49 protein-coding genes (1 of these 49 running past the window's edge) are annotated in these 57,671 nt (G+C 41.3%); 26 read left to right on the forward strand and 23 right to left on the reverse strand.

What is annotated here, in order from left to right:
- The first annotated feature begins 283 nt into the window (after positions 1-283).
- The 12 genes from LC608_RS22950 (at position 284) to LC608_RS23005 (ending at position 16,914) form a co-directional block, all read left to right on the forward strand.
- Positions 284-622, forward strand: coding sequence for a hypothetical protein (locus LC608_RS22950; protein ID WP_229555741.1), 339 nt, complete (start codon positions 284-286; stop codon positions 620-622).
- A 36-nt stretch (positions 623-658) separates the two neighbouring features.
- Complete coding sequence (locus LC608_RS22955) at positions 659-3,478, forward strand: hypothetical protein (protein ID WP_229555742.1); 2,820 nt, start codon at positions 659-661, stop codon at positions 3,476-3,478.
- Positions 3,479-4,189 (forward strand): hypothetical protein, encoded by a 711-nt coding sequence (locus LC608_RS22960; protein ID WP_229555744.1) that lies wholly within the window; start codon positions 3,479-3,481, stop codon positions 4,187-4,189. It begins immediately after the preceding gene.
- Between the two features lie 6 nt (positions 4,190-4,195).
- On the forward strand, positions 4,196-5,416 hold the full coding sequence (locus LC608_RS22965) for a hypothetical protein (RefSeq protein WP_229555745.1): 1,221 nt from the start codon (positions 4,196-4,198) through the stop codon (positions 5,414-5,416).
- A 5-nt stretch (positions 5,417-5,421) separates the two neighbouring features.
- Positions 5,422-6,216 (forward strand): hypothetical protein, encoded by a 795-nt coding sequence (locus LC608_RS22970; protein WP_229555746.1) that lies wholly within the window; start codon positions 5,422-5,424, stop codon positions 6,214-6,216.
- Positions 6,213-7,778, forward strand: a complete 1,566-nt coding sequence (locus tag LC608_RS22975) for a TrbI/VirB10 family protein (protein WP_229555748.1) — start codon at positions 6,213-6,215, stop codon at positions 7,776-7,778. Before LC608_RS22970 ends, LC608_RS22975 begins: the two co-directional genes overlap by 4 nt.
- Positions 7,775-8,530, forward strand: coding sequence for a hypothetical protein (locus tag LC608_RS22980; protein ID WP_229555750.1), 756 nt, complete (start codon positions 7,775-7,777; stop codon positions 8,528-8,530). Before LC608_RS22975 ends, LC608_RS22980 begins: the two co-directional genes overlap by 4 nt.
- Positions 8,527-9,732: a hypothetical protein gene (locus LC608_RS22985; protein WP_229555751.1), complete on the forward strand. Its 1,206-nt coding sequence runs from the start codon at positions 8,527-8,529 to the stop codon at positions 9,730-9,732. Before LC608_RS22980 ends, LC608_RS22985 begins: the two co-directional genes overlap by 4 nt.
- A 236-nt stretch (positions 9,733-9,968) precedes the next feature.
- Complete coding sequence (locus LC608_RS22990) at positions 9,969-11,741, forward strand: type IV secretory system conjugative DNA transfer family protein (RefSeq protein ID WP_229555752.1); 1,773 nt, start codon at positions 9,969-9,971, stop codon at positions 11,739-11,741.
- Between the two features lie 5 nt (positions 11,742-11,746).
- Entirely contained in the window at positions 11,747-12,235 is a 489-nt protein-coding gene (locus LC608_RS22995; protein ID WP_229555753.1) for a relaxase/mobilization nuclease domain-containing protein, read from the forward strand.
- Between the two features lie 184 nt (positions 12,236-12,419).
- Positions 12,420-16,103: a DUF3854 domain-containing protein gene (locus LC608_RS23000; RefSeq protein ID WP_229555754.1), complete on the forward strand. Its 3,684-nt coding sequence runs from the start codon at positions 12,420-12,422 to the stop codon at positions 16,101-16,103.
- 22 nt (positions 16,104-16,125) lie between these two features.
- Positions 16,126-16,914 carry a hypothetical protein gene (locus LC608_RS23005; RefSeq protein WP_229555756.1) on the forward strand — a complete coding sequence of 263 codons (789 nt, stop codon included), beginning with the start codon at positions 16,126-16,128 and terminating at the stop codon, positions 16,912-16,914.
- Here LC608_RS23005 and LC608_RS23010 read toward each other — a convergent pair.
- On the reverse strand, positions 16,911-17,153 hold the full coding sequence (locus tag LC608_RS23010; RefSeq protein ID WP_190965586.1) for a hypothetical protein: 243 nt from the start codon (positions 17,151-17,153) through the stop codon (positions 16,911-16,913). The genes LC608_RS23005 and LC608_RS23010 overlap by 4 nt on opposite strands.
- Positions 17,137-17,892 carry a cell wall metabolism sensor histidine kinase WalK gene (locus LC608_RS23015; protein WP_229555757.1) on the reverse strand — a complete coding sequence of 252 codons (756 nt, stop codon included), beginning with the start codon at positions 17,890-17,892 and terminating at the stop codon, positions 17,137-17,139. Before LC608_RS23015 ends, LC608_RS23010 begins: the two co-directional genes overlap by 17 nt.
- A gap of 255 nt (positions 17,893-18,147) precedes the next feature.
- Here LC608_RS23015 and LC608_RS23020 point away from each other — a divergent pair, with 255 nt between their 5' ends.
- Positions 18,148-18,801 carry a response regulator transcription factor gene (locus LC608_RS23020; protein WP_229555758.1) on the forward strand — a complete coding sequence of 218 codons (654 nt, stop codon included), beginning with the start codon at positions 18,148-18,150 and terminating at the stop codon, positions 18,799-18,801.
- Positions 18,802-18,805: 4 nt separating this feature from the next.
- On the opposite strand, the gene LC608_RS23025 is transcribed toward LC608_RS23020, so the two are convergent.
- From LC608_RS23025 to mobV, 7 genes are all read right to left on the reverse strand, one after another.
- Complete coding sequence (locus tag LC608_RS23025; RefSeq protein ID WP_100904153.1) at positions 18,806-19,399, reverse strand: DUF6753 family protein; 594 nt, start codon at positions 19,397-19,399, stop codon at positions 18,806-18,808.
- Positions 19,399-20,106 (reverse strand): ATP-binding protein, encoded by a 708-nt coding sequence (locus LC608_RS23030; protein ID WP_229555759.1) that lies wholly within the window; start codon positions 20,104-20,106, stop codon positions 19,399-19,401. Before LC608_RS23030 ends, LC608_RS23025 begins: the two co-directional genes overlap by 1 nt.
- Positions 20,090-21,076 (reverse strand): hypothetical protein, encoded by a 987-nt coding sequence (locus LC608_RS23035; protein ID WP_229555760.1) that lies wholly within the window; start codon positions 21,074-21,076, stop codon positions 20,090-20,092. Before LC608_RS23035 ends, LC608_RS23030 begins: the two co-directional genes overlap by 17 nt.
- 38 nt (positions 21,077-21,114) lie before the next feature.
- The gene (locus tag LC608_RS23040) at positions 21,115-21,441 is read right to left on the reverse strand and encodes a hypothetical protein (protein WP_229555761.1); all 327 of its coding nucleotides are present in this window, start codon (positions 21,439-21,441) and stop codon (positions 21,115-21,117) included.
- A 253-nt stretch (positions 21,442-21,694) separates the two neighbouring features.
- A complete protein-coding gene (locus LC608_RS23045) occupies positions 21,695-22,330 on the reverse strand; it encodes a DUF192 domain-containing protein (RefSeq protein ID WP_229555763.1) in 636 nt (211 codons plus the stop codon).
- The gene (locus tag LC608_RS23050; RefSeq protein ID WP_229555765.1) at positions 22,327-23,955 is read right to left on the reverse strand and encodes an ATP-binding protein; all 1,629 of its coding nucleotides are present in this window, start codon (positions 23,953-23,955) and stop codon (positions 22,327-22,329) included. Before LC608_RS23050 ends, LC608_RS23045 begins: the two co-directional genes overlap by 4 nt.
- Positions 23,956-24,062: 107 nt before the next feature.
- The gene (gene mobV / locus LC608_RS23055) at positions 24,063-25,811 is read right to left on the reverse strand and encodes a MobV family relaxase (RefSeq protein WP_229555766.1); all 1,749 of its coding nucleotides are present in this window, start codon (positions 25,809-25,811) and stop codon (positions 24,063-24,065) included.
- A gap of 402 nt (positions 25,812-26,213) precedes the next feature.
- Here mobV and LC608_RS23060 point away from each other — a divergent pair, with 402 nt between their 5' ends.
- From LC608_RS23060 to LC608_RS23075, 4 genes are all read left to right on the forward strand, one after another.
- On the forward strand, positions 26,214-26,756 hold the full coding sequence (locus LC608_RS23060) for a hypothetical protein (RefSeq protein ID WP_229555767.1): 543 nt from the start codon (positions 26,214-26,216) through the stop codon (positions 26,754-26,756).
- The gene (locus tag LC608_RS23065) at positions 26,753-27,949 is read left to right on the forward strand and encodes a ParM/StbA family protein (RefSeq protein ID WP_229555769.1); all 1,197 of its coding nucleotides are present in this window, start codon (positions 26,753-26,755) and stop codon (positions 27,947-27,949) included. Before LC608_RS23060 ends, LC608_RS23065 begins: the two co-directional genes overlap by 4 nt.
- Positions 27,950-28,104: 155 nt before the next feature.
- Positions 28,105-28,515 carry a hypothetical protein gene (locus tag LC608_RS23070; RefSeq protein ID WP_229555770.1) on the forward strand — a complete coding sequence of 137 codons (411 nt, stop codon included), beginning with the start codon at positions 28,105-28,107 and terminating at the stop codon, positions 28,513-28,515.
- A 196-nt stretch (positions 28,516-28,711) separates the two neighbouring features.
- Positions 28,712-29,086: a hypothetical protein gene (locus LC608_RS23075; protein WP_229555771.1), complete on the forward strand. Its 375-nt coding sequence runs from the start codon at positions 28,712-28,714 to the stop codon at positions 29,084-29,086.
- Positions 29,087-29,162: 76 nt separating this feature from the next.
- Here LC608_RS23075 and LC608_RS23080 read toward each other — a convergent pair whose 3' ends face one another.
- Positions 29,163-29,696: a hypothetical protein gene (locus tag LC608_RS23080; RefSeq protein WP_179069389.1), complete on the reverse strand. Its 534-nt coding sequence runs from the start codon at positions 29,694-29,696 to the stop codon at positions 29,163-29,165.
- 38 nt (positions 29,697-29,734) lie between these two features.
- On the opposite strand from LC608_RS23080, the gene LC608_RS23085 reads away from it, so the two are divergent.
- A complete protein-coding gene (locus LC608_RS23085; protein WP_229555773.1) occupies positions 29,735-34,540 on the forward strand; it encodes a hypothetical protein in 4,806 nt (1,601 codons plus the stop codon).
- A 319-nt stretch (positions 34,541-34,859) separates the two neighbouring features.
- Here the strand turns inward: LC608_RS23085 and LC608_RS23090 are convergent, their stop codons facing one another.
- The 6 genes from LC608_RS23090 to LC608_RS23115 all read right to left on the reverse strand — a co-directional run bounded on the left by LC608_RS23090 (position 34,860) and on the right by LC608_RS23115 (position 38,678).
- Positions 34,860-35,201, reverse strand: a complete 342-nt coding sequence (locus tag LC608_RS23090) for a hypothetical protein (RefSeq protein WP_229555774.1) — start codon at positions 35,199-35,201, stop codon at positions 34,860-34,862.
- A gap of 198 nt (positions 35,202-35,399) precedes the next feature.
- Entirely contained in the window at positions 35,400-35,645 is a 246-nt protein-coding gene (locus LC608_RS23095; RefSeq protein ID WP_229555775.1) for a hypothetical protein, read from the reverse strand.
- A 198-nt stretch (positions 35,646-35,843) separates the two neighbouring features.
- Positions 35,844-36,134 (reverse strand): hypothetical protein, encoded by a 291-nt coding sequence (locus LC608_RS23100; RefSeq protein ID WP_229555777.1) that lies wholly within the window; start codon positions 36,132-36,134, stop codon positions 35,844-35,846.
- A 10-nt stretch (positions 36,135-36,144) separates the two neighbouring features.
- On the reverse strand, positions 36,145-37,104 hold the full coding sequence (locus tag LC608_RS23105; protein WP_229555779.1) for a ParM/StbA family protein: 960 nt from the start codon (positions 37,102-37,104) through the stop codon (positions 36,145-36,147).
- Positions 37,105-37,517: 413 nt separating this feature from the next.
- Positions 37,518-38,030, reverse strand: coding sequence for a hypothetical protein (locus tag LC608_RS23110; protein WP_374108433.1), 513 nt, complete (start codon positions 38,028-38,030; stop codon positions 37,518-37,520).
- Between the two features lie 51 nt (positions 38,031-38,081).
- On the reverse strand, positions 38,082-38,678 hold the full coding sequence (locus LC608_RS23115; protein ID WP_229555782.1) for a hypothetical protein: 597 nt from the start codon (positions 38,676-38,678) through the stop codon (positions 38,082-38,084).
- Positions 38,679-38,932: 254 nt separating this feature from the next.
- Here LC608_RS23115 and LC608_RS23120 point away from each other — a divergent pair, with 254 nt between their 5' ends.
- The 5 genes from LC608_RS23120 to ltrA all read left to right on the forward strand — a co-directional run bounded on the left by LC608_RS23120 (position 38,933) and on the right by ltrA (position 46,659).
- Positions 38,933-39,685 carry a ParA family protein gene (locus LC608_RS23120; RefSeq protein WP_229555783.1) on the forward strand — a complete coding sequence of 251 codons (753 nt, stop codon included), beginning with the start codon at positions 38,933-38,935 and terminating at the stop codon, positions 39,683-39,685.
- A 1-nt stretch (position 39,686) separates the two neighbouring features.
- A complete protein-coding gene (locus tag LC608_RS23125; RefSeq protein WP_229555784.1) occupies positions 39,687-40,640 on the forward strand; it encodes a ParB/RepB/Spo0J family partition protein in 954 nt (317 codons plus the stop codon).
- A gap of 217 nt (positions 40,641-40,857) precedes the next feature.
- Positions 40,858-43,104 (forward strand): ATP-dependent RecD-like DNA helicase, encoded by a 2,247-nt coding sequence (locus LC608_RS23130; protein ID WP_229555786.1) that lies wholly within the window; start codon positions 40,858-40,860, stop codon positions 43,102-43,104.
- Between the two features lie 73 nt (positions 43,105-43,177).
- Positions 43,178-44,128 carry an RNA polymerase sigma factor, RpoD/SigA family gene (locus LC608_RS23135; RefSeq protein ID WP_229555787.1) on the forward strand — a complete coding sequence of 317 codons (951 nt, stop codon included), beginning with the start codon at positions 43,178-43,180 and terminating at the stop codon, positions 44,126-44,128.
- Positions 44,129-44,859: 731 nt separating this feature from the next.
- Positions 44,860-46,659, forward strand: a complete 1,800-nt coding sequence (gene ltrA, locus LC608_RS23140) for a group II intron reverse transcriptase/maturase (RefSeq protein ID WP_229555789.1) — start codon at positions 44,860-44,862, stop codon at positions 46,657-46,659.
- 110 nt (positions 46,660-46,769) lie between these two features.
- Here ltrA and LC608_RS23145 read toward each other — a convergent pair whose 3' ends face one another.
- Together LC608_RS23145 and LC608_RS23150 are read right to left on the reverse strand one after the other, a co-directional pair.
- Positions 46,770-51,038 (reverse strand): strawberry notch family protein, encoded by a 4,269-nt coding sequence (locus LC608_RS23145; protein WP_229555791.1) that lies wholly within the window; start codon positions 51,036-51,038, stop codon positions 46,770-46,772.
- A gap of 145 nt (positions 51,039-51,183) precedes the next feature.
- Positions 51,184-51,630, reverse strand: coding sequence for a hypothetical protein (locus LC608_RS23150; RefSeq protein ID WP_229555793.1), 447 nt, complete (start codon positions 51,628-51,630; stop codon positions 51,184-51,186).
- A gap of 507 nt (positions 51,631-52,137) precedes the next feature.
- Between LC608_RS23150 and LC608_RS23155 the strand changes: the two genes are divergently transcribed.
- Entirely contained in the window at positions 52,138-53,088 is a 951-nt protein-coding gene (locus LC608_RS23155) for an RpoD/SigA family RNA polymerase sigma factor (RefSeq protein ID WP_229555795.1), read from the forward strand.
- A gap of 13 nt (positions 53,089-53,101) precedes the next feature.
- Here the strand turns inward: LC608_RS23155 and LC608_RS23160 are convergent, their stop codons facing one another.
- Positions 53,102-53,239: a hypothetical protein gene (locus LC608_RS23160; protein WP_229555797.1), complete on the reverse strand. Its 138-nt coding sequence runs from the start codon at positions 53,237-53,239 to the stop codon at positions 53,102-53,104.
- A 318-nt stretch (positions 53,240-53,557) separates the two neighbouring features.
- On the opposite strand from LC608_RS23160, the gene LC608_RS23165 reads away from it, so the two are divergent.
- Positions 53,558-53,809: a hypothetical protein gene (locus LC608_RS23165; protein WP_229555890.1), complete on the forward strand. Its 252-nt coding sequence runs from the start codon at positions 53,558-53,560 to the stop codon at positions 53,807-53,809.
- Positions 53,810-53,926: 117 nt separating this feature from the next.
- Here the strand turns inward: LC608_RS23165 and LC608_RS23170 are convergent, their stop codons facing one another.
- Positions 53,927-54,352 (reverse strand): GFA family protein, encoded by a 426-nt coding sequence (locus LC608_RS23170; RefSeq protein WP_229555799.1) that lies wholly within the window; start codon positions 54,350-54,352, stop codon positions 53,927-53,929.
- A 389-nt stretch (positions 54,353-54,741) separates the two neighbouring features.
- On the reverse strand, positions 54,742-55,650 hold the full coding sequence (locus tag LC608_RS23175; protein ID WP_229555801.1) for an SDR family oxidoreductase: 909 nt from the start codon (positions 55,648-55,650) through the stop codon (positions 54,742-54,744).
- A 147-nt stretch (positions 55,651-55,797) separates the two neighbouring features.
- On the opposite strand from LC608_RS23175, the gene LC608_RS23180 reads away from it, so the two are divergent.
- Positions 55,798-56,760, forward strand: coding sequence for a YafY family protein (locus tag LC608_RS23180; protein ID WP_229555803.1), 963 nt, complete (start codon positions 55,798-55,800; stop codon positions 56,758-56,760).
- A 29-nt stretch (positions 56,761-56,789) separates the two neighbouring features.
- On the opposite strand, the gene LC608_RS23185 is transcribed toward LC608_RS23180, so the two are convergent.
- Both LC608_RS23185 and LC608_RS23190 read right to left on the reverse strand, forming a co-directional pair.
- Entirely contained in the window at positions 56,790-57,338 is a 549-nt protein-coding gene (locus LC608_RS23185) for a cysteine hydrolase family protein (RefSeq protein WP_229555805.1), read from the reverse strand.
- A gap of 94 nt (positions 57,339-57,432) precedes the next feature.
- Positions 57,433-57,671, reverse strand: the end of a protein-coding gene (locus tag LC608_RS23190) for an S-adenosyl-l-methionine hydroxide adenosyltransferase family protein (protein WP_229555807.1). It continues 553 nt past the right edge of the window; the window shows 239 of its 792 coding nt (coding positions 554-792); the start codon falls outside the window, past its right edge; the stop codon is at positions 57,433-57,435.

A 57,671-nucleotide genomic window follows, 5' to 3' on the forward strand; every position in this document is an offset into this window, starting at 1 on the left:
GGAACGATGAAGATTGGCAGACACTAGCAAGAACTCCATTAATCATAGTTATGGCAGTTTTCGTTGGAGATTTAATTACTGGTTTGATTGTTCAGTAAAAAAGCTTTTTGGGTTATCAGTTATTGATGAAGAAGGCAGGAGGCAGTTCTTGCTGAGGGCAGGAGGTAAAGAAAAAAATAAGAACAAAAGGGAAAGAGAAAAGACTTATAGAATTTTCTTCCTCCAGCAAGAACTGCCCCCTAACTCCTGCCTTCATTGATAACTCTCTGTTAAATCAATAAATATGTCAAATAAACATGATTTTCGGACAGTAAATCGGATTTTAGGAGAAAGACCAAGACTAGGGCCATTCCCTGCCGATCAAATATTTGCCTGGACATTAATAGCAGTAGTCAATGTTTTTCTGTTCAATTATCTACTGAAAACAAGTTGGTTGGGTACAGGATTAAGTATTGCTTGGGGATGGGCAACATGGTGGACAATTTCTACAAATAAAGACTTTTTCGGTAAGTTCGTCAGCGTCCCTCGGATTAGTAGGGGATATATGAGATTTCAGTCAATACAACAGAAGTCGGAAGTCGGAAGTCCGGAAGTCGGAAGTCAGAAGAGAAATAAGTTCTAAGTTCTGAGTTTTAGTGAGATTTCAGTTATTAATATTATGCCAAAATCTTCTAATCAGGTTAAAGATAAATTAGGTAAAGTCGCATTAGAAAAGGAGCAGATTAGTGTTGTAAAAATGCTCACTCCCTTTGAAGATATTATCCATTTAGCGGGCATTTGTGACCTCAACTTAGGAGGTAGACAGGGCGTAGGCGCATTAATTCTCAAAAAAGGTGAAAATATTCAAATCAAATTCTGCTTTGATTGTTTAGGAATTCATCCGAATTTAGAATCATCGCAAATGCTGCCTATCTTTGAGGGCATAGAAGCGGGGTTAAAAGAAATTCCCGAAGGGGAAAACTTAACAATACATTTAGGTTCTTTTACGTCTGATTATCACCGACAAGAAGAACTGTCCAAGCTAGAGAGTAATTGTCAGATTGACCAATTAAAATTGTTAATACGTAGTGAAAGATTAAGGACTAAAAAACTAACCCAAAGTGGAGCGAGGAAGAATAAGTTTTTGAGACTCTGGTGTACTTACACTGTTATTGATGACGATGAACGGTCTAAGGATTTTATAGAATCTCTGATTAGAAAATTAGAAAAGGGCTGGTTTCGCTTTACAGGTGAAATTCACGCCCATAACAATACTAGAATTGAAAATATTCTGCAAAATTCATTTAACGATGGATTTTTACAGTGGTCAGCTATCCTGGACAACAAGATGAAGTTGGGGATTAGGGTTTTAAGTGCTGAAGAAATTTGGTCAACAATTTGGCAACAGCTTAATTGCTCTACTCCTCCGGCAATCCCTAATCCATTAAAAATTGACCCAATAGATGGAATAGTAGAAACTCAGACGAGCGATTTTCACATCCGCCACCAGATGTTAGAGAATGAGGAGTCTGTGCCATTCTTTGATAGAAAATGGGTAAAACTACAAAATAAATATATTGGGGCGCTCAACTTCAGCCAAAAGCCAGGGGGGTGGTATGACGAACAAGCCCAACTGCGATATCTATGGGAATTAATCTCTAGAGATAGTATTTATGATACAGAAATTATTTGTCAGGTAACAAAGGCAAATCAAACTATCTCTAAAACAAATCTTCAACGCATTACCAAGCAATCAATTACCAGCACTTCTTTATCTACAGAGAAAGGCAATATTGATGTCAAATCGGGGATGAATATTGAAGAAGCGGTAGAGGCGCAGAAGACAATATATAAAGGTAGTGTAGTAGTGCATACCGCAGTTGCTTTTCTCGTCCACCGCCCAACCCCACGGGAATTAGACGAAGCTTGCCGATATCTTGCCAGCTATTTCTTGCGTCCGGCGGTAGTTGACCGGGAGATTGAATACGCCTGGAAGACATGGTTGCAGTGTTGCCCATTTGTTTGGGAGCCGTTGTTAACCAAGCCTTTTAACCGCCGACTGCCATATTTTAGTTCGGAAGCACCAGGGCTGATGCCATTGATCAGGACTGCTACAGGCGATCGCAGTGGGTTTGAGTTAATTGCAGAAGAAGGCGGCACACCAGTACATTTAGACTTGTACCAAAACCACAAGAATTTGGCAGTCTTCGGCGCAACTCGTTCAGGTAAATCTGTGCTGGTGGCAGGTATTCTTACCCCGGCACTTGCACAAGATATTCCGGTAGTGGCACTAGACTATCCCAAGCCAGACGGGACATCCACTTTCACCGACTACACCAATCTGCTGGGTGAAGATGGGGCATACTTTGACATCTCCAAAGAATCAAACAATCTTTTTGAACTTCCTGATTTACGCTCTCTGGATGCAGAACTGAGAAATGAGCGATTGAACGATTTTAAGGAATTTCTCAAATCAGTGCTGATGACAATGGTGATGGGGACGAGCATGATTGGTGTCAGCCCAACGATTACCACCAATATTGAGTCAATCATTGCTTTAGCTTTAAAAACATTTTTTAATGATGATGAAATTAAATCACGCTACAAGTCAGCAATACATTTTGGATTTGGGACTCAATATTGGAACGAGACTCCGACACTCAAAGATTTTTATAATTTTTGTTCTCCAGCTTTCATACAATTAGATTCTATTGCTAGTAAGAGTCAAGAGATTTCCGAAGCCTTACAGCAAATCAGGCTGAGAATAAATTATTGGTTGAGTACCAGGGTAGGACAATCAATCTCACGCCCATCCAGTTTTAGAACTAATGCCAAATTGTTAGTATTCGCTTTACGTAATTTATCGAGTGAAGCTGATGCTGCCATACTCGCTCTTAGTGCCTATGCTGCGGCATTACGTCGTGCATTATCATCAAAAGCTTCGATCTTCTTCCTTGATGAAGCGCCAATCTTATTCCAATTTGATGCTATCGCCTCGTTAATTGGGCGATTGTGTGCCAATGGAGCTAAGTCTGGTATCCGCGTCATCATCTCTGCCCAAGAACCAGAGACTATATATCAGAGCGCATCTGCACAGAAGATATTTGCCAATATCACTACACGTTTAGTAGGCAGGATTCAATCATCAGCCGTTGACCCGTTTATTGTTCGCTTTAAATATCCTATTGAAATCATCAGGGTCAACAGTACAGAAGCTTTTTATCCCAAAAAGTCGGGGATTTACTCACAATGGTTGCTTGATGATAACGGCAAACTCACATTCTGTCGCTATTATCCTGCCTACTGTTTATTAGCCTCAGTTGCTAATAATCCAAACGAACAAGAATTACGCAGTTTGTTTCTCAAGCACTATCAAGATAATCCTCTACTTGGGTTAGTCAAATTTAGTGAGGATTATATCAGAATGATTCGGGGGGAAGAGTTATCAGAATTAGCGAAGAATTTACTTTCAAAATCACATACAAGACAGGTAGCTTAAATGAAAAAGCGGACAATTGGGGTAATACTTTCTGCTACAGTTGGCAGTTTCTTTATTGCTGCACCTAGCTATGGCATCAGCATCAAAGATTTTTTTAGTTCTATCGTATCGGATCTTCAAGGAGAAGTTTCGGAAATTCAAGCATGGGCTAAGGGTGAGATTAACAGTGCTTGGGGTGACATCAAAGAAAATGCTAATGCGGCAATTGATAGTTCTATTGGACAATTGGGTGCGCCTGACCCAATTGCTTCGGCTGAACAATTGAAAAATACGCTCAAGGATGATTATTCTTATCCTGTCGCCCAAGAAAAAGCACAGAAGCTAGAGCGTGAACTGACGCTTGGTTCGATTGCCAGCGTGATTGGAAAAAAAGGACAGCAGCAAACTCAAGAAAAAATTGATACTACTGCACAAATCGCTCAACTTGCAAAAGGTATTGCTGATGAGGCGCAGAATATGGACGCTTCTCAGAATGTTCTCAAAGCGATCGCGTCTCAGAACGGCTTAATTGTGTCAATGTTGGCACAGCAGCGTACTGATTCTTTATTAGCCCGACAGGACAATGCTTACTCTAACTTGATGCTAACGCAAGTAGCGGAGCATCTTGATTCCCAAAGGCAAAAGGAGAACTCCCAAGAAGATGGCAGATTGTCTCTAGTACATGAAGTCGTACTTAATGCACGGTTAAATGCGACATCTGCTGACGACTAAAGGTTTATGAAGAAGAATTCAGAACTCAGGAGCGGAGCAGGAGTTGCTCCGCCAAGGCGTCAGAATTCAGCATTAATTCTGTACGAGTGGTTGATAAATATTGGTCAAAAAAGGATATTAACTATGTACTATTTATTAGCCAAACTAGATGGTGGCGATTTAGCTGATTTAGCAAAAGAAAATTCAGCTTCAGTAGCGAAAGGATTTGACGAATTGTGGGTTAATACTCTTGATGGAGGCGTATACTGGGCAGTTTGTGACGTTGGTGCTTTATTCGCTATAGCAACACTAACTTTCTTTGTCGTTGAATGGACAAAAAAAATGATGGCGGGGGAAGAACAAAGAGCTTATACTGATTTTGTTTGGCCGTTAATAGTAATTGTTTTACTATCTAATAACGGAAAAGCTTTAGGTAATTCAACATTAGGAATTAGAAACTATATTAATAATGTAAACAATATAGTTATTAGTAAAGCGGCGGCAGGAACTGATCTTAAGAAAGCATACGAAAGTGCATTAGGCACTGAAGCTGCACGTAGCGCTATCGGACTAGCTGTTAGTAAGTGCAAAAATTCATCCTTAAGTCAACAAGAGCAGATTAACTGTTTAACAAAAGCGAAGGAAGATTTAACGAAGACATATCCCGATAAATTTAATAAAAATAATGGGGTATTTTCTTGGTTTATCGATGCGATTGATGGCGCTATCGATTCTTACAAGGACGTAGCTCAAGGAAAAGCTACAGTTACAGATGTAATTATGTCTCCCATTAATGCTTTTGTTGGGTCTGCTGTTACTGACATAGTTACGATAATTTTAGTCGGAATGAATGGGGCTTACCAATGGGGAATTGAACTGACTATGCTCGTAACAGCACTGCTGGGGCCTATAGCTGTTGGTGGTTCTCTACTACCTTACGGAGCTAAATCAATCTACAGTTGGTTAGTCGGATATTTCAGTATAGGTTTTGGCAAGCTTTGCTTCAATATCATTGTTGGTTTCGCCGGGCAATTAGTCGCTGATTCTAAATCTTATCAGCCAATGTTCTTTCTATTTACAATTGGTATAATTGCGCCATTCTTAGCTACAGGTTTAGCAGCTGGTGGTGGCATTTCTGTTTTACTTCAAATTAATAAAGCTGCTGAAACTTATAGTTCAATTGCCATTGAGGTTGCTAAAGGTGTTGCTACTAAAGGTGGTAGTTTAGTCGGAAAATTAGCTAAATAAAACCTATGCTGAATCATAAAAAAGCCTCTCCTGCTAAGAAAGAGCCATTACAATTACTCAGATACAACAAATATGTGACAACTAGAGTAGGAATAATCTCTTTAGTTGGGTTTTCAATGGCGGGATTTTCCCTCTTATTGCAATTCCTCAATTATGGGGCAATCAGCATCCTAAATCAAAAGCAATTAGCCCTGGTACAATTATCATCAGGTGAGACGATTTCCGCTAGAGCAGTAGACCCTCAAAAACGCTCTGATGAAGTAATTAGAAAGTTTATTTCTGATACCTTCATTAAGATGTTTAATTGGGATGGAATAGTACAAGCTTTCAATGATAAAGGTGAGCCGATAACTAAGCAAGATACTGGGGTAGAAGTAGGCAAGATTAATAATAAATCTAATAGCCGAGTCACAAGTAAAGCTTATGATGCTGCCTTTGCGTTGAGTGAAAATGGAGGATTTAGAGCCGCATTTCTGAAAAAATTAGCCTCAATTACTCCGACGAGCATATTTAATGGTGATACGCAAGTATCTTTAATCCCTAGATTTATTTCACAGCCACGGCAACTTAGAGATGGTCAATGGGAAATAGATTTTATTGGGACGCTGGTAACTTTTGAACGTAGTGATAATTCCGGCAAAGGAATTACTTTTAATAAAACCATTACACTTTCATCAATTTCTAATCCAGAGTATATCCCAGCTAATACTAGCGGATTAGCTAAAAAAATCTATGCCGCCCGGAGAGCCGGATTAGAAATTACGGAAATTGTCGATTTAGATTTGGGCAAAAGAAAATGAGTGAAGAGAATAATAAAAATGGGTCTGTATCGACTTTAGAGGATTTGCTTAAAATAGATGATGCTAATAAAACTAATGGTAATAAAACACCAGAACCGGAAAGTTTATTAGTACCGACTAAGCACACATTTGTCACTTCTCCTTGGTCAAGACTAGCAATAATTGCTATCCCTTTTGGAGTTGGATTTTTAGCGATATTTTTGATGCTCAATGGTGTTTTCAATCCCGCACCAGCACCAAAGATTACTCTGAAAACGCAGGAAATACCCACCACTGAACAAGCCCAAGAAAGCGATGAGGGAGACGGTGATGCGCGTGCAAAACTAGCTCTGTCGGATCAAGAAGATGAGTTAGGTCGCATTAACAAAAATAAATTTGACCAACCAGCGCCAGTACCAGTTTCAGTAGACCAAAAGGTTGTGCCGTCTAGCCCACCATCTCCACGACTTGCGCCACGTCTTGTTCAAAATACACAACCACATCGCGTAACTCAGACTGCACCACAACCGATTAGAACCTACACTCCGCCACCAACACGCACGAGTTTTTCTCCAAGACCATCTATAGCAGCACGGGCAGTAACGCCCCAAGATCCCCTTGAGCAATTGAACAAACTTCGTACCATCGGTTCTTATGGCAAAATCGCCTACACCGAAACTAGCACCAGTAAACAATCTTCATTAGATCCATATCTTGCTCAAGCTCAAGCTCAAGCAATTCAAAATCAACCGAATGAACAAACCGATACAAATAATTTTGACCAGACCACGCCGCAAAACTCAAGCGACTCGATTGAAAAGATCCGCCCCAGGTGGCAAGCAACTTCTAAAGTTAACAAGATTACTTTAGCTAACAATTATTTACCTCAAGAAAGCCAAATTCTCCAAGGGAAACAAACTCGTTATTTGACAGTTGGCTCATTTGCTAGTGGTGTGATTGTTACCCCATTAGTTCAAACCACAGTTAATAGTTCAGGACAAGGAAAGACACAAACACCAACCTCTAATAACACTAAGTCTATTGCTAGGCTGCAAGAGGATTTACGCGATAACTATGGTCAAGTGGCAATCCCTTCGGGTACTTTATTGACAGTCGAGTTAGCTTCGGTTGATGGCGGCAGTTACGCTGTCGCTTATGTCAGAGCGATCATCAAAGATAATACAGAATATCCGATTTCTGCGGGTGCGATTTCCGTGACAGGAGTTGGTGGTAAACCCCTAATAGCTCGGAGATTTCAAGACAGGGGTGGCGAGATTGCACGAAATGACTTGTTTGGCGGTGCTGTGTCTGCATTGGGGAAGGTTGGAGAGATTATGAACCAACCGGATAGTGAAGAAGAAATTCTAGATGAATCCACAGGCAGGATTCGCACACGTAGTAGTGGCAATCAGCGCAATCTTACTGGTGCGTTAATGTCAGGTTTTTTTGGTCAAGTTAGCCAAAATCTTAGTCAACGCAATCAACGTGCTACTAAAGAAATTACTTCTCGCCCTAATACTTGGTTTATTCCACAGGGAACCAAAGTTACCTTTAATGTAAATCGCTCTTTGGAGTTGCCATGAAAAGCGTAATTAATACAGTTACAAGCGGCACTCTAGCGTTGGCGATTGCGCTGACTCCAATATCCACAATTGCCGCCCCAGTTGTCCGTACCATCTTTCAATCAATGGCTAGTGGGACGCAGGCCAAACTACAAACTATCAACGTCTGGAATGGTCACGGTGTAGCAATTTCTTTCTATGAAATTGGCGAAACTATCAAAAAAGTCTGGTTAGATGATCCGTCGCAAATTCTGCTTGACACAGACGGTTGCTTAGAGGGACTGGATCAGAATTGCTCTAGCCCCGGTGCAGGGCTGATTCATCTGCGGCGGATCAAGAAAGTAAACATTCCCGGAATCCCGCAAACATCGGCAACTCTATTAACAGTAATTACGCAGTCATCCTCTGGTGAGCGTAAAGTTTACAGCTTTCGGTTAGCAACAAGTAATGGCACTCCTAAATATAGTCAAGTGGCGATCAAGGCTGATGTGGCACGAGAACAAACAGCGCCGAAACCTCAATTGCAATCATTAGTTAAAACACAGCAAACAATTAACCAAATTCGAGGCGGTATTGTTGTAGCTATTAAAAGTGGATGGATGAATCAGCAAGATGAACTACATCAACGATTGCAAAAGTTAACCAGTTTTTTACAAGCAGGTGATGACATTTCTACTGCTGCTAATAAGGCTTCTGTCTCTCAAGAGTTAGTTAATAAATTAATCGCTTTGAGTAATAGCTCTGATAATTTAACACAAGGTAATGGTTTATGAAATCATCTTTACGACCCAATGATAACGCCTTACGTTACTTCATTTTTTTGGGTTTAGTAGGTAGCTTATTGATTCATAGTTTTATAAAATATGGGCTATTGAACTCTTTTGTAGGCTTTTTGCTGCCCAAGGCTTCAGCACAAGTACCCGTTATCAATTCCCCTAATGGGTTTACTCCTGATTGGTCACGTTTGAAATTTAGCGACATGATTATTTCTCTTAGTGGCAGTGTTACCTATCCGGGTTCAAGAGGTGGTACAGAAACTAGAACCTGGACGGCAGGACAAAGCATTAGCAAGTTCATGGAACTAGGGGATTTTGAAACACCTCAATTAGCAATAGAAAATTTAAATCTCTCAACCATAGCTTCAGTACAAGGAATCAATTTAAGTGGGTTAACATTAGATGATTTTCAATTAATTCAATGGCAGACTTTACCATCTTTAACCGAAGCGATCCCTGGTTTAGGTAATAGAAATGTCAGAAGTGTTGAACCTGTCAGAGATTTCTTGAGAAGATTTGGAATTACTGGGGGCACAATAGGTAACGCCAGCCGAAATTCTCGTTTACGTGACGTTCCATTAGGAAGAGTAATAAATTTAAAAAATTACTCACTAACATCTATTTCCGACATTGAAAACACATCTATTAATAGATTTGAGAATTGGCAAGACTCCAAAATTAATGGAGTACCTGGATTGTCCACTCTCACCTGGGATAATTTGCCAGGGCTGGAAACACTCGACCTTTCATTCATGGGTAAAGTTGACATTGTACTACGAGACATAGAAGCGAACCGAACTCGCTCAATTTCCGGTAGTTATCAACAAGGGTTTAATGTCGCTTGCCTACAGAATAATTGCGCTCATGCAGAGGTGGCAGGTATCGGCAGGACTACAGGTACTCAATGGATTTCTGGCAAAGTACAGAAGGTAACAGGTGGGAATGGCATCTTGAAAGCACTTAACGATGGGCAAGAACCAACTGGTAGAAATCCTTTTGGTTCGGCATTTAAACAAGTGATTTGGGATATTGATGAAGCAAACGGTTCTATGGAAACTGTTATGTTCTTCCGTATTTGCAAAACTATTCCCTTTGTTGGTCGCACCTGTTCGCCATACTTTATCGGGCCTGTCCCGTTTATCGAATACAAAGAAAAAGACCCGATTATTTTCGGTCAACCCTCAACACTTCCAGATTAACCATCAAGTCGCAAGTGACAAGTCGCAAGTCGCAAGTGAAGAACTTTCATACGGTTCAGTTTAAGTCCCCGGCTTCTATCAAGCCGCAAGTTTTGTGGCTCTTTCTAAATCCCCGTTACAAAACTTACTTGCGACTTGCGACTTGCGACTTGCGACTTTGTTAATGCTTTAGTATTTTTACTTCAAGGGTTTTCGGCTAGAGCAAAACTTGTAGACCTTCGATTTTCAATACCTTTATGAGCAAGTTTTTAGCGACAACTAACACAACTACTAGTCAAAGATTTCGATTTGAGCAATTACAAAATCCTTCAGACGCAATTGGCAAGTACACTCACTCTCTTTTCACCCCCAATGGACTAACAGTTTTGTCCTTACTTGGTGCTTATATTTTGATGAGGGTATTTTTTGGCGATGGTAACAAGAAGAAAATTGCTACCTCTTATTGGGGTGGAGCTAAAGAAACTGCTACTGCTCAGAAAAAAGCCATCTTGCAAATCGTCAATCCCCAATGTGATAGTGCTGCACTTTACATTGGTAAGCATCAGGGAAAAGGTGCTAATACTACTTTTTATATTCCTGATGTGCAACGGGGTACGGCGGTAATCGGCGCTCCCGGTAGTGGTAAAACATTCAGTGCCATTAACCCGATGATTTACTCGGCAATTGATCAGGAATTTCCATGTATAGTTTATGACTTCAAATACCCATCTCAAGCGAAAGTTGCTGCCTACGCCAAATACAAGGGCTATGATGTTCACATCTTTGCACCGGGATTTCCTGAATCTGAAGTTTGCAATCCTTTAGATTTTCTCCGGGATAGTAGTGATGCCGAATCATCCCGACAAATTTCCACTGTTATCAATAAGAATTTTCGACTTTTGGGCAATTCAACTGAAGATGGGTTCTTTGGCCCTTCAGGGGATCAGCTGACTCAGGCAATTCTGATGTTAGCTAAAGAGTTCGGTCAATTCGCAGATGTTATGACTTGCGCCGCGATACTTTCTAGCGAACAAATGGTCAAACGCCTCATGGCTGCTTCTCTCAATCCTTGGGTAAAAATTGCTTTTGGGCAACTGTTCAGTTCTGCTGCATCTGAAAAAACTGTTGCAGGCATTGTTGCTACCGCCAGTATTATGTTTACTCGCTTTATGGCGAAAAACACCTTGGGCTGTTTCATCGGTAAGACAACTTTACCTTTGGAAATTAAAGGTAAGCAGATGATTATCTTTGGGTTGGATAGGGAACGCCGAGATGCAGTAGGGCCTCTCATGACCAGCATTTTACACATGACCATCGCCCGAAATATTGCTTCTAAACGGAAAGATCCACTGATCGTTGCACTGGATGAATTACCTTCAATTTACTTACCTGATTTATATAGATGGCTGAATGAATCTCGTTCTGAGGGCTTCTGCGGTATTATCGGCTTCCAAAATATGGGGCAGCTTGAGAAGAACTACGGTAAAGATATCGCTAAGGCGATCCTGGGGGCTTGCAGCACTAAATTCATCTTTAATCCTGGTGAGAACGAGTCGGCGCAATTGTTTTCCAGCTTCTTAGGTGATGAAGAGATTAAGTACAAGCAAAAAAGCCGTTCTACTGGGGGTAAAAATAATAGCACGAGCATCAGCGACCAAGAGAAAACTAGAAAGCTTTTTGAATCGGCTCAATTTCTCAAACTAATTGCTGGCAAATGTGTTTTTATTAATCCGGCTTATGCCAATAAAAAGGAGGGGTCTGTTCCTTTACTCAAAACTATCAAAATTAATGAGTTGCTCAAAAATATTGATAAATACAATCAACTTAAATGGGCAAGGATTGTCAGTTTATTAGCTAGAAAGAGTACACAGAAATTTCCCTCTGGGCAAGATTTAGCTTTGCGAGTTAAGCAAGTTGATTCACGCTTTCCGCTTCCCGAAAATCCTCAAGCTATTTCTAATAATTCTGGACTAACATTCAAAGAAGTCGGCAGCATGATTAATCAAAACAAATCTGACAGTGGAATTTGATTATTATGAAAATGACTATTGAAGAATTAAAAATTAGCAATTTTGAACTAATTCAAACACTATCTCAAGAAAAGATTTTAGCGAATGGTAGTTTTATTGATATTAGTCTGCCTCCCCTCCAAATTATTCAGGAGTTTAAGACTTTATCTAAAACTAGACGAAAGCTGAGGAATTTGGGCATATATACTATCATCAGCTTAAAAAACACTTACATCCAACTAAACCAAGAATCTTGTCTGAAAATTGTTAACCAATATATTCACGGTATCGGCTGGCATGATTTGCAGTATATCTGTTTTTTAGATGTTCAACCTAGCAATATTTATATTCATATTATTTTTAATCGCATTACACCCCAAGGTAAGCTCATCGATATCAAATGCTTGGGGGCTAACTGGCAACAATATGAGGTTCTGCGCCAATCTTGTTCTCTCATCATCGACAACCCTGTTCATAACAAATATTTGCGGCGATTCTGCAACTGTTGCGGTTAGGGGGTAAGCAAAAATAAATTGAACAAACCTTTTTTGGGGTATCGAAGGTTTGTTCAATTTATTCCAGCGAGGATGCTTAGACAAGAATGTAGAAAGGAAAGAAAAAGCGAAAAAGAATGAATTTTAATCCGTTTACCCTTTACCTTTTACCCTTTACCCTTTACTCTGCTACACCCAAATAAATATGTTTGATGAACGACATTTGCAACTCACTTCCGCTTACGCTAGAGCTAGTCAGCATTTTATTAGAACTTTTATTTATCCTTTAGGAGAGTTTATTTATAAATCAATCGAATCAGCTATTGATTTAAAATGTCGAATTGAAATAGGAGAAGAAACTTATTTTCTTACTCCTGATGAGGATGGTGGTTGGAAATGGTCTAAAGGTAACTTTGAAGGTGTAACAGATGAGGAAATAGAACAAGTAGAAGAGATGATGGCATATTTATTGCCTAAACTTCTCCCCGGTAGTAATGATATAACACCGTCAATTTTTCCTCCTGATCCTGATTTACCTCCAGTTTTACCTAATCCCAATTCCCCCTTAATTCTTCCGCCTTCTGCCACATCTGTTGAGTTTTTAACTATACCATTCAATTCTCAAAATCCCCAGGAATATGTACCTATTGAAGACCAACAAAATCTAGATTTAAACCCTTCTATCCATAGAAATGTTTTTTTAACAGGTGAAGATGAACTTAAAGATACATTATCACAATCACATCAAGGGAGTGTTGATAATTCCTCTGAGTTTGTAGATGAGGATTTGATTAACCAAACTAGCGCCAACAATGAAGTTGATAACCAGAGTCACCAGAATGAAGTGATTAGTTCTTATGACATTGCAGATGATAATTTAACAACAAAGATTGTCATCGACCACACAATTCCTATAACTAGTGAAAAACTTGAGCCACAAAATAATCAACATATCCCTTATCACCCAGAACACATTGATCCGCAACATTGGCACGAGCTAGTAGTAGGCAGTGCGATCGCACCTCTTATTGCACATCTCAACTTCTCTAGTCTTCATTTTAGCTATGTCGGTGGCGAACATGAAGCTTGGGAACGGCTCATGATCAGCGACAAACTTTCACGTACAAATACAGGTAGCCTCTCTACTAGGCTTTTAGAACTCTATTCCCACTTAGATGCAGGTGGCTGGTGGTGTAATTCAGGAGTAGATCCGCGCACATTTGCTAATCTTACCCCTGGTGAGCAACCTCAAATTAAAGAATGGGGATGCTATAAGCCAAACCGCCCCAGACCCAAAACCGTAAAAAAAGATGGGTTCACTGTTGTGGTTGAAGGCAAGTTCATCAAATATGAGCATCCACCATCAGTTGATTTGAGTATTTTCTTACTAGATGTTCCAGGGGAAATTGCCCAAAATATTTACTCAAAAGCTGGAGTAAACCCCACCGATAGCGATCGCTTGAGTGGTTTTTGGTATTGTGTGTATAAACACAATATCCCACTCGTCATTACAGAGGGCGCGAAGAAGGCGGCTAGTCTACTATCACATGGTCACGCAGCCATCGGACTACCGGGAATTTCCTCCGGCTATCGCTCACCTAAAAACGATTGGGGCAAGAAAATTGGTGATTCCTATCTGGCTGATGAGTTAGCTGTTTTCGCTACTAAGAGTAGAGAAATTAAAATCTGCTTTGATTATGAAACTAAGCCTGAACCTAAGCTCAATATCCAAAGAGATACTTGGAAAACAGGAAGCTTATTACAAGAATTTGGTGCTGTCGTTAAAGTAGTAACGCTGCCAGGGCCGGATAAGGGTGTAGATGATTTTATAGTGGCACAGGGAGGAGAAAGTTTTGAAAAGTTATCTGCTGGGGCTATAGCTCTAGAGTCATGGCATCAAAATCAACTTGATAGAAAACGTTTTACTATCAAGCTCAAAGATGGCACAGTCAAAACAATTGCTCAACAAAAAGGAGACTCTACTGTGACAGATGATCCCGAATTAGAAGCAAACATTGGTGTATTTCAAAAAAGTCGTGCTAAATCACCTATTAACCCTGGTTCACAGATTATAGATATAAAAGTTATTGATTTAGACATTATTCATATAGATGTTGCCTCGGAGCCAGCCCAGCCAACTGAAACTCCTGTAACTAGTTCTTCTTGGGCTAAAAAAGAAAATGTTACACTTTACGAGCCTAATTTTTTTAGAAAGCGCCTAGAAGCTAGCGAGAATAAACAAATAGCTTTTGCTGCTTATACTTTGTTAAAAAAATATGGTGTTGAGGTTAAAGATGAACAACAGCAGACCAGTGGCAAAGTTTACCATGCTGATGCTTTTGTAATTAAGAATTATGGTGCTGATAAATACAGTATCTATCGTCGTCATGATGATGTAGAGTTAATGACTTTTCAAGCTGATAAATGGGGACACGTAGGCAATATTAAACTTTCTTACACAGAACTAGAGTCTGAGCAAAAAACTTGGATAGAAAAACAAATTAACATTCTGCCTATTGAAAGGCAGGAGTTTTTGTTAGTGGCTGACTACCTGAAAGCTGGTAAAGAATTGCCCTCTGTTGATGAAGACCCTCGCAAAATAGCCTCTGTCGTTGGTTCAGTCTCTCCTAAAGGAACACACAATATTTTAGAAAGTTTCAAAGAAAACGAGGTATTAAAAATACTTACACAAAGTATTACTAGCTTCGAGAAAGACGATTTAACCTTGGGCAATTACCGGATTCTTTTTCGGCAAACCAGTGACAATACATCTACTCTGCAATTACTCAAAACTGAACACAATGGTACAAATCGGGAAGCTGTTCGCTTTCAGTTTGAGAAAACTGACACTGGTATGACTCATCAAGTCCAAGCGATGGCTATCACTGAAGCTGATTTGGAGAAGTTAAGACTGTTGGCTCAAAAACTGCATATTAATTACAAAGCATTATTTGGCAACCCGACAGACATCCGTGACATCGACTTGCCCGTTCATCCCGAAATTACCCGTAATTTAGACGAGGAGCAGTCACACCAATCTACTCAATCTACGCCCAACGTACCAGATCGCAAGACACAATCACACCCACAAGAAGCAAGCTTTAATTCTCCAAAACAACAGAACGCTGTATCACACTCAACTACACCAACACCTAACAGTACAATACCGTCACAACCAGCAAAACGACCCAATTTTTCTTCTAACTTAGATAAAGTTTTGCTACCACTGCATCCAGTTTTGAAACAATATTGGGAGCAGTTAGAAAAAGATGGTTCAAGTCATGAGACTGTAGCGCAAGGACATTTAGAATTTCAATCTAAAATTCAGCAAACTGGAAAATTAACTGTTGGTGAACAGCGTGAACTTTACCAGCAGATTCAAAATCTTGCCTGGAGTGAAATTAATCACAATGGGTGTACTGATATTGTGCTTCCACCATTAGCTCACATTGTTAATGATTTGCGAACGCAGGCTTTTCAAGAACCACAGCCACAGTTTTCTTCTGAAGAGAATCGTGATACACCCGTGCCTCTTCACCCTGAGATTGCCTCTTATTGGCAAGGTTTAGAAGCTAATAAAACTTGGTCTAGTGTTGCTAATCAGTACAACAACCCTTTGCGGGAAAAACTTTCAAAAACTGGCAAGCTGACTATTGGGGAGCAACGTGAACTTTACCAAAAAATTCTCCTTCAAAGTCAATTCGAGCAACACAACAAAGGGCAAACGAATATCTCACTTCCTCCTTTGAATGATGTGATTCAGGATTTGCTCAAGACTCGTAGCCAGGTTATTAACAATACCTATACGCCCAAGGTTGAAGTGCATTCCCAAAAATCTCGCACTCCACAACAACCTACTACCAATAATTCACAAGAATTAGAATTGTAATCAACAGTTGTCAATTACACTTATGCAATCTAGCTCAGTGGCCCAAACCATCACTACCATCAACCGCGACAGTGGCTTTTCTGACAACCAAATGGCCTACAGACTGGCGCTGATGATGGAGAAATACCCACTTTCACAATCAATACACTCAACCCCCGCACTAGACACTACAGAGCGCGAAAATATTATTGGTGAGGTGAGAAATACTTTATCTGTGTCCCAAAATGCTCAAAGTACTGAAGATTACAGGCAATCCCTTAAGGAAAAATACTACCAAGAGTACGCCCAAAAATTTGGTTTAAATAAATCCGAGGGAACACCTGATATAGATAACTCAACAAGAGTTGAAGATTTGATCAATGAAAAGAAAAAGACATTCTTGCAGCAGATATTAGAAACTAAAGAGCGCAAGTTACCTTTAGTTGAGCATCAAGAACCATCTCCAAAGGAGACTGAAAATAATCAGGTTGTTAAAAAGTCTCTTATTCCTGCACTAATGAATATTATCGTTACAAAGGGACAAGATACTATTGGCGGTCGGGTCTATGAAGGCATGGCTTATCAATTAAATTTGTTGATGAGAGAAGGTATGCAGCGCCTGACTGTTTGGCGCAAAAGTGATAATCAATCGGCTTTTAGTGCTTATAAAGTAGATGAAGAGGAAGAATACAAAGTAATACACAATCACCTTTCACCACAAGAAACACAAAAGCTGATCAACTTTGATATAAGAGTGCAACAGCAACAGCAACAGCCACCGCCACAGCAACAACAGAACCAGCGATCTTCTGACGGCCCAGAGTTAGACTAACTAAAATACCCGACAAACAACCCAAGAATGTACGCACTAACTAAAATATATCGCTTAGTCACCCGCTCGAATTGTGACCAGGGTGAGATGATGACAGCTAATACTATGTAAAACAATGCTTGTAAAAAATCGTTGTGCCCCAGTTTGATAATTGCCGCTATCATCAAAGCCACAAAAATTAGAAATTCCACCCCTGTTTCAATCCTGTCCCAAAGTTTCACATCATATAGGTAACGCATCTTGTAACCTCTGCGATTTGGGCAACATCCTACCATCAACCCCATAGATACCGTCATCTTTGTAAGGAAATATAATGGTGAATTTGGTTCCTTGTTTGGCTACTGAATCTACCCTCATACTGAGTCCGTGAGCATAAGCCACCATCCAGGCAATATACAATCCTATTCCTCTGCCCGCCTTATCAGATAACCTACTCTGGGGCGCTCTCCAAAACGGAATAAATATATTTGATAGCTGTTCGGCGGCAATCCCACAGCCGGTATCTTCAATCTCAATAATTAAATCATCTTCTTGATTGAGCAACCTTAAAAAGATATCTCCGGCAAGAGTGTACTTAATAGCATTTGTCACAAGATTACACAACATTCTGTCAATACTTATGCTGTCACCCCGTACTTGCGTTCCATGCTTGTACGATGATTGAGTTTCATAGTGGAGATTCAAGGAATGATACTGCGCTATTGGTTTGAATCGAGAATAAGTTGTTTGTAAAAAACTTAACATATCAAACTGCTCCTCTGTCACTGGATTTAGTTCAAAAAAAGCAGTTCTTTTAGATTGAATCAAACTCACCCCTCGGTCATTCGTTTGTTGTAAAGCTATCAGCAACGGTTTGATCTCTTCTAAAGACTGTCCATAAACACCATCAATTATCTGATTCAAAACTAACGATGCTCCTTGATAGTTGTTTGAAACATCGTGTAACAAACCTAATATGCTTAAAACTTCCTGTTGCATAACTATGTTTCCAATGACAGATGGTGATTTTGGCTACTTTTATGAATAAGTGCTAATTATGTCTACAAGATTTGAGAATACTTTTATTTTAGTTCTAAAAAAATTATCCAATCCAACTTTAGTACTAAAGTTTTTTTCATTTATCTGGAAAAATTTTTTCCTACTTATATTTTATATTACAGATATAAAAAGTAAAAGGCTTAACACCAACAACTATGCTATAAATATTGAGTCATCTTATAATCGAAGTGATCTATGATTCGATTAACGCTCATTGAGGATGAAGAACTCATTAGGTTGGGGATCACTACTGCGATCAATCAACAACCAGATATGGAAATGGTCGGCGTTGCTCGTACTGGTATTGAAGGGATTAATTTAGTTAAGGAATTAAATCCCGATGTGATTTTGGTGGATATTGGTTTACCTGACATATCGGGGCTAGAAGTGATCAAAGAGGTCAAAGTCGATAGCAAGACTAAAATTGTTGTTCTTTCTTCCCATTCTTCTCAAGGCACTGTTCAATCAGCTTTAAATGCCGGCGCTGATTCTTACATTCTGAAAAAGAATAATGTTCCTCTGATTTTAGAAGCAATTAAAACCACATTCTACGATAACAAGTCTTTTTTTGACCCTGATATTAGCCGAAATAATTTCTTCTTCCAGCAGAAAATTAAGGGGAAGAGTTACCAAGATCATCTTAGTGCCACTGAAATGCAAATTATCTCTTTGATGGCAGATGGTTCTTCTAATAAGCTGATTGCCGAGCGGTTATTTATTACTGAAAGTACCGTTAAAGGTCATATTAACAAGATTTTTGCGAAGTTAGATGTCAAGGATCGCGTCAATGCTCTGATTGAAGCTAGTAAACTTGGATACATCGAACAAGATTACTTGAAAGTAGGTTAGCTACTTACTTACCTACTTGAATTAAACAATAGCCCTGGGTTTTACTCTGCTGTGTTTGACAGGCTTCAATTGCTGCTTGATTCTTCAAGATTATTTGATACATCTGTTTACCCTCTTGGGATTTTGCCCATTGGAGAATCTTTATCTCGTTACGTGAGACTACTACTGACTGATTCGTTCCTATATTTTGCACCAGATTCCATGTGGTCAGCGAACCCAGCAAGGTACTGCCAGCCGCTACTAATCCACACACAAGAGATACTGTCCCTAATCCCCAGCCTGCCTGCACTTTCATGCCTGTGCCGGTGGGCTTGCTTTTTTTGATCTCATCACGCACGGCACTAGAGACAACTGTATAATGCATTGACTCGGCTTGTTTGCTTGTCTTCTCCAGTTTTTGGTCTATCAGTGCCGCCCATGCTTCTATCATTGCCTCCATTCTTGCCTGGAGGTCTATCATCGTTTCTTCATATCGACCCAGCGTTGCCATCATCCTAAATGTTGGGTCATCTGGTGTGATTCCTAATTGGTACGCCCCTTCAACTATGCGCCTTTGTTCTGATTGAGAATAACCTTGTAATGTGTCTTGTAGTGTCATCAATCAAGCCCTAAATATTTAATAGCCAAATTGTTATTTATCACTGAATTGCGGAAATTTTTAATCCACTGAAAAATGAAACTTCTCCAGAACAAAATTATTGAGAAATCCTGGCATACTTGTGAATATGGCTTGACAGCTTTCTCCATCGCTTGATAGTGATTTCGATGTAAAGCCATCAAATTTATTTCTGTTCCTCCTATTGTTAACAGAGTTTTCTGCATTTTTTCGTCATATTCCCTAAACTCTGGCGCAAAATGATAATTCTTCACTATCACATAGTTGGCATTGTTAGTAGCAGTTTGGATGATTTGAGTTAAGTAGTCTATGCAGTCCGTTCTATGTGATATCGGTTGCAGAAACGTTAGCTTCCATCCATATTCAGCTAAAGCTTCTAATAGTTCAGACTCAACAATATACTGGCAAATTTTGTCTATGTGCTGCCCCGGCATATCCACTAAAATGATATCTATATCATCAGCTACCAGATCAATAAACATCCTGTCCGTTTGTTTATTGAAAAAATCTATCTTTTCAATACACACTAAATCTTTGTAAGCCAAAAGTCTGTCCCGATTATCATGATCATAAACTTTCAATCTTTTACCTTGAAGTTGATAAATTTCCAGCAATAGTTTCATAACTGTAGACTTGCCTACACGAGAGTCACCTACAGTCATTATCATTCTTTTAGAAGATTTCAACATTTATACTCTCCAGCCCTAAGAGATGCTTAACTGGACAAATTTGCTGTTTAAAAATTTTTAGCCAACTCTTCACCCGCATTTTCACTCCTGGTAGTTCTTTTTGCTTTATTCCTTCAGAAAAGCTTAGTGATTTTTCATCTAAATAATCATAGGCATATTCAAGCAAATCCGGCATTGTAATATCAAATAAAGGGATTCCTGCTTTTAATAGCTCTTGCTTTATCTCTTGAACTATTGATGAGTTGCTATATCTAGAAAATTCTGACTCCTCACCATAAAATAAATTTCTAACGACTATGTAATCTACTTTATTTTCGCAAAAGCTGTATAAATCTATTAATTGCTTTACCGAATCTGATACTCGACTAATTACCACAACCATTGTTACTCTAATGTCATAATCATTGGCGGCTGTTTCCAAGAACTCTTGTTCTATGAACTTTTTAAATATTTGTCTTGATTGCGGTGGCAATTCTAATAAAAACAGCGATTCTGGTGGTGGCAGTTGATTATATGTATCTAGCTCTGGCTCCATCATTCTCTTTACCTGATCAAAAAATCTATCTATACTTCCATCTTTAAAAATATTTAACTGCTGTATTTGACAATGCTCACCATTCTCACCATAATATCTCAACAAATCTGGATTAGAATTATCTGCATCTACTGCCACAATTCTTCTTTTCTCATCTATACAAGTTTGTAAAAATCCTCTTGTCCACATCGATTTACCAACTCCACCTTTCCCACCGTCTACTATTACTAATCTTCTTGGGGGAGTTTTAGTTACCTCTTCTGCCTCTTTATCTGCATCTGAGGCTATATCCCGGTCTAATTTTAGTTTCTCTAACTCTAACTGCTGCTCTGGTGTTAAATCATTTAGCTTTATTTCTTCTGCTGCTTCAATCGCCGATATATCAGCTTTGCCATTAATATTTCCATTTTGATTGTTATTGATAGTTTGTATCATTTTTCTTTTCCTCATAATTCAGATTTGTTCTCAATTTTCTAAAAAGGATCTTTTTGAAATATCGGTAAGACATTACTCCTTATCCATTGCGTAAAATTATTAATCATTTGTTTTTTAACCATGCCTTTTAAATTATAGATAGCTCCCGAATTTAAAGTTTTTACTATTGTTATTTGCTCCCCAATAACCACATGACGTTCTCGACTTTGGATATGCAGAGGCACTATTTTTTCATTATTTAATTCCGGTGCAATAATCTGAAATACATCTTCAGCAAATATCTCTAGCCCTAATGGGGTTGATATTACTCGAACCGTGTTACCCAAAGGGTGATCAAATTCCCAATATGTCCATACTCTTCCCATAAATAGATTGCCATATTTGATTCAACACACGAAGCTATTTAGGTACTGTTTTTTTCAGTACTATGGTTTCTTGATTTTTAAAAAATACGTTATACAATTACTAGCGCTCATTTTTGTTTCTTAAAAAATTGCCGCTATCAACACCAATATTATTCTTAGGCAAAACTGATGAAGGAGGCAGTTCTTGCTGGAGGCAGGAGGTTTTACCTCAGTTGGGGATTCAAACCCCTCCTGAAAAAGAGCCTCGAAATTTTCAATTTAGAGTTCTTGTCTTAAACCTAAGACCCGTCTGGTCGCGGTACTTGAGAGATAGCGTAGTGGTAGCGAGTCCGTCAGCTTCGGGCAGTTCTCCTCCTGCCTCCTGCCCTCTGCCTCCTGCCTTCTTTGATAACGGTTGGATGTTAAGCCGATCGCCAATCTTGATATTGGCAGCGCCTGTTGCTAGCTCTAGCACTTGATTGGCAACTTTCCCCTTGTAGATGGGGCAAGGGTTTTTGTGACACGGTTTGGCATTGTAAACCGCAGTTGTCACCACATTGTCCTTAAGATAAAAGATGTCTAAAGGAAAATTCACCTTGTACATGCAGAAAGGCACATTATAAATTTCTCCTCCCAAATTGAATAACATTCCGCGCGAGCTGTTTAAGGATGCTCGAAATTTCAGCCCTTTCTCTAATTGCTCTGGTGTAGAAGCGGCTTCCAAGTTAAATGTGCGACCGCCTTTGGTGAGAATGTACGTAACTGGTAAATCCTGGGGACGAGTTTGGACGTAACCGAGCGCCACAGTGCCGATGATAATTGATACTCCAGCGACAGGGCCTAGTATGTTCAGTAACTTGAAAGCAGCAACGTATAAATCCTTTTCAGAATTAATTTTTAAAGTTTTCATGTTTCACCAAAAATATCAACATTGCCGAGACTATATATAGATGAATCAATTGGACTAGAGGGAAGGCCATGCAAAGCCGCAATGTTACGCATACTTTCAACTCGGTCAGCTTCGCGGATTGCCAGAGGATTCATACTCTGCCTTGCTGCCAGCAATGCCGACAATGTAATTCCTAGTGGTGGTAGTTCTTGAAGGGGAGAAACATCATCACCAAACATTTCACAGAAACTAAAGACGGCGGCGCGTTCAACAATGGCTTGAATCTCCGCCCCCACACATCGCTGTGTAGCTTTGAGTAACCTTTTCCATTCTTCTTCACTGTACCCATCGCCCCGATCACGGAAACGAGGATCAAAACGGGCTAAGTGAATCTTGAATATTTCGTGCCGTTCGCCGTAATTTGGGAGATCCACCTTAAAAATCTCATCGAAGCGTCCACTTCTGGTTAGCTCTGGTGGTAGCCATTGAATATTGTTAGCCGAAGCGATAATTAAAACCTCACTAGTACGTTCTTGCATCCAGGTCAAAAGCATACCAGCTAGGCGTTTGGATAAATCATCATCCCCGGCAAATCCCTTATCAAAATCATCGAGGTATAAGATTACACGGTTAATTCGGTCTACCAGTGCGAGTAAGTTCTTTAACTTGTACTCAGCCAAATTACCGTAACTGCGGAAACTACCCCACTCCAAAATAATCAGAGGTAGCCCCAATTGTGCAGAACTTGCTTTAGCCGAGTAAGATTTTCCTGTTCCCGGTGGGCCGATTAATAAAATCCCCTTGGGTAAGCGCAGATTATACGCTTTCGCCAGTGTTGTTAATAACCGCTTATAAGTTTTAAATGCTTGCTGGATCAGTTCTAAACCACCAATGGGTGTGCTTGGAGGTTGAAGGAACTGAATGTTATAAATCCGTTTAAATAGGTCAATTTTGTAAGCGGACAGTTTTTCTACTAACTCATCCGGTTTAATTCCATGATTTGCAATCGCCTGTTTGATTCCATAGTCAATGTCTGCCAAGTACATGCCTAAGCCGGCGTTCGCCGTCGCATGAATATCGCTATGACTGTAATCCGGTAATACTTGAGCTAAGTAACTGCTTATTTCCTCTATAGCTGGCAGTTGTTGAATGACTGTCGGAACTTCGGGGGCAATGTCAGATGACACAGTGGCGTTTGGCCCTAAGAGAATCGCTGTTTTGTTGGCATTGTGATTGTACAGCTTCAGGTTAATGAGGGCAGACTTAATCCACTCGGAAGTCAGAAAGAAATCGGGGTCAGTGGTAGCTTCGCCCAGCCAGGGGAATATGCCCTCCAGTATGAGAATGCCCTGTAAATCAGTGGTTTTCCAAAACCGCAGAATTTCAAAGTAATGTTCGCGCCTGCTTTTAGCGATCGCCTGATACTGGTCAACACTTTGTAAAGTTAACCCCTCCTCATTAGTAGATAACTGGTGTAACGCATCATCCTCCAGCGTCCACAGGTAACAGTTAATGTTGTATTGCTGGCATTCACTGGCGAGATTTGTCAAAAGTTTGAGTCTTTCTTGTAATGGAGACTCGACAGCTATCAGCTTATTGTTAAGTTTGATTAGAGAGAATATTTGCTTTGTTAACTCATTACTCATCAGGATTTTAACTAAATTTCACCCCAATATTATTGATAGCTAAAACTCTTTACTAGCTACTTTGGTACTGAAAAAATCGGTACTAGAGTAGCTTGACTTTTTTGCAACTATAGCTCTAATTCCTCGTGTTTTTGTTGTGAATAACGCTGTTGCAATTGATGGGAGAAATTGATTAACTGCGTATTCCAATCCCGACTTTCGCACTTGAGTTGAGTCGAGTGTGGCAGTAGTTCTTTAACAGCCCGTGCCACTGTTGATTGACTAAAAGCTACCTGTACATGAGCAACATTACGTAATCTTTCAACAGGTAAACTTGAAGTGTCATCTACTGCCATGTAAACTGTTCTGTTTTCTGGTATTCCTTTAACCTGATATTCCAGCATGGCTACTGAAATGGCATCGATGGGAGAGTCAGACAGTACAGCAGTGCTAGTTTTATCACTAGGCTTTTTCCCCAAAGTAAAGTAAAACCAGCTATCACGGCGAACAGTACCTAACTCATAACCAGAGAATTTATTGGTTGTACCTTCTAAGAAAGCCCCTTTGGTATTCCCTTCCAAGTCCCGCATCACAAACACTACATTTGCTTTTGAGTCGGCATAAACTAGACCCTGGTTATGTAACATTTGTACGCAATCAGAAGGTATGCCTCGTTTCTGGGTTAGGTAATGTTCAACGCCTGACCAGTTAGCTTTATCCTCAACGGGTGGGGTGAATTGGGATGCTGGTTGAGTTTGGATAATGTCAGCCGCAACTTTTTGAGCATGAGCCTGAGCTGCACGTTTTGCGCCGACTTCACCAAATCGCTCCCCTAACCATGTGATCGCTTGGACTTGGTTGCATTGATTAACGTGTTTCACCAAATCAATTGCATCATTACCTTCAAAATGAGAAGCAGGAGCAAGGTCGCTAAATTTAGAGCCATCTATATTAATGATGTGGTTTCCTCCTACCCATTTATTCCCTTTACGCCACAGTCCCAACTCCCAAGCAACATCATCCAAAGCTAAATCAGTTGACCATTCGGTAAGTTTTCGTAATTGTTGATTATCTTGTTCTAATTGTGCAATTCGTCGCTGTAACTGTTCATTTTCAAGTGAGAGAGCTTTGGCTGTAGCTTCCATCTCTTGCTTACGTTGATTCGCCCTGTCTCGGTCGGCAGCTTTGGCCTTCAATTGCGCTGCACTTAGCTCATCAACTTCTAAGTCACGCCCCTCCTCCACAATGCGGTAAAAGTCTTTGATGTCCTGGTGCTTTGCTCTGCTTCCCTTGATACCGCGCTCTAGTTCAATTAGCCGCATTGTCTGGTAGTACGAATCCTGAAACTCATGAATTTTCTGCCGCCCGTCGAAGAAATGATTACAGCGCAATTGCCCCTGATCATCAACCGGCACAAAGTAAGCGTGAATGTGCGGGGTGGCTTCATCTAGGTGTAATTCTGCCCTGACAATGCGTGAGCCATATTCATCAGCCAACCACTGGTGAGTCGCTTCTACCCAGTCATCCAACTTTTGTTGTTCATAGTACCCAGCATTAGTTGGGCAGTCGGGACGGAAATAACTAGGCGATGCACTCAACAGTAACTCTACACAGTAGACCGCATCAGTGCGAATCTTTCGCTTTTGTTCATGCTCGGCAATTTTGGCTAACACTAAATCCTCTAATCGTTCATGCGGGTCGAGGCTACCGATGAAGCGAATATTTTTTTGAGTGGGGTCAGCGTTTGGGGTTTCTCTTTCTCTTGCAGTGTGAGATGCACTCCCTGATATATTACCCCGCTTTAATTTTTTTAATCGCGCGATCGCGTAGCTCATGACTTCATATCTTGGATAAACTTGGTATGATTTTGTTATCACGCTGATTTTCCCAAAATCGGAGCAATTGCGACTAGTCGCCAAAATAGCTAAATTGCTCAAATGCGAAAAAGTGAAGATAGTCGTAGTAAGTACGATTATTTTAGCGGCTTGAAAGACTTTTTGAAGGAACTCTAATACCTAACTAGCTCAAGTGCTTACATAGCAAAGACTCCAGGCATTTAGTCGCCTGATTCTAAGCGTTGAATAATTTGGGTACGAATTACGCACGGATACTCATAAATGAGGGAAAAAGCGGAACGCAGTGAAAACACAGTGGAAACGCAATTGAGAGGAAAAGGGGGATTTCTCCGCCTAAATACTCATTTAGACTACCCGCAATACTCATTTTTGTATCAAGTATTGTAAATGTAAACAATAAGACAACTGTACTGATTTTTAAAAATGGACAAACAGGGAAGCAAAGACGTTGAACTGCCAAGAGTAAAACGGAGACATGATTCTTGGGATGGAAGAACTATTGAATACTTGGTGAATCATCGATCAAAAAAGTCGGCAGGTGAACTGACAATGGAAGCAGTGACAAGTTACTGGCTAATAGAAGCATTAGTGGCAAAGGTAAGTAAAGAGGAATTTATTGAAGCTTGCTTGTCGAGTATTGGGGAATTGGAAGGAAAGCTAGTAAAGATTAGAATTTTAATGCAAAAGGTTTCTAATTCTTTTGAAGTAGATAGTAGTGCGATTTTGCCACCACAACAAATAGAGCAGAACAAATCATCGATTTTAGAAAAAAGCTTGCCAATCTCAACAAATGCGATTTGCAAAGAGAAAGAAGAACAAGAGGAACTAGAGCAAACAAGTCAGCAGGAAGAATCCTTGCTATCTGATGATGACTTGGGATTAATGGACTTGAAAATGACACCAGACTTATTAATGGCTACTCAATTGTTGGGATTTGACGAAACAAGCGGTAATAAAAATTTATGACAACTACAAATACTAATCAGGACAAATCAAGCCAAGTCGTACAGTTTATACTGACGGCAGACTTGGGGGGTAGTTCAACCAAAGCGATCGCCCAGATTTATCCGGCGGGAGTGCCATTTGCATTGTGGATGAGTCCAGAAGTTGCCGATGTGGGAGAGGGTTCAACCAAACATTTAACTGTAGATGCGCTGCCTGATGATAGCGCTTGGGTGAGAATTGGTCAGGAATATTCTGTATTAGGGAGTATTGCAAAAAGAGAGTTTGCTGGAACTGCGGCACTGCAAGATTTGAAGTCTGAATATGCCTTATCAAAGGTTGCTGGTTTGTTGTGGTTAGCTAAACGTCAAATAAATGTAGATATTCACGAAATGTTTCTCCAGATTTTGCTACCACCTGGAGAAGAGAAGAATGTACAAGATTTGGCTAAAAAGTTTGTCTTAAACTATAGGCAAGGAGTAATAACGCCAACGGGAAGAATGAAAATTAAGGTCAACAGCTTCAAAAATCTTCCTGAGGGAACAGGTATTATTTCTTACAGGAGTCGCGCTCTAGGTAATGTATTTTCTCAAAAAAATATAGGATTGTTAATGCTGGGTCATCGTAATGCCAGTTTTACCCTTTCAGAAAAAGGGAAAGTAGCGAAGAAAGAATCGACAGACTTGGGGATGAATTGGGTGTTACAAAAGTTTGTCGAACGTACTAGCGTAGGACTATCGAAAGATGATCCGTGTATAGCTGCGGCTTTAGTGGAAGCAAGTAAAGGTAATTTCACTGCATTACGAAATTTGTCACGTAGGAATACGCCATCAGGAATTAACTCGGATTTAGAGTTGTTTAAATCAGTTTTAGAAGTGATTCGGGATGAATACTGTCGAGCATTGCTGCGGTGGGTGAAAAACCATGCAGGGTTAGACGAAGTTCTGATCTGTGGTGGTACTGGTGAGTTTGTGCGTCGAGAATTGACACAATATTTTCAAACAGAAAGCATCCCTATCGTTTGGAATGGTGGAGTAGTTATTCCCAAATCGTTAGATACCGTTGGCTTGGGTGAACGACTGGCTGATGTTTGGGCAACTCATATTAGTTATGTGAGAATGCTGGATGAAAATTTTTGCTATGAGCGCAAACAGAAATTAATACCAGATTCTTATTCCCCAGCAGTTAATCATCTCACTTCTATCAATAGAGTGTAGCTCATATCTTGCACTTGATGTTAGACAGAATATCTGTCTAACATCGTAAAAGCCTCTCTTGGTAAGAGATATGCTTCAACTTGCACCTTTCCTCATCTGAAAGTGCGATCGCTCTAACACTAACAAGCGTGAACAATTAACATTGGCAAATTAAGATGGCTGAAACGACACATTTGCAGGTACAAGAATTATCACGATTTGCCCAAGAGCAAGACTTCAATCAGCAATATCGACAGTATTTCGGGGATGTCTGGGACGAAGTTGGAGTTAAAGATATCTCCAAAATGACCATCCAAGATGCCGAGCAAACCTTGAAGGTACTAGCTGATAGTGAAGCATCTCCCCAATTCATCAAATCTCTACTAGCACAAGCAGCAATTGATGGAGGGTCACCGCAGGTTTTAGAATATTTTCTAGCAAGCGACATTGACGGCGATGGACGGACTCTGGCGACTGTTTTATTTCAGGATCAGACGAACCCGTTGGAGCCGGATACACTCCAACCACCACCGAAAGCACAGGTTCTATCCCCATCTCTACAACCAGATTTGGAATGGGAAATATAGCATAAACTCGCTAACTTTACTAGTTACTCTAGTACCGATTTTTTCAGTACTAAGGTAGCTAGTTCTTTTTTGAAAGCATATTTAAACTTCTTAAGTTAGATACGAGTTCCATTTTTCAAAAAGCACGTAGGGTGTAATTGAATTATCGATTACACCTGTTTTCTCAACTAACTCCTAAATCAAGTGAGGCCATAGTATGACTATATTAGGTATTAATAGACCTTTAGATACAACCCAGGCAAAACTGTGGGACGAGCGCGATTTGTCTACAAGCGATCGCCGCCGGGAGCATCTAGAAATTCTTCTGTGCCAGAAAGTACAGATAGGTGAAGATCCTACCTTGTGCGAACAAGTTTTGAATTATCTGTACTTCTCCATATATCAACAGAAGCTCAATCGCATCGCTGTCCAAAAGGAGAAAGAAAAGTCAGTATTTGCCTCCCTACAGCAAGTGATTATTACGTCTTTTGCTATTCTAGGGATGTTTGCGTTCCTTGCCGCCGCTTCCAACAAGTCAGTTGTGCGCTCGTCTGGGGGAATCCCTCCAGCTATAGAACGGCAAGTCAATTGACAAGGCATGAGCATAAAAAGCTGAAAGTAGCACGATGACAAAACTTTCAGCTTTCCAAAAATCTTAAACATCTAGCTTAAAACCAGGAAGTATCTTTATCGAACGGAAGTGTACTGGGTTCTTCGTTGTTCCTTAAGTCTACCTCCATCTGCTTTATGCGTTGTGTATATGTTCGGCTTGAAGCACGTAGTCTATTCATTTCTTGCTCACCAAAATTAATCCCCATTTCTGCTTTCCGAGCCGACACTCGATTATAGTTTTCTACATCCAGTATCTTGCGCCGTTCCATTTCTCCTAGCCATTGGGAGCTAATACCTTTTTTCAGTTCAGATTCGATATATTCTGGCTTGAGAGTACCATCACTGTTGAACTGCTGCTGCTCTGTAGGGGTGAAGAAATCGTAGGCAGTATAAACAGGCCAAGGTTCTGGATCTGTTTCGTCTAGTCGTTTCCATTCATCGTAGTTATTTTTAAGTCGAAGGGCATAACTATTGATTGCTGCGTCATTCATACCTTCAGATAACATTTGTTGTCTAGCTTCATTCTTTAAAGTTCCGTCTGCGTTAAATTCTTTCCCATGCATATTTAACCAGCGTTTAATTCTTGACATATTGGACTCCTAAAAATTTTCAATGATTAAAAAAGATTATGTCTTTGGAATTCCAACACTTTGACCCCAGACTAAATCAATGGATTCACACTGATGGAGATAATCAGAATACCCAATCAATTTTAACTGAAAAATTAGATAATAATCTATTAGAATTTTACTTTCCAGATCAACAGTTTTCTTTCGGACATATAGATGAATATAGTACGCCAGAAGATTTAAGAAATCACCCAAATGGGCATACGCTGTTATTATCTTCTAAAACCCGATTATTGTACGGGTCGCCAGAATGCTTGAAAGTAATTGAAAAGTTATGCCCTGATAGAAAAGATAGAGGTGCTTACGGTTCAATCTTTCTAGGGGGGTGTAAAAATTCGATACATGAAGAACTAAACATTTTGATTGTAGATGACTCTACTGAAGCACAAGGTGAAAATGGAGGAATTATTAACAAAGAAAATGCTTTTAAATTGGTAGGTGACTGCTACGGTCAAATCTCTACCCAGCTATATGATAAATTAACTAAAAGGGAAGAACAGCAGGATAAAAGTTATCGCGTAATTCAGCATCGATTTGGGTGGACAGAAACTGATGGAGAAGATACTAAATATCGATTTGGTAAAGGGACATTAAGACCTTGCAGTTTTGATAAAATAAAATATGCTGACACGAATGATGAACCCAAAATTGACTTAATTCTTCCCCTATCTAGCTTCAAAGGTACAGACAAAGATCATCCCAATAAACCGACTAAACCCCAAATTCAACCGGGATTATACAAACAAAAAATTTGGTTAGGCGAAAAGTCCCAATCAGAGCGAGGTAAAACTGCCATATCTCAATTATTAGCATCATTTCCTCAAGGTATTAAGGATTTTGCTGAAGAACTAGAGGTACAAGCTCAAAAGCTAGCAGAAGTTCAAGATGACCCTAGAATTGTTGCACAACTGTACTGTGAAAACTACGAAAATCGAAAAGAATTTTCAGAAGAGCAAAAAAAATCTTTAGAACAAGAAATTATTGAATCAGTTAAAGCTGATACTTTAGGTAAACAAGTAGAGAATAATTCTGGTGAAGACTTAGAGCTAAACGATGAATCAGATGAATCTCAGAAAGATGATATGTTCATGTACAAACTCATCAAAGCTGATTTACTTGGCCATCAACAATTACTAGAAACCGAAAAAGTAAAACAAGAGCTAAGTCGATTTGTGCAAGGTCAGTGGCGTGATATTGCGGTTGGCAAGACATTAACTTTTGACCGAGGAATGATTATCCCTTCCAAAGAACTCAAGAATGGCGAAATTTGCGTGACTTGGATAGATGAAAATGAAAAAGTATTAAATTTCCGTTCTCCCTTTCTTAATTCTAACGGTCTATGTGTTTCTAATAACAAATATGTTGAAGACCGCCTAGCTCCAGATGGTACAGACTTACAAGGAATTATTGTAGTCAATGATGAAGATCATAAACGCATACTTGGTCGGATTGAAGCGCTAGAAGCTCAAGGTATTCAACACAACGAAGTTAATCCCCTCGAAACCGAATCACAACGTCAAGCGCGTGATTTCGACGGTGACTGTATTGGCGTAGCACTTGCACTTCAATATCCAAACTTCACAGCCGAAGCCGAGTACAGAAACCAGCCTGAAAATGCTTATCGGCCTACTGTTAAAGAAAAGAAACAATCATTTTATTTGGAAAATGGAACCCAGCCGCCATTTGAAGAAATAGCTATCCACATGAGCGATAGCATCAGCGTGGGCATAATCAACAATCAAGTGACAGCACTAGAGGCATTAGAATCGGAAATTGAGGTACTTAAAACTTATGGTAACTTAGAACAACAGTCAACTTATTTAGACCAAGTATTTAAACACTATCAAAGTTTATTTGAACAGGAACATGACGATAAGCCCAAACCAATTAGAGCAGAGTACAAACCTTTCATGCAATCTGTTGTAGCTCTAGCAGAGAATCCTAAGAGAACGCCAGAAATTATTCAACAGGCGATGGATGTTAATCGCCTAATGTACCGAGAAATGATTGGTGAGGGATGTTATCAAAACCAAATAGCGGTTGATTTATTCAAAAGTGCTAAAAAACCTGAGATGGATAAAATCCGGGAAAACAGCCGCTACTTGTATCGTGATGTTAATTATATTAAAGATAAAAAGTCGCCTTCAGTTTATTTAAACACGGGGATAACACCAAAGGGCGACTCACCAGTAGAATTATTAATTAGCCAAACCAATAAATATTTCCAAGAATCAAAGTTAGAATCGCGTCCCATAGTCCAGTTTAAAGACTTGTTCAAAGGAGTAGAATTTACACCACAGCAAAAATTTGCAGCGATCGCCGCCAAGTACGAGTTTGATCTGAAGTTCAACGCTGCGGTTCGTGCCTCAAGGCGGCGAGAAACAGAGTCTGGCCCTAGCGCAATTGTTCAAACGGATTCAGGAACGCAACTTGAAATTACCAATCTCACCCGTTACGGACACCCCTTAATCTGGAAAGCCCAGATGTTGAACATTCGCCTAGATGAGATTAAATTCACAAACAGTGAACGCCCCCATAAATTATTAGCAGTTGCACAGATAGATGACGAGGTTGGGAAAGATGGAAAACCCGCTTACTGCAACCTGGGGACAGTTAGCCAACAATCTGTGACTGACCACAACCTCAAATCGGGGATGACCATGCAGGGAGCTAAACTCCTAGAACTAAAACCAGAACTTACTAGAAGCCAAACTAAATTACTTTTCAACAAGGCACAGGAGACGGCTCTCGCATTTTACGCTTCTATCCCAGAGTCAGAAAAACTTGCTCTATCCGCCGCCGCTTGGAACATCTGTGCATCCCGCCAGGATGAACTCGAAGTTGCAAGAAAAGAAAACGCAAACCCCCAGGCTTACGCTAAAAAAGTCTCTAATTTCGCCTTCGCTGCTTTCCCCAATGAGATTATCTCTCGCTTAGATAAATTGCAATTTACTGAGCCGAAGTTAGTCACATTAAATAATGAAGCGAATCAATTTTTGGGTCGAGACTGGAATCCAACCGAAAAACACCCGATAGAAATTAGGGCTAGCCACCACCCAATCGGGCATGAACGCCACGTTTCCAGGATAATGTTTGTCCAGGATAGTGACGGCGAATACAAGGAATTCGCCATGCTTGAAACCAGAACTGCACAGCTTCCCATTGGTACGAAAGCACTCTCTTGTATGGTTGGAGTAGAACCTGCTACCGCCAAAGTAACTATTGGACTGCCTGGAAACGAGCCGATTGAAATTACTATCCGCGAACTCAAGAACTTCTCTTATACAGGACTTGTTTTTAACGCCGAATCGGTCAACTTAGAATTTGGCACTGTGTCGGTGACTGACAAAACAGTAAAAATTAAACTTGATGGCAAAACTTTGGGTGAGTTAGACAGTGATTCTACCCAACAGTTAAAAGAAATTAATTATCTCAAAAATGGTAATCCCCTAAAATTAAAGCTCACGTCAATCTCTGAGACAGGAGATCAAGCTTTTGTGCTGGGTGAGTCTCCCAATGGGAATCTCCTCAAAATTAATAAAATTAACTTTTATGATTTTTCTGGTCAGACATTCAATGATCAAGATTACCGAAAACTGACTATCGAAACCTCAGCTTCTAAAACTAGAGATGCTGTGTTTTTGAATGGTGAACCCTTGGGGGTATTGCATTTTAAAAAGGACAAAGACGCGCTCAGACAGCTTGGACTACTCAAAACTAAACAACTGACACCTGCGCCTGCGATCCTTCAAAGTAATTTCTCTGTGATTTGCGCTCAAATTGACCCTAAGACCGTTGAATATCCCCAGAAATGGACGAAGGAATTTCAGGCTTTTGGGACTCAATCAGTTAACCCTCAACAACAGCAGATGATTGATAGTAGTGAGCCAATTCTACATCATATTAAAGAGCGTTCTACTTTCTTATTTTCTACAGAATCAAACAAAAAGCTGGGAGTCACGGGCTTGGCTGTTGACAATCACAAAGTTGAATCTGTAACCTTATGGCTAAAGAAGCAAAATGTTGTATATTCCCAAGTCCCACCCGAAGATGTCATTAGGGAAACTAAGAAAGGTCTAGCGGTATTTAACTTGGTTGATAGCTCCATTCCTGCCAAAACTTTGTCGAGCATGACCAAGAAATTCGGGGGAATTATTGAAACGGATAGTGACTATCAACAAAGAGTTAATTCCCTCGCTACACGACCGCAGTTTTTGAAACCACCAGAACAAACAGCACAATCCCCACCTAACCAATCTATAACTCCATCACTCTCCACTACTCCTTCTACACCAGATATTACTAATAGTACAAAAACCGAACTTCTAGGTGTAAAGAAGTCCCCGACAGTTACTATTGATGATTTGAGAAATTGGTATAATGCCGCAGATAAGTTAGGGAAGTCGGAGAATTACAAAAAACGCATTGTAGAAGTGGCTTATGGGTTTAAAGCTGGTGAGCAATTATCAGCCCAAGCGTTGACAGTAATGAATAAAGATAAATTTGAACTTGAAGCCATCAGTCGGCTCACTCAAATTGCTCAAAAGATTGGCATGGTTTGGGGTAAGTCTGATGAAAATGGTACTCAAGTCCAAGGAAAGATTTATGATTTGGCTTTTAATACCCAGCAGAGAGATTTAACTATTTCGCAGAAAGATGGAGAGGTAATTTTAAACTTGCAATCTGGCAAAGTGCAGACTAATAAAGTAACTCCACAGATATTGCAAACTTTTGAGGATGTTAATACTCAAATTGATAAAATATTAACTAAATCTCAAACACAGCAAGTAGACTTACAAAGATAGATTTGAAGAATTCAGCAGCCAGGAGCGAATGGCACGCTTGAAAAGCTGAAACCTCATTACTGGAAGGGTGTGGGAGGTGTGGGAGGACGGGGAAGAATCATTTCTCCCCACACTTCCCTCTTTCCCCACACTCAAAATCTTGTTATATCAGGGCTTTGCGATTAACAAGCGTGCCATTCAGCCAGGAGCCAAGTTGCTTCCAATTCGTAATTACTAATGGGCTGCCCCCGCTACGCTCTAAGCAAAGCTATGCCGCAGGCTTTACGTAATCCGTAATTAATAACCCCATGAATAAATTCAGGAGCTTGGAATATGGAGCTTAGGAAAATTCAACTTTCATCGCTACATACGCATTTGCAAAGCGTTTGTATAGGAGAATTGCTCCTAAATTTGCTCCCAGACAGATGCTTCCTAGTCCCAATAAAATGTATGTGGGAGCCATGACAACTCCAATCATGAACCAAGCAAATACGTGCAGTATAATTAATAAAGCAAAGGTACTGGCAATTGCAGCACTTCGCCAAATCTCAATAGCTGGACGACACAATAATGTCAAACCTATTGTTAGCGAGGTAGCAATTAGGTTGGCTGGGATTAGAAAAGCACAAATATCAATGCAGTAAGTGCTTGAGAATACCGTCAAGGTGTTAAAGTCTAACATGAATTTTCCTAGATTAAATTGCCAAATTTTAGATGAATATTTGTCTGATATCCTCAAGGTTAGTCAGACTTTAAAAGATTTGTAGGTTAGCCGAAACTATGGCGTTACTCAGATATTAGTGAAGACATACTAAAAATTTGAACCACCAAGAAGTTGGTGGTTCAGAGTTATATTTCGTATTAGCTACTAGTCAAGCACTTAAGCAGGAAATATTGTCCGGGTAATCAGTGCGCTGGCGAACCCAGAAAGACTAAGACCTAGCAAAACACTAGTAAACAAAAGACCTATTCGAGGGTTAGAATCTAGTTTTTTGTCTTCTCTACCACCTGTAAAGAATAAAGACCAAGCTTGGGAAGCATTGATAGTCTTAAAGCTATTAAAATTAGGTCTGAAAACAACAGAACCAAATAGCTCAGGAGATTTGAAGTCTAAATCATTGTTCATGTAAATAAGTATAACAAATATCTTGTCAAATAGCTATCTTTATGATAGAAACCTACAGATAAAGGCAAGGTAGATATGTCAAGGGCAGCGATCGCCAGCGTTGAGTGGTGGTTTTTCAAAGGGAGCTGAGGAACGGATATCGCTTAAAATGTATCAAATTGATACCGTGACCGCTACGTTGCCAACTTCCTTTGACGGTTACAAATCAAAATCAAGGCTGAATGTTTCCGGTTCAGAATCTTCTTCTTTCTCCTCTGCAAATGGAGTTGAAGTCCGAGAGGTGAGTTGATTTGACTCAGTATTAATCGGTGGGGAAGCTAAAAGTTGTGCAGGTAATCCAGCCTTGATGAAAACAAAATAGCAATCAACTATAAAGTAAATCGTGTCCAGGTAACTTTTATCTAGTTTTTGGGATTCTGCAAATATGCGCTCTCGGTAATTATCTTTGAGGCGAACTTTTTCCGGTGCTAAGTCTTTTTTATCTGCCATTGTTATAACTTTACTTAAGAGATGTAGTAGTTGGATTCTTGCTGGTGATGGTTTTTGCCATCTCTAAAAGCCCAGAGACATTGGCTTCTACTGGATTGTCCAGGATTTTGAAGCCGTTTTTCTCCAATAGCTTCTTAAATCCTGGTAAGAGGCAACCTCCACCAATCGCCCAGATTTCATCGCCCTGGTGCTTGGCATCAAGCGTCAGATTCACTACTTTCTTCAAGTATTTTTCATACCAATCTTTCAAACAAGTACTGTATACATCTTTGATATCGATGTCACGGCTGTATCGGGTATGCCCCATTTCCAAACAAAATCGGATTTTGGATGGGTCTCCGATTTTTCCGCCATTTAAATGTTTCATTTTTTGGGTGATATCATCGATGAGAACTTCTACACCGATAGGGTAAGCAGTGTGAACTTCTCGTTTCCCTTGGTTGTAACGAGAATACAGGGTTGTTCCATTGCCAAAGTCTAAAATGGTTAATTTTTTGGGTAGTGGATGCCCAAACAATGCACCCATACCCTCTAGTACGACTTTCAGCACTTCTACTTTCACGTCTGATTGTTTGCCAGCAAGTATTGGCTGATATTCTCCATTGAGTACTTTTTGAAGTTCTTCAGCCATACCAACGTCATGTAAGCTGACAACTAATTTTAAGTGCCAAGCCTTACGGTATGGTAGATGTGCCAATGCGCCCAACAAAGTCAACAACGCATTATTTACTTTATTTTCATTATTGTCTGTGTTGCGGTCAAAATAATTTCCTGTCCGATAAGCTGATTCTCCAACGGTGTAAGCACTACCGTTAAAAACTACACGTCCTGGAACATCTTCCATCTCGGCATTAGTTATATAACTGGGTACACGAATTACTTCAAACCCTTCGACTAAAAGTTTGAGACTTCCGTAACCGTTATCGAAACCCGCAGGAAAAATTTTTTGTAAGGTGTGAATGTTTGACATAGGCTCCAAGTAATACACTTTAATTTGTGAAAATTATCTGTTGAAGTGATCTGCAAGAGCAAGAGAAAGAAGAATAAAATAACTTCCCGCTTATTTTCCCAACTCAAGAGCTTATCATAACCCCTTGGGGGCTAAATGGGGTACAAAATGTCAATCAGTCAAATATACCCTACTTAGCACCTATATATACCCTATATAGGGGTCAAAATGTTCCCAAAGTCTTAATCTCTAGTTGGGGTATATGTAGCTCCCATGTAGCCCCCAACAGGAATTTTTGAAATCTTTTCTATCAACGCAGCAGAAATTAATTTAGATGGTTGACTCTTTGATTTATAATTTACTGTCAATAAGATTGTTGAAAAGCAATTCAGTCTTGATCTCTAATTTCTTGCTGAATACGTAATTTAGGGTCACTACTTGCTGACAGGTTCAGCTTTCTCAACTGAATTATCATTCACACCCAAAGTTAATTCCAAAGGAGTTTTTTGGGCGTAAGCTTTTACTACTTGCCGATAAACATCATAATTAGTAGGTAGGGTATTCTGTGCATTACCCACTCCATAGGTCAATTTGTACTTTACATTTTTCACCAATTCAGGCTTGCCTGCCTCTTCTTGAATTTTTATGCGTTGTTCAACTTGCTCAACGCTTGGTCGCGGCGGTAAAGTAGGCCAACATAGCCCTCTATCATCTGGGCCAACAACTGCTCCTGGCGGTTTCAATCCATTCCGATTCAACACTGAAGTATTCGCAAAGATTTCAATACGTGGCTGTGGTTGACTTGTTAGGTTATTCGCATACTTGACTTGCCAGGTGTAACTGGTGAGTGCTGTAGCTTCATACTGTTCAGCAGTAGTAGTACTGCAACTAGTTAATGTCAGTGCCGTTAATGCAGTTATTATTGAGGGTAAAAATCTCATTTGCATTATCAATCGTAAATATCTTTCACCAATCACTGTTGAAGAGGGAGTGTGCCATCATTCCTGCCAAGGTGAAGGAATCGCTGTTGTTGAAAGCACCTGACCCGTTGTTAATCTGATCGCCGTCTGCTCACAATTAGGACATTGGACTTTCACCTGGATTAGTGAAGGATGGCCTTTGTATTCTCCCATTACAGGTTCCCCAGTAAACTCGCTAATTATTCCCTGCTGACAGTGCCAGCACTCGAATACCACGCGCCCAACTTGTTTATCGCAGTCCAAAAACTGGATATGTTGACAGCGTTCTGGCGCTAACTCTTCATCATCATCATCGCTCTTTGTCAATTGACCCTGTTGCTTGGGCTGTTGCGGTAATTTGGATTTTCTCTTGTCAGCAGAGGTACGTTTGGCTTTACTTTTCTCTAAGGGTTGCGGTTTTTCAGCAGCGTTTGTCTTTGACCTTAAAGGAGGTATTGCCTGTGCTTGGGCTGGCTGCTCAACTGACGGCAGATCATCACTGGGAGTCATGTCAGGCTGAGAGGTTGGTTGCTGTTTCTCTACTGGTTTATAAGCAACAAGGTCAAGCTTTGGGTTTTGAACGTTGAGTTTTAACTCTTGCTTAGGTAGCTTGGGCGATCGCTCGGTAGACTTCATCAGAACTTTCTTTCCTGAACTTTGGGAAATGAGTGTATTTTAACCGCCAATTTATTTCACTAAATCGCTCCTCATCACCAGAACGAAAGTATAGTTAGCTTTTTAGGTAACAAGCAATTTGGAGCATTAGTTTTTCATTACTTTGGTGTAAAACTTGTGAAAATCTTTGCGGTCTACTTAAATTGTCATAGAATCAGTTCATTCTGTAACTAATATATGTTTTTTCATCAAAAATCGTATAGTACTAAGAAAATATGATTATCGCAGTTACTAATCAAAAGGGAGGAGTAGCCAAGACAACCTCTACTATCGCACTAAGTGGATTGCTGGCAGAAAGTTCCTCCTGCCTTGTAGTTGACTTTGATCCCCAAGGTAATTTAACCACGGGTCTAGGAATCAAGATTCAGCCAGGGCAGAAGACTGCTTATGAAGTACTTACAGATCGTAAACAGAGCGCATCTGAAACTATTATTGACACCGAGTACGGAATCAAGCTGATTCCGGCTGACATATCTCTTGCATCTGGAGAAAAGCAAATTTTGACCTCGGCAGATAATAGCCGAATCCTGAGAAAGAAGTTGAATCCTTTACGGCAAGAATTTGCTCATATCCTCATTGATTGCCCACCTAGCTTAGGTATGCTGACTCTAAATGCACTAATGGCAGCAGATGCAGTCTTGATCCCCGTTCAATGTCAGTTTTTTGCTTTAGAAGGCTTACGACAATTATTGGAAACTATCGAAAGTCTTCGTGATGAAGACACTCACCCCAATTTGCAAATTTTAGGAGTCTTGCCTACAATGGCAGACCGTACACTCACGACCCAAGATGCTCTCAAAACTCTTAAAACTAAACTTCCTGGGGTCAAAATTTTTGAACCAGTTCCTAAGTCTGTTCAGTTTCCAGAGTCCAACTTGGCGCGTCAACCAATTCATCGATATACCACAGAAAGAAAATTGATTGAACCTTATCAAGAAATCGCCAGGTCAATGGCAGAACAGGAGTAATATGGCGAAGCGGCGCTTGTCAATGGCAGATGAAATGGAATTTCCGAATAAAACCAGACAATTCCTTGACTTAGTAGGAGTTACCAATAATCCTCAACTCTCGGAAAACGAATCTATTGAACAATCTTTATTAATAACTCAAATTCACCTAGCTGCTCATCAGCCTCGGCGTTATTTTTCAATTCAAGGAATGGAAAGCCTAGTTGCTTCTATTCGTGAACATGGCATCTTGCAGCCACTGCTTGTCCGACCGTTAGAATCCGGTAATTATGAATTGATTGCTGGTGAACGTCGCTACCGTGCGGCTCAAACTCTTGGAATGGAGCAAGTTCCGGTTATTATCCGCCATCTCAATGACCAAGATGCTTTCCAAGTCGCCCTCCTCGAAAATTTGCAACGGGAAGATTTAAATCCGGTTGAGGAAACTGAAGCTATTTTGCAACTGCTATCTATCCGCTTGGAATGCTCTCAAGGAGAAGTTATTTCCCTACTCAATCATATTGCTAACCGACAAAAGCAAAAAACAGAAACTACGAACAACGTTGTTCGTAACCAATGGGAAATGGTAGAAAAGATATTTTCAGTAATAGGTAGGTTGACTCCAGACAGTTTTCGTAGTCATCGCCTACCTTTACTAAATTTACCTAAAGATGTTCTAGAAACTTTGCGCCAAGGACAACTAGAATATACCAAAGCTCGGATCATCGCTCAATTGAAAGACAAAGATCAGCGACATCAACTTCTAGTGAAAACTATTGAAGAAAATCTTTCAGTTAGAGATATCAAAAGTTACATTCAATCAGTTCAACCTCTTAAGTCTTCTCAGCCGAATATCCTTCCTAATCGGATGAAGGAAGCCTATCAGCGAGTTAAGCAAGCTAAAATCTGGGAAGATCCTAATAAAGCAAAAGTTTTAGATAAGTTGTTAGGGCAAATTGAAGCTTTATTAGAGTAAAATCTATGGTTTTTTACAACATATTTCACTCTCCTCACCAACCTTTGAGGCGTAGCTTGCTCCCGCTTGCGCTCGTAGTCATCGTATGGTGAAGCGAAGCAGCATTTTCGACTTTATCATCTACTATTATTGTAATCTCAAAAGAGTATAGTATTTATGTACTATGATTGAACTGAATCCCAGTACTATAATAGTCTGCGGCATCGGATCATAAGCAATGTCCACTCCTCCTAATCTTGCCCCTCAACAAGTAAGCGCCTTTCCTCAAAACGAAACAATCACCGGAGTCGTAGAACGTTTAACTTTTTACTCTGCTGAGTCAGGCTACACTGTGGCAAGATTGACTCGCCCACGTAGTACCGAACTCACAACAATTGTCGGCAGCTTCGCCAATATTCAGCCAGGGCAGACTTTACAACTAACTGGTTTCTGGCGTGACCATCCACAATTTGGCCCCCAGTTCCAAGTAGTCAACTACAAAGAAACCAAACCAGCTACTCTCACTGGAATTGAAAAATACTTGGGTAGTGGGCTGATTAAAGGTGTTGGCCCAGTCACAGCAAGACGGATTGTTGCCCACTTCGGGCTAGAAACCCTGGACATCATCGAAAACCAAATCGAGCGATTAATTGAAGTTCAGGGCATCGCTAAAAAGCGGATTACTTTAATCAAAAACGCTTGGTCAACTCAGAAAGCGATCAAAGAAGTGATGGTGTTTCTCCAGGGGCATGGCGTTTCTACCACTTATGCTGTGAAGATTTACAAGCAATATAAGGATGAAGCGATCGCTAGAGTAACCCATAACCCTTACCAGCTAGCAGCCGATATCTACGGGATCGGTTTTCTGACTGCTGATAAAATTGCACGGAATATCGGAATTGCGCCTGACTCAGAATTTCGTTACCGTGCGGGGATTATCCATTGCCTAAGTGAAGCTGCCGAAGATGGTCATTGTTACTTACCACAGGCAGAACTAATTGAGTCAGTGATTAAACTGCTGACTACTGAGGATCACCAGCCAACAGAAGATGCGATCACTCTGACTATCAAAGATATGGCATTAAGGGATGAGTTAATCAGAGAGAAAATCCCAGACCAAACCCTGCTGTGCTACAAACCAACTTACTTTCATACTGAACAAAACCTAGCACAACTGATATCTGGGCGCTTGAGCCAGCCCATTGCACAAGATATTCCCCGTGTCCGTGCCTGGATTGAGCGCTTCACGGCTAGTCATAAAATTCAGCTTTCAGAGCAACAACAGCAAGCGGTCGAGATAGCAGCTTACTCCAGGATGATGATTTTAACTGGTGGGCCAGGGGTTGGAAAAACTTTCACCACCCATACCATAGTTAGTTTATGGAAAGCGATGGGGAAATCTATTGCAATGGCAGCACCAACTGGACGGGCTGCTCAACGCTTGGGTGAGATGACTGGACTTGAAGCAAAAACTATTCATCGCTTGTTGGAATTTGACCCCAAGACAAGAGGATTTAAATGTGACAGTGACAATCCTTTGCCCCATACAGCAATTATTGTTGATGAAGCATCGATGCTTGATTTGTTTCTAGCTTACTCCTTGGTTAAAGCAGTATTAGCTGGCGCTCTACTGTTGTTGGTGGGTGACATTGACCAGCTACCATCTGTGGGCCCAGGTCAAATACTCGCTGATTTGATTAATTCTGGTTGTGTGCCAGTAGTGCGGTTAACTCAGGTATTCCGCCAAGCTCAAACAAGTGCTATTATCACTGCTGCTCACCAAATCAACCGGGGACAGTATCCCACGATTGAACCGATTTCTGACACACCTCAATCTGACTGTATTTGGCACGGCGGCGGACATCAGCCCGAACATGGTGTACAGGCAATCTGCGAGTTGATTACCGATTTGATTCCACGGTTAGGTTTTAATCCTGCCACTGATGTCCAAGTCCTTTGCCCGATGACACGCGGAGTCGTTGGGACTCGAAACCTGAACACAGTATTGCAGCAGTTGATTAATCCGCCCAGCCCTGACAAGGTAGAGATTAACAGGGGTGGCAATTTATTGCGTGAGGGCGATCGCATCATCCAGCTAACCAACGACTACAACCGAGAAGTCTTCAACGGCGACTTAGGAATTATCAAGAGTATTGATACTGTCGAGCAGGAAGTTGCAGTGCAATATGGTGAGCGGACTGTGGTTTACGATTACGCTGACCTCAATGAAATTGCGCTAGCGTGGAGCGTGACTATTCATAAAAGTCAGGGGTCAGAATATCCGGTGGTGATTCTGCCAATCTATATGCAGCACTATATGATGTTGACCCGGAACCTGTTTTACACTGGTATAACTCGTGCCAAGAAGTTAGCGCTCATTGTAGGAGCAAAAAAAGCGATATCTCTAGCGGTGCGTTCTACTGATGACCAACAGAGGTACACAAGGTTAAAGCAGAGGTTACTTCAGGCAGGGCTGCATTGTTAAAAATAAAAAAGTTTATTGAATTATTTGATTTATACTTTTAAATCCCCAGGTAAAAAAAAGCCGAAAAGTTTGTATGTCCAGCCTCAGTTCCGACATGGTTCGCATCTATTTGCAGGAAATTGGTCAGTATCCTTTATTGAAGCCAGAGGAAGAAATTGCTTATGGTAGACAGGTACAAGAAATGATTGCCATTGAGCGATCTAAAAATGAACTCACCCAACAGCTAGACCGGGAACCAACAATGACAGAATTAGCCAATGCTGTTGAAAAAACCGAAGCACAAGTCCGAGCAGCACTACACCTTGGTCAAAAAGCCAAACAAAAAATGGTAACAGCTAACCTGCGGCTGGTAGTATCTGTTGCCAAGAAATACCAGAACCGCAATTTGGAATTTCTAGATTTGATCCAAGAAGGAGCGATCGGTTTACAAAGGGGTATAGAAAAGTTTGATCCCAACCGAGGTTATAGGCTATCAACCTACGCTTACTGGTGGATTAGTCAAGCTATAACCAGAGCTATTGCAGAACAATCCCGCACTATTAGATTACCTGTTCACCTCACTGAAATACTTACCAAAATTAAGAAAGTACAGCGAGAAAGCTTTCAAAAACTCGGTCGTCATGCCACTGCTGAAGAAATTGCAACACTCTTAAACATAAGCACAGATAAGCTTCGAGAATATCTCACTGCTTCTCGCACAGCCATTTCTTTAAATAAACAAGTCGGAGATGAGAAAGAGACAGAATTGGGCGAAATTTTAGCAGACGTTGGCACTTCACCAGAAAAACTGCTCACGCAAGAACTTTTATCGCAAGACGTAGCTAAATTCTTAGAACCATTGACACCGATTCAACGTCAAGTGTTGACTTTAAGCTTTGGGCTAGAGAATGATCAGCATTTCAATCTCGCTCAGATTGGTCAACAGCTAAACCTTAGCCGAGAACGGATTCGTCAAATCCAGGTAAAAGCTATAAGTATTCTCCGCCATCGACAAAACGACATGCAAGAGTATTTATTTGAGTGAACTACCCCACCCTGCCATCGTAGGAGGGTGGGGAATTCCGCCGAATTAGTTAAGAGGATGTTTTAGTCATTTTTTGAGGGTAAAAAAGACCCAGACATTTAATCTGGGTGTGCGATTCGTTCACTCGAAATGAGTAGAAAATGCTCAGGGATGAGTGACATTTGAGAGATAACCCTTAATGGGTGGAGTTCGCACTTTAATCTCTCTCAGATGATAACTGAATAACCATGAGGGTGAATCCAAAGGAAACTAAAGAAAAGTCCCTCTCCGTAGGTGCAACGGTAACAGCATCATCCCTACGGTAGCGACTAGCCATCAATCCGTAAAGCGGGATGAAAAGGAGGAACAACTGGCAGCCTAAGCCGGTTCCCCTCCAAGCATGAACCTATGAATAGCGAAAGCAAAGATGCGCCGAACCATCGTGATAAATAACCAGCGAAATAAGGCTTAATGCGTTGGAGCCAAAAGGCAAAGGATATGGGGCTGGCAATTACCCAGTTGACCAGTTGCACTCCCAATAAACCCGGTGGAGAGCATCATTCTAAAGGTTCAAACAATGGTTATTCGGAACGAAGTAACCTTTCGTCTGCTCTCAGCAAGGTCGATAACTGAGTAGGTGCTAACCGTATGCAACGAGAGGAAAGATTAAGTCAGAAGCGAACGCCTTGTTTTAATGACAGGGATATGCTGACGGACTTACGGTGATTTGGAATGTAAAGTTATGAGTAGCAATGCAAAAGTCTAATACACGACAAATTGCTCCTAAACCCAATAAAAACGGTTTTCTTCCCATGAAGATTAACCCAATTAGAAAGGTTTTGAGGAATGAATCGATGGTGGAATGGAAACATATCAACTGGCGTAAGTTAGAACGACGTGTTTTTAAGTTGCAAAAACGAATTTACAAAGCATCTCGTCGTGGTGATGTCAAAGCATTTCGCAGACTCCAGAAGACGTTGATGAAGTCCTGGGCAGCAAAGTGTTTATCGGTTCGTCGGGTAACACAAGACAACCAAGGTAAAAAGACGGCAGGAGTGGACGGTATTAAATCACTATCCCCAGAAGCACGTCTTAAGCTGGTTGCCAAATTAAAACCTAACTCAAAGGTAAAACCGACACGTCGGGTATGGATTCCCAAGCCAGGAACGGATGAGAAACGACCTTTGGGTATTCCCGTAATGAACGATCGAGCCTTGCAAGCGCTGTTAAAAATGGCATTAGAGCCAGAATGGGAAGCGCGATTTGAACCTAACTCATACGGGTTCAGAGCCGGACGCTCATGCCATGATGCGATTCAAGCCATATTCATCGCAATCGTACAGAAAAGCAAATATGTGCTTGATGCCGACATTGCAAAATGTTTCGACCGCATCGACCATGAAGCACTGCTAAAAAAATTAAATACATCCCCCACCATCCGCCGACAAATTCGAGCATGGTTAAAAGCGGGGGTGATGGATGGTAAGCAGTTGTTTCCAACATCTGAGGGTACGCCACAGGGCGGGGTAATTTCTCCACTACTGGCAAATATCGCCCTCCACGGTATGGAGAACCGGATAAATAAGGCATTTCCAGAAATGTCTAAAACCATGAGGGAAACTTGGTATCACAGAAAAGGTACAAAGTTTAGAAGCCCTCAATTTATTCGATACGCCGATGACTTCGTGATTCTCCATGAAGACATAGCCGTTGTCCAAAGATGCAGAGAGATAATCTCTGAATGGTTAAAAGACATGAGTCTTGAATTGAAACCTGCCAAAACACGTTTAACTCACACTCTTAATGAGTATAAGTCAGAAAAGCCTGGATTTAACTTTCTCGGTTTTAACATAAGGCAGTGGAAAGTGGGTAAATACCACTCCAAACAAGGTTTCAAAACAATCATCACCCCAAGTAAAGAGAAGCAAAAGATACATTATGACCGAGTAGCAAGTATCATCGATGACCACAAGGCAGCGCCCCAAACGGCGTTAATCAGCCGATTAAACCCGGTAATCACAGGATGGTCAAACTACTACTCAACAGTGGTAAGTAAGGTCACTTACTCTCACCTTGATTGTCTTATGTATCTAAAGCTAAAGGCTTGGGCAAAACACCGCCACCCCAAGAAATCTGGGGGATGGGTGTCAAAGAAATATTGGCAAACCATTGGTGGTAATAATTGGGTATTCGCAACCAGGCATGAGGGTAAAAACCGGATGCGGTTACGGTCACACACAGAAACGCCAATAGTTCGGTATGTGAAAGTTAAAGGCGAGGCTAGTCCTTATGATGGCAACCTAATTTATTGGAGTTCAAGGATGGGTAAACACCCGGAAGCGACTAAAAGAATGTCTACGCTCTTAAAGTCACAAAAAGGTAAATGTACCCACTGCAAAATGTACTTTCGAGAGTCAGATGTACTAGAGATTGACCACATAACCCCCAAAAGTTTGGGAGGCAAAGACGATTACAAAAATCTCCAGATATTACACAAACACTGCCACGATGAAAAGACAATTGAAGATGGTTCAGTTGTGAAGTACACATGACAATGTGCCGAATCATTGAGGAGCCGTGTAATGGGAAACTATTAAGCACGGTTTTGAAGACCAACGGGGTTGGTGACAACCTCGTTGAGTTTACTATTTAAGATTAGGAATTACCCCAAGATTTCAATCACAGCCGCGAGAATAGCTGGCGCTTTGTCTGAAACCGGAATGAACACACGCTTTTGCCAGTTGATGATCTCGGTGAAACATCCAATAGCTACCAGTCGCTCTGCCAGTGAGATAGCATTAACCAGTTCTATGCGAGGTTCACCAGCAATGAAAGAACGTCGCAAGGTTACACCACCCGGCAACTGCTGTGTATATCTCTCGTTTAGTACCAGTGAAACAAGTTCTTCTGGGCTTAACAACTGGTTCTTCAGACCGAGTTGCTCTCGCACAGTTTGGATGTCGTGAGCATTCACCACCCGACCGAGAATCTTTTGTCCATCGCTGGTTTGTAGTCGGAAGACTCGACTATTTTGCTGTGGCAGGATTTTCCAGATAGGCAATAGAATACCAGTTACCAAATGCAGGTAATCGGTTGTGAACTTGGGTAATTCGTTTACTTCAGTAGACCAAGCAGCAGTAAACGCATCAATAGAAACTTGCTGCCAAGTGGAAGATTCCAAGTCTTGGACTGGTAGGCGAGTTTCCTTCTGTGGACGAATCAGCAAAACTCTTGGTACAACTCCACCATCAGCGTCGTAGATACTATGCGTCGGAATTGACACAGCAGCATTACCAGACTTGGAGTTGATCATGAACCTTCCTTGATATTGAGTGGCGAACTCTAACATCTCTTCAGCAGTTTTAATGTTGTTCTTCTGGGTGCGTTGTACTTTCAAGTAATTGGTGACGCTACCTGTGGCAGGGTGAGTGTACACAGCTTCCTGGCTCTCAACAGTAAACCGTTCAGCCCGTAAAGTCTCTACACCCATCTCATAGACACCAGCCGCGATCGCTGCTTCAATCTGCTGACTTAGCAACAACTCAAAACGCTCGAAAATGATATTTTGCATATCGATGCGTAAAGCCAGCAGTCGATTGAGGAATTGACGCAGGGGTGGGAGATCGATTTTCATGCCGCCTTCATGAGAGGTTAAGCTAAGTCCCGTCATTTGCTCGAACTTTCCTAAAGGCACTTCAAAAAATCGACCCTGATAAATCTGCTTGAATAACTCATACAGGGCGTGTTCTGCATAATTTGACTCCAGATTATCCTTAGCTTCAAATATCCCATTGCCACCCGTCTGCCGTTGACCACGAGTAAGAGCGCCCAAGCTATCCAGGCGTCGAGCAATGGTTGAGATAAAGCGGCGTTCACCTATAACGTTAGTGGTAACAGGTCTGAACACGGGTGCTGATGCTTGGTTGGTGCGGTGCGATCGCCCTAAACCTTGGATGGCATTGTCTGCCCTCCAGCCGGCTTCCAACAAATAATGCGATCGCCGCCGCCGATTAACAGCGTTTAAATCGGCATGATAACTTCTGCCTGTCCCGCCAGCGTCACTGAAGATGAGGATTTGTTTATCTCCTTGCATAAACGCAGCAGTTTCAGCAATATTTGCTCCAGCACCGCGTGAATCCACAAACAAACGTCCAGATTCATCTTTGAGAACTCGTTTGCTACGACCAGTTACTTCAGCCACTTGCTTGTGACCAAAATGCCACAGCAATTGTTCTAATGCACCAGGGATTGGATCAAGACTTGCTAACTTATCGACTAACGCATCCCTCAAGGCTACAGCTTCAATAGAGATAACTGGAGAGCCATCGGAATCAAAGACTGGCTCGGATATTTCTTCTCCATCAACGCCTGAATGGATGGAATGCAAATGAATGGGAAATGCACTCATCAAATAATCCATGACATATTCCCGTGGAGTCAGGTCAAGATTGAGATCCTGCCATTCTTCGGGTGCAACTTCATTGAGTCGGCGCTTAAGCAATTCTTCATTAGTTGAGACGATCTGAACAACAACTGCATTTTGAGCAGCTAAATCCTCTTCAATCGCTTTAATTAACTGCGGACATTTCATCCCGGTCAACAGATGGTTGAAGAATCTTTGCTTGTGCGACTCGAACTGAGACACCGCGCTCATCTTTGCAGCACGGTTGTAAGTTTTGTCACCAGAGATATTACAAGCTTCTAGGGCTTTATCTAAATTATTATGAATAACACCAAAAGCATCAGAATAGCTATTGTAAATCCGTTCCTGCGTGGGCGTTAAATCAATGTAGAGAGTTTGATACTCAACTCCCTCGAATGAAAGGCTCCGCGCCAGATACAGTCCCAAAGCCTTGAGATCCCTGGCGACCACTTCCATCGCAGCGATACCACCACCCTCAATGGATTCTACAAAATCCTCACGGGAGGTAAACGGAAAATCTCCAGTCTGCCAAAGCCCCAGACGATTGGCGTATGAGAGATTTGAGACTTTAGTTGCACCAGTAGCAGAAACGTAGATAACCCGTGCTGAGGGCAGTGCGTTTTGCAACCTCAGCCCAACAATACCTTGCTGGGATGCTGCAACCATACCGAGTTTACCCTCCTGGGCCATCGCATTGCCCATACTGTGGCACTCGTCATAAGCGATTGCACCATCAAACTCCTTACCTGCCCATTCAACAATTTGCTTGAGCCGACTTTTACCATTCTTTTGGGATCGTAGGGTTGAGTAGGTGCAGAATAGGATGCCTTGGGTGAAGGGAATTGGATCGCCAAGCTTAATGTTGCTCAGGTCAATGATATCTTTCTCACTACCTCCGAGCGCACACCAGTCTCTACGGGCATCTTCAATTAAAGCAGAACTTTTGGATACCCAAATGGCTTTAGAGCGCCCCTGACACCAGTTGTCGAGGATAATTCCTGCACACTGTCTTCCTTTCCCCGCACCCGTCCCATCGCCTAAGAACCAGCCACGACGAAATTTTACAGCATTTTCTGAGCTATTTGCTGCTAAAGTCACATTATCCCATGAATCATCCACAATATAAGACCCAGACAGAAATTCACAGTGCGCCTGACCTGCGTAAATAACGCTTTCAATTTGTGCCTCTGACAAATTGCCTTGTGTGATGATGTTGCGTGGGAGATGTGGTTTGTAAGTTGGAGCCGGTGGTGAGACAAGTGCTAAGGCTGCACTTTCGCAAAGCAATGAGGGATGAGGTAAAGCGTCCTTGATTCGGATTCTTTGTGGGCGATAGGTTTCGTATAGGGTATCTTTCAAACCTTCACTAGCCGTCCACTCGATAACCTCATATTCCAGCACTATTACGTCGTCTGGAAGAAAGGAAACTGTTTCTGCTTGAGCTACTACAGAGCGTTTTGGCAATTGAACAACTTTAGCGAACGCAGCAGTTTTGATATCTGAGCGTTCCCACGAAGACCTCTGTGGCAACTGTTCAATTAATGCCAGTATTTCAGGCAGATCCAAAGTTTCAGTAATACAAGGGATTTCGCTGGAGTCAGCCGGAACTTTGTCGATCACTGTAATCCGAGTGTCGATTTGTGTACCATGCTTTGAGTACACCTTGCCGTTAACCCCAACTGACATTAAAACTCGCGCTTCTGAGTGCCACCTAACAAAAGTCTCGCGCCAAGTGGGATTATTGGGAGAAAACCAGTTGGCTGTGATTGTTACCAGCCGTCCACCGTCAGCCAGTCTTTGCAATGCCGAGTTGATGTGGCGAGGAGTTGCGTCGGGATTACGACTGTTAATTTTGGGAGATGCGGAGAAAGGCGGATTCATCAGAACAACTGAGGGCTGAGTCTTGCCAACCAGATAGTCGTTAATCTGTTCCGCGTTTACAGAGAATAGCGGTGTACCTGGAAACAACCGACGCAGAATCTTCGTTCTATCGGGTGCAAGCTCGTTGAGCATCAGACTTGCACTGTGCAGTTTAGCCATTTGTGCTAACAAACCAGTCCCGGCTGATGGTTCCAGCATTAAATCATCAGCCTTTATAAATCCTGCTTTGGCTACCAGATAAGCAAGCGGCAGAGGGGTGGAAAATTGCTGAAGCTTTACTGACTCTTGACTACGGCGAGTATGCGTCGGGCAGAGGGCTGTTAATTCTTCTAATTGTTGCACAACCACTTGAGGTTGTTGTGATAAAATCTTAATTCCCAGATGACGCAGATATAATATTTGCGCCACTTCAATAGCTTCGTAAGCGTCTTTCCACTGCCACGCACCGGACGCAGCAGTGCCTAGAAAGTAGCGATTCATCTGGGAAGAAACAGTTTTTGTAGAGAGAGGGCGATTATCTGTTAAAACTTTTGCAAGCTCTTGGGCAACATTAATAACTGACTGCCCATAATCGATTACTGTTTGCAAATCGAATAAAGAACCTTGAGTGAAAAGTTGCTGTATCATTGCATCACTCACAATATTATTTTTTCACTTTTGCTATGGCGAAGCCTTTCTCTTATTAATAAATGAGGCAAGTAATTGCCTCATTTGAACTTTTAAACTTTCAAACATTTATTCTTCGGTGATCAGCCGAGGGTTAAAAAACGAATTAGCCAGCTTTACGCGGTCTGCCTGGCTTGCGCTTGCCTGAAGAATTTACATCAGTCTTTTTAGTTTTTGGCGACTTGTTGGCAGGATTGTTAGCTTTGTTTGAACGATTAGTACGTTTTGGTTGTGATGAAATTTCTTTAACTGGAGGCAGTAATCTTAATGTAGGGAATGAGAGAACAACTGCTTCATTATTTGTATGATGAACAACTTCATCATCTAACATCCAAGGATCTGGCAATTTCTCAAAAGTCTGAACTTGTGGTGTGATTATTTCTGATACTGATGGGATTGTAGAAGCCGCTATATTTCCATTGCTAACTGAAACCACATTACTAGCGTAAGCAGTCGATACAAATAGTCCGTTAATGAACTGGAAGATGACGAGAGTAACAAATGCCCAAAAGATAGCTACGATTGCGAAAGTGAGCAGAGATTGCATATCCATGATTTTTTCTCAACTAAGTATTTGTAATTTTCAATTGATTTACGCAAAGCGGATTTGATCCTTGTCCAAATATGAAGCGAATTTGAACATCTCCTCTCTTCAAGAGAGGACTTCACTCTAAATTTAGCGTAGCGTACCTCTAAATCCCGGATTTCTCACCACACCTCGAATGGAGGAGTAATGAGTAGTGAGTAAGGAGTAGTAAAATATTTACTTATTACTCATGACTTTTTACTTATTACTCATCATCAAATGCAAAGGAGCTTGTGAGAAATGCAGGTAAATGATCCAACCAAATCTCTCCATCATTTTAAAATTTATTTACAAAATAAAGCAAATTTTATTGTTTATCTATTTAAAGATTTCAAGTATTATATTTATAGATTTGCTTAAAGATAAACGTTAGAGTTAAGTCTATGATTAAGATTTGATTTGTTAGCTAATTCTTGAAATAAAAAATTTTACCCAAACGAAAAATAAAAGTAGTCCTCACAATTAATTGAAAGTATGACCAGCCCAACTACCGACTTAGTTCGCTCCTACCTCAAAGAAATCGGACGCTACCCTCTGCTAACTCCTGAGCAAGAAATTACAAATGCTAGGCTTGTGCAGCAGATGATGGCGATTGAAGAACAGCGTGCAAGCCTCGCACTTCAATTAAACCGACAACCAACTGCAAGAGAATTAGCTACCTCGCTTGAGCAAAGCGAAGCTGAAGTGGTGTCAATTCTTCATCAAGGGGAACGAGCAAAGCAGAAAATGGTGACTGCTAACCTACGGCTAGTGGTTTCTGTTGCGAAAAAATACCAGAATCACAATTTGGAATTCTTAGATTTGATCCAAGAAGGGGCACTAGGTTTACAAAAGGGGATCGAAAAGTTTGATCCCAACCGAGGCTATAAACTATCAACCTACGTTTATTGGTGGATTAAGCAGTCAATTACACGGGCGATTGGAGAAAAGTCCCGCACTATCCGTCTGCCAATCCATATCAACGAGAAATTAAATAAAATCAGGAGAGTACAGCAGCAACTATCTCAATCTTTGGGTCGTCCTCCAGTTGTAGCAGAAATTGCCGAATCCTTAAATGTATTGCCCAATCAAATACGGGAATATCTTCAGGTTTCCCGCACTCCAGTCTCGCTAGAAATGCGAGTTGGGGATGAGCGTGAAACTGAACTAGCTGATATTTTACCGATGGATAATATTTCCCTAGATGAGCAAATAAGTCTTGAGCTTCTACACCAGGACTTGGCCAAGTTGCTGGCATTGCTCAATCCAAGGCAACGAGAAGTATTGACTCTACGTTTTGGATTGTCAGATAATCAGGAATTGACTTTGAGTCAAGTTGCAAAACGCCTAAATCTTAGTCGAGAAACAATTCGTAAAACTGAACATCAAGGTTTAAAAATTTTGCGCTCTCATCAAAACAAGATTAAAGACTATCTTCTTAATTAGGACTAACTAAGGGTTATTGGACTCTAGTTTCATTTATATAAGTCGAACTCGCTACTCCAAAGGCTGCAAACAAGTAGCCACTGCTGTTAAAAATGCCTCCAATTGCGGCTCTCAGGAGTGCGATCGCGTACCTGCCATGAACCGGTGGCATTGCCTCTGCTTAAATTCTGGCGAAAAACCATCAGATTGTCAGACCAAGTAGCAAGTTACAAGTCGCAAGTCGCAAGTGTACCGACAACTGTTGTCGTGGGCTTGAAACAAGGACACTTTATTTATGTCTGGCACTACATGTATTGACATAATTCTTTTTTTGAAGTGGGCTTGTATTCCACAACTAAGTTTTTTATCTTACTTGCGACTTGCGACTTCCGACTTGGTACTTGTTTTTGTTACTGTTTCACTCAAATGATGCATGAATATATTGATACCAGAAACTATCCTTATAAATAGAACAGCGATTACAGAACCGATGCCCAGCAAAACTATTGAAGTCCGAGAGTACACCGTTAGAGCGCACAAGCGGGAAATTCATACTCGCGTTTTCAACTTCGTATGTAAGCAGTGTGAACAGCCCACACAACGAGAAACCTTTGGGGTTAGACCTCTATATTGTGAGAAATGCCGTCCGCCACAAGCACCCAAGCAATCGAAAGTAGTCCCTATTGGCAAGAGGAAACCTAGAGCGATGAACTATAAGAGTGGTAAAGGCATTGGGGGATAGAATATCAATTAGGTAGCAAGATTTGGGTAGGTAAGGCAAGCCATGTATAGTTATGAGCCTACCCAAGCTGAATGTTCGACGCTTCCTGAATTTCGAGCTGGCGTTACTGTTTAGGAGTCATTTAGGAGTTGCAAACTGTGCAAATAACTCTGCCCCTGTCAGGTCATTAGTTTCATTGGCGAAACAGTAATATTTGGGCTTTTCATCAATGAATACCTGATGATCGAAAACAAGACCTTCACAGTTCTCGAATAGTCCAACAGGCATGAAATACTGGTTATTTTGTTTTAATTTATAAAATAGATGGCTACCACACTGATTACAGAACGCACGCTCTGCCCATTCTGAAGACTGATAAATCCTGATATTTTCTTCACCAGAGAAGCTAACATCACCTTTACAGTCAATAGCTAATAAAGGCCCTCCACCCCACTTGCGACACATACTACAATGACACGCTCCCATCTGATTACTCATACTGGTTGTGGACAGGCTTACTGCTCCACATAGGCAGCTACCTTTTACAGTGGTCACATTAGACATATTCTTTTCTCCGATTCCACGCAGGCGCTCCAATTACTCACATTTTCCCCTATTTCATACTGGGAATGCCAAGAATATCAAGTAGTTCGCTTTCGTGACTTGGCTATTTTTTGGGTAAGGGAGAAGGTGGGGTTTCCTCTAGGGATAAGGGCGGGGGGAAAGGTTTTAAGAAGATATAAATTACAACATTCTTTAACCTGTTGGCATTTCAGGGGATTTTGTATCCTCTCAAGGTATTTAGCATAGAAGGCAACCGCGATCGCTATTTTGGTGGTTCTAATGAGTTATTTGGAAGAGCAAGCGAGAAGACAGTAAGTGCGCGAAATTAGAACAAACACTAATTGCAATCTAAAGCTTGCCAAAGAATACGAAATTTTGTGACTCGAATATTACCTATATCCGGTCGCATCAGCAGGTTTACCCATCTCCTGTACTTCACAAATGTAGCGCCACGCATCGGGTTGAGAGCCATCAAGATCGGTAAAGCCATAAACCTGTGCTAATTGCCCACTGGAAAGCGATTGTCCATTCCAGCGCACCATTTGTGGATCGCCAGCTAGATGGGCAACTGCACGCCCAACATAATGTGGCGTTTCAGAAATGATGAAGTGCGGTTCCTTTGCTGTTGCGTCCTGCCAGTTGGCTTCACTCACTCCAAAATGATCGAGCATAAGTTCCGAGCGCAACCAGCCCGGAGTCAGCGCTACGGCAGTACATTGATGCGGTTTCAGTTCTTGCGCCAATCCCCATGCCATGCGGATTATCGAGGTTTTAGCAAGGTCATAGAACAGCGACAGCCGATAGTTTTTATCGTTATATTCGGCAGTACCATCAGTAATTTCGACTACCAATCCACCGGGTTTCTGGATCAACAGCGGCAATGCAAAGTGGCTAGCGATCAGGTGGGTGTCGATTGCCAGTCTTAGCATCCGTAATCCTCGCTCTAAAGAAAGCTCCCACACAGGCTTGTTGAACTCCGCCAGATATTCTGCACCAATATCATTGACCAGAACATCCAGACGACCCTGCTCCTGTTCAACACGAGCAACAAGCGCCTGTACTTGTTTTGGGTCTAAATGATCGACTAGAACAGCGATTCCTTTCCCACCAGCCTGGTTTATCAATTCCGCCGTTTCTTGAATTGTTTCAGGGCGGTTGTATTCCGATCGCACAGTAGCAGTGGTGCGTCCGGTGACATAAACGGTTGCCCCTGCTGCACCAAGTTCCACAGCAATGCCACGACCTGCACCGCGTGTTGCCCCAACTACGAGCGCAATTTTATTTTTCAATAACTGCATAATTGACCTCCTTAAATCCTGCGAGGTGGCTTAAAGAAATCAATGACTCCAAACCATCTTTATGCAGGATAAGCTAAACTTCATGACATCCCTTGTCATATTTAGGCAGTAAAGTAAAAAGTAGTTCCGATTGGTCTTGGGATAGTTATGCGTGCCGATCGCCTCCTCTCCATCCTGATGTTGTTACAGGTTCATCGTCAGCTAACGGCGCGAGATTTAGCAGAACGATTGGAGGTGTCTGAGCGCACCATTCATCGTGACATGGATGCCCTCAGCAGTGCCGGAGTTCCGGTGATGGCAGAACGCGGTAAAGGAGGTGGTTGGAGTTTACTCGACAGCTATCAAACTACGCTGACAGGACTTAACTTGGCAGAGATTCAGGCGCTGTTTTTGCCAAAGCCCACACACCTGCTAGCCGATTTAGGCTGGAGTCAAGCATTTGAAGCGGCTCTGCTCAAACTTCTGGCAGCAATACCTGCCGCCAATCGTCAGCAAGCAGAAATGGTTAGCCAGCGGATTCATGTTGATCCAACAGGCTGGCATCGGTGGGACGAGGAAATGTCAGCATTTCCAATCTTGCAAACAGCAGTTTGGCAAGAGCGGCAAGTACATCTGAGCTATGAACGCAGTGATCGTAAGTGTGTGGAACGGTTGGTTAATCCACTTGGACTGGTTGCCAAAGGCAGTGTCTGGTATTTCGTTGCCTCGGTAGATTCAGAGGTACGCTCCTACCGGATTTCACGAGTGCGGGATGCTATGCTTACGGATTACCCCTGTGTTCGTCCGGTTGAATTCAACTTAGCTGACTATTGGCAACAATCGATGGTTGAGTTTAAAGCCAATCTGCCTTACTATGGCGTGACGGTACGTGTTGCTCCAGAGGCTATGTCTTGGTTACGCTATGCCGGATACTTTGCCCAAATAGAACAGATTGACTCGCCCGATGCCGATGGCTGGACTCGCATCTGGCTGAGGTTTGATATAGAGGAAGCGGCTTGTGCTTATGCGCTGGGGTTTGGCGCACAGATGGAGGTGATTGAGCCATTAGAATTACGCGAACGCGTTTTGCAAGCAGCAAAAAAGACGATCCTGTTTTATACCGAACATTAAATTAAAAACGCACAATTTCTTAAGAATTTTTATTCTCTGTTTTTGTCTAGTGGTGCAGCTAGAAAACCCTCAGAAAGACCCGCCTCACGCAGACGAAAAGCACCAATATTCCGACTGAGTACCGCCAAACCTGCTAAGTGTGCTTGTAAGCCTGCTGTACTAGCGCAGCAATCAGTTAATACGATGGGTTCAATGCCAATATCGAAAAAATCCATCGCTATCTTCAACACACACATATCAGTGTCAATCCCTAAGATGAAAACTCTTTCAAAACAGTGCCCTCTAAAGTAGTCTGCCAGTTCATTTGGTATACCGCATAGCCCCAACTTAGAAAAAACTACTTCTGGTTTAACCCAAGGTTCTAATTCTGAAGCAATATTAGTTTCTGGCTCATGCGTACAGCTATGCCAATCAAGGAATTTTTGATAGGGGCCATCAGGTGCGTTGATAAATCTAGTAAACAAAACTGGTGCATACTCACCTCGCTCAATTAAATGAGCAACTCGCTGCGGGATGTGATGAGTGAATTCATTGATAAAACCGGATTGAACATCAACAACGATTAATGGATCGGACATGGGAAAAGCAATAAACAATAATGGTGAATCAAAAACTGAGGTAAGCTGTACTTTCTAAAAATTAAATTTTGATCTAAGTGACTCTGCACGGCTTTTAACTGATATTTATATGCGTGCCGATCGCTGGGCGATTAAAAGATTCCCAGGCATTACCACCTCTGAGGAAAACTTCCATCCAACGTATCTGTTCAGCTTGTGCATTAGTCCAACCACTGCTACCAGGCGCAAAAGCTAACTGTCCAGTTTCCACGGCAAAACTACCATCGCTCTTGGTTGCTTTGTGTTTGCTCTCACCAATTTGCACCCCTACAGTATCACTTTGGTGTGTCTTGG

The organism is Nostoc sp. XA010 (assembly GCF_020829625.1).
In the GTDB taxonomy this organism is placed as follows: Bacteria; Cyanobacteriota; Cyanobacteriia; order Cyanobacteriales; family Nostocaceae; genus Nostoc.

What these genes read in the sequence shown, in the direction of transcription:
- LC608_RS22950 (WP_229555741.1), top strand. Translation starts at nt 284, where the DNA reads ATGTCAAATAAACATGATTTTCGGACAGTAAATCGGATTTTAGGAGAA.
- LC608_RS22955 (WP_229555742.1), top strand. Translation starts at nt 659, where the DNA reads ATGCCAAAATCTTCTAATCAGGTTAAAGATAAATTAGGTAAAGTCGCA.
- LC608_RS22960 (WP_229555744.1), top strand. Translation starts at nt 3,479, where the DNA reads ATGAAAAAGCGGACAATTGGGGTAATACTTTCTGCTACAGTTGGCAGT.
- LC608_RS22965 (WP_229555745.1), top strand. Translation starts at nt 4,196, where the DNA reads ATGAAGAAGAATTCAGAACTCAGGAGCGGAGCAGGAGTTGCTCCGCCA.
- LC608_RS22970 (WP_229555746.1), top strand. Translation starts at nt 5,422, where the DNA reads ATGCTGAATCATAAAAAAGCCTCTCCTGCTAAGAAAGAGCCATTACAA.
- LC608_RS22975 (WP_229555748.1), top strand. Translation starts at nt 6,213, where the DNA reads ATGAGTGAAGAGAATAATAAAAATGGGTCTGTATCGACTTTAGAGGAT.
- LC608_RS22980 (WP_229555750.1), top strand. Translation starts at nt 7,775, where the DNA reads ATGAAAAGCGTAATTAATACAGTTACAAGCGGCACTCTAGCGTTGGCG.
- LC608_RS22985 (WP_229555751.1), top strand. Translation starts at nt 8,527, where the DNA reads ATGAAATCATCTTTACGACCCAATGATAACGCCTTACGTTACTTCATT.
- LC608_RS22990 (WP_229555752.1), top strand. Translation starts at nt 9,969, where the DNA reads ATGAGCAAGTTTTTAGCGACAACTAACACAACTACTAGTCAAAGATTT.
- LC608_RS22995 (WP_229555753.1), top strand. Translation starts at nt 11,747, where the DNA reads ATGAAAATGACTATTGAAGAATTAAAAATTAGCAATTTTGAACTAATT.
- LC608_RS23000 (WP_229555754.1), top strand. Translation starts at nt 12,420, where the DNA reads ATGTTTGATGAACGACATTTGCAACTCACTTCCGCTTACGCTAGAGCT.
- LC608_RS23005 (WP_229555756.1), top strand. Translation starts at nt 16,126, where the DNA reads ATGCAATCTAGCTCAGTGGCCCAAACCATCACTACCATCAACCGCGAC.
- LC608_RS23010 (WP_190965586.1), bottom strand. Translation starts at nt 17,153, where the DNA reads ATGCGTTACCTATATGATGTGAAACTTTGGGACAGGATTGAAACAGGG.
- LC608_RS23015 (WP_229555757.1), bottom strand. Translation starts at nt 17,892, where the DNA reads ATGCAACAGGAAGTTTTAAGCATATTAGGTTTGTTACACGATGTTTCA.
- LC608_RS23020 (WP_229555758.1), top strand. Translation starts at nt 18,148, where the DNA reads ATGATTCGATTAACGCTCATTGAGGATGAAGAACTCATTAGGTTGGGG.
- LC608_RS23025 (WP_100904153.1), bottom strand. Translation starts at nt 19,399, where the DNA reads ATGACACTACAAGACACATTACAAGGTTATTCTCAATCAGAACAAAGG.
- LC608_RS23030 (WP_229555759.1), bottom strand. Translation starts at nt 20,106, where the DNA reads ATGTTGAAATCTTCTAAAAGAATGATAATGACTGTAGGTGACTCTCGT.
- LC608_RS23035 (WP_229555760.1), bottom strand. Translation starts at nt 21,076, where the DNA reads ATGATACAAACTATCAATAACAATCAAAATGGAAATATTAATGGCAAA.
- LC608_RS23040 (WP_229555761.1), bottom strand. Translation starts at nt 21,441, where the DNA reads ATGGGAAGAGTATGGACATATTGGGAATTTGATCACCCTTTGGGTAAC.
- LC608_RS23045 (WP_229555763.1), bottom strand. Translation starts at nt 22,330, where the DNA reads ATGAAAACTTTAAAAATTAATTCTGAAAAGGATTTATACGTTGCTGCT.
- LC608_RS23050 (WP_229555765.1), bottom strand. Translation starts at nt 23,955, where the DNA reads ATGAGTAATGAGTTAACAAAGCAAATATTCTCTCTAATCAAACTTAAC.
- LC608_RS23060 (WP_229555767.1), top strand. Translation starts at nt 26,214, where the DNA reads ATGGACAAACAGGGAAGCAAAGACGTTGAACTGCCAAGAGTAAAACGG.
- LC608_RS23065 (WP_229555769.1), top strand. Translation starts at nt 26,753, where the DNA reads ATGACAACTACAAATACTAATCAGGACAAATCAAGCCAAGTCGTACAG.
- LC608_RS23070 (WP_229555770.1), top strand. Translation starts at nt 28,105, where the DNA reads ATGGCTGAAACGACACATTTGCAGGTACAAGAATTATCACGATTTGCC.
- LC608_RS23075 (WP_229555771.1), top strand. Translation starts at nt 28,712, where the DNA reads ATGACTATATTAGGTATTAATAGACCTTTAGATACAACCCAGGCAAAA.
- LC608_RS23080 (WP_179069389.1), bottom strand. Translation starts at nt 29,696, where the DNA reads ATGTCAAGAATTAAACGCTGGTTAAATATGCATGGGAAAGAATTTAAC.
- LC608_RS23085 (WP_229555773.1), top strand. Translation starts at nt 29,735, where the DNA reads ATGTCTTTGGAATTCCAACACTTTGACCCCAGACTAAATCAATGGATT.
- LC608_RS23090 (WP_229555774.1), bottom strand. Translation starts at nt 35,201, where the DNA reads ATGTTAGACTTTAACACCTTGACGGTATTCTCAAGCACTTACTGCATT.
- LC608_RS23095 (WP_229555775.1), bottom strand. Translation starts at nt 35,645, where the DNA reads ATGAACAATGATTTAGACTTCAAATCTCCTGAGCTATTTGGTTCTGTT.
- LC608_RS23100 (WP_229555777.1), bottom strand. Translation starts at nt 36,134, where the DNA reads ATGGCAGATAAAAAAGACTTAGCACCGGAAAAAGTTCGCCTCAAAGAT.
- LC608_RS23105 (WP_229555779.1), bottom strand. Translation starts at nt 37,104, where the DNA reads ATGTCAAACATTCACACCTTACAAAAAATTTTTCCTGCGGGTTTCGAT.
- LC608_RS23110 (WP_374108433.1), bottom strand. Translation starts at nt 38,030, where the DNA reads ATGCAAATGAGATTTTTACCCTCAATAATAACTGCATTAACGGCACTG.
- LC608_RS23115 (WP_229555782.1), bottom strand. Translation starts at nt 38,678, where the DNA reads ATGAAGTCTACCGAGCGATCGCCCAAGCTACCTAAGCAAGAGTTAAAA.
- LC608_RS23120 (WP_229555783.1), top strand. Translation starts at nt 38,933, where the DNA reads ATGATTATCGCAGTTACTAATCAAAAGGGAGGAGTAGCCAAGACAACC.
- LC608_RS23125 (WP_229555784.1), top strand. Translation starts at nt 39,687, where the DNA reads ATGGCGAAGCGGCGCTTGTCAATGGCAGATGAAATGGAATTTCCGAAT.
- LC608_RS23130 (WP_229555786.1), top strand. Translation starts at nt 40,858, where the DNA reads ATGTCCACTCCTCCTAATCTTGCCCCTCAACAAGTAAGCGCCTTTCCT.
- LC608_RS23135 (WP_229555787.1), top strand. Translation starts at nt 43,178, where the DNA reads ATGTCCAGCCTCAGTTCCGACATGGTTCGCATCTATTTGCAGGAAATT.
- ltrA (WP_229555789.1), top strand. Translation starts at nt 44,860, where the DNA reads ATGCAAAAGTCTAATACACGACAAATTGCTCCTAAACCCAATAAAAAC.
- LC608_RS23145 (WP_229555791.1), bottom strand. Translation starts at nt 51,038, where the DNA reads ATGATACAGCAACTTTTCACTCAAGGTTCTTTATTCGATTTGCAAACA.
- LC608_RS23150 (WP_229555793.1), bottom strand. Translation starts at nt 51,630, where the DNA reads ATGGATATGCAATCTCTGCTCACTTTCGCAATCGTAGCTATCTTTTGG.
- LC608_RS23155 (WP_229555795.1), top strand. Translation starts at nt 52,138, where the DNA reads ATGACCAGCCCAACTACCGACTTAGTTCGCTCCTACCTCAAAGAAATC.
- LC608_RS23160 (WP_229555797.1), bottom strand. Translation starts at nt 53,239, where the DNA reads ATGCCACCGGTTCATGGCAGGTACGCGATCGCACTCCTGAGAGCCGCA.
- LC608_RS23165 (WP_229555890.1), top strand. Translation starts at nt 53,558, where the DNA reads ATGCCCAGCAAAACTATTGAAGTCCGAGAGTACACCGTTAGAGCGCAC.
- LC608_RS23170 (WP_229555799.1), bottom strand. Translation starts at nt 54,352, where the DNA reads ATGTCTAATGTGACCACTGTAAAAGGTAGCTGCCTATGTGGAGCAGTA.
- LC608_RS23175 (WP_229555801.1), bottom strand. Translation starts at nt 55,650, where the DNA reads ATGCAGTTATTGAAAAATAAAATTGCGCTCGTAGTTGGGGCAACACGC.
- LC608_RS23180 (WP_229555803.1), top strand. Translation starts at nt 55,798, where the DNA reads ATGCGTGCCGATCGCCTCCTCTCCATCCTGATGTTGTTACAGGTTCAT.
- LC608_RS23185 (WP_229555805.1), bottom strand. Translation starts at nt 57,338, where the DNA reads ATGTCCGATCCATTAATCGTTGTTGATGTTCAATCCGGTTTTATCAAT.